Origin of the sequence: Gordonia sp. NPDC057258, assembly GCF_042668985.1 — a bacterium.
GTDB lineage: Bacteria > Actinomycetota > Actinomycetes > Mycobacteriales > Mycobacteriaceae > Gordonia > Gordonia hongkongensis.
Genome location: NZ_JBHUXZ010000004.1, coordinates 1 through 57,671, shown reverse-complemented (window position 1 = coordinate 57,671; position 57,671 = coordinate 1). Strand labels below are relative to the sequence as shown.

Annotated in this window: 51 protein-coding genes and 1 pseudogene (1 of these 52 running past the window's edge); 24 read left to right on the top strand and 28 right to left on the bottom strand. The window is 68.6% G+C overall.

The features are described 5' to 3' along the window. A protein-coding gene (locus tag ACFUEJ_RS04675) for an FAD-dependent oxidoreductase (RefSeq protein ID WP_205333822.1) crosses the window boundary here: on the top strand, positions 1-1,228 show its 3' portion. The gene continues 170 nt to the left of window position 1, outside the view; the window shows 1,228 of its 1,398 coding nt (coding positions 171-1,398); its start codon lies beyond the left edge, outside the window; its stop codon occupies positions 1,226-1,228. A 224-nt stretch (positions 1,229-1,452) separates the two neighbouring features. Here the strand turns inward: ACFUEJ_RS04675 and ACFUEJ_RS04670 are convergent, their stop codons facing one another. Continuing rightward, positions 1,453-1,959: a hypothetical protein gene (locus tag ACFUEJ_RS04670; protein WP_078112747.1), complete on the bottom strand. Its 507-nt coding sequence runs from the start codon at positions 1,957-1,959 to the stop codon at positions 1,453-1,455. A 270-nt stretch (positions 1,960-2,229) separates the two neighbouring features. Here ACFUEJ_RS04670 and ACFUEJ_RS04665 point away from each other — a divergent pair, with 270 nt between their 5' ends. The 3 genes from ACFUEJ_RS04665 to ACFUEJ_RS04655 are packed head-to-tail and all read left to right on the top strand — an operon-like array spanning position 2,230 to position 5,239. Further along, the gene (locus ACFUEJ_RS04665; RefSeq protein WP_078112651.1) at positions 2,230-3,273 is read left to right on the top strand and encodes an iron ABC transporter permease; all 1,044 of its coding nucleotides are present in this window, start codon (positions 2,230-2,232) and stop codon (positions 3,271-3,273) included. After that, positions 3,270-4,403, top strand: coding sequence for a FecCD family ABC transporter permease (locus ACFUEJ_RS04660; RefSeq protein ID WP_388027829.1), 1,134 nt, complete (start codon positions 3,270-3,272; stop codon positions 4,401-4,403). The genes ACFUEJ_RS04665 and ACFUEJ_RS04660 overlap by 4 nt, the downstream gene beginning before the upstream one ends. Further along, entirely contained in the window at positions 4,400-5,239 is an 840-nt protein-coding gene (locus ACFUEJ_RS04655) for an ABC transporter ATP-binding protein (protein ID WP_065629583.1), read from the top strand. The genes ACFUEJ_RS04660 and ACFUEJ_RS04655 overlap by 4 nt, the downstream gene beginning before the upstream one ends. 269 nt (positions 5,240-5,508) lie before the next feature. Here the strand turns inward: ACFUEJ_RS04655 and ACFUEJ_RS04650 are convergent, their stop codons facing one another. Continuing rightward, a complete protein-coding gene (locus ACFUEJ_RS04650; protein ID WP_068970721.1) occupies positions 5,509-6,837 on the bottom strand; it encodes a ClC family H(+)/Cl(-) exchange transporter in 1,329 nt (442 codons plus the stop codon). A 26-nt stretch (positions 6,838-6,863) separates the two neighbouring features. Next, on the bottom strand, positions 6,864-7,901 hold the full coding sequence (locus ACFUEJ_RS04645) for an Lrp/AsnC family transcriptional regulator (RefSeq protein WP_068970724.1): 1,038 nt from the start codon (positions 7,899-7,901) through the stop codon (positions 6,864-6,866). A 144-nt stretch (positions 7,902-8,045) separates the two neighbouring features. Here ACFUEJ_RS04645 and ACFUEJ_RS04640 point away from each other — a divergent pair, with 144 nt between their 5' ends. Continuing rightward, positions 8,046-9,611 (top strand): MFS transporter, encoded by a 1,566-nt coding sequence (locus ACFUEJ_RS04640; RefSeq protein WP_068970720.1) that lies wholly within the window; start codon positions 8,046-8,048, stop codon positions 9,609-9,611. Between the two features lie 15 nt (positions 9,612-9,626). Here ACFUEJ_RS04640 and ACFUEJ_RS04635 read toward each other — a convergent pair whose 3' ends face one another. From ACFUEJ_RS04635 to ACFUEJ_RS04605, 7 genes are all read right to left on the bottom strand, one after another. Next, positions 9,627-10,106 carry a hypothetical protein gene (locus tag ACFUEJ_RS04635; RefSeq protein WP_223258887.1) on the bottom strand — a complete coding sequence of 160 codons (480 nt, stop codon included), beginning with the start codon at positions 10,104-10,106 and terminating at the stop codon, positions 9,627-9,629. A gap of 32 nt (positions 10,107-10,138) precedes the next feature. Next, the gene (locus ACFUEJ_RS04630) at positions 10,139-11,020 is read right to left on the bottom strand and encodes an LLM class flavin-dependent oxidoreductase (RefSeq protein ID WP_068970722.1); all 882 of its coding nucleotides are present in this window, start codon (positions 11,018-11,020) and stop codon (positions 10,139-10,141) included. A gap of 109 nt (positions 11,021-11,129) precedes the next feature. Next, on the bottom strand, positions 11,130-12,413 hold the full coding sequence (locus ACFUEJ_RS04625; protein ID WP_068970719.1) for a fatty acid desaturase: 1,284 nt from the start codon (positions 12,411-12,413) through the stop codon (positions 11,130-11,132). A gap of 8 nt (positions 12,414-12,421) precedes the next feature. Then, positions 12,422-13,534: a ferredoxin reductase gene (locus ACFUEJ_RS04620; protein ID WP_058249872.1), complete on the bottom strand. Its 1,113-nt coding sequence runs from the start codon at positions 13,532-13,534 to the stop codon at positions 12,422-12,424. Between the two features lie 142 nt (positions 13,535-13,676). After that, positions 13,677-14,156: a DUF456 domain-containing protein gene (locus tag ACFUEJ_RS04615; RefSeq protein ID WP_068970718.1), complete on the bottom strand. Its 480-nt coding sequence runs from the start codon at positions 14,154-14,156 to the stop codon at positions 13,677-13,679. 15 nt (positions 14,157-14,171) lie between these two features. Beyond that, positions 14,172-15,854: a formate-dependent phosphoribosylglycinamide formyltransferase gene (purT, locus tag ACFUEJ_RS04610; RefSeq protein WP_388027822.1), complete on the bottom strand. Its 1,683-nt coding sequence runs from the start codon at positions 15,852-15,854 to the stop codon at positions 14,172-14,174. Between the two features lie 79 nt (positions 15,855-15,933). Continuing rightward, entirely contained in the window at positions 15,934-16,290 is a 357-nt protein-coding gene (locus tag ACFUEJ_RS04605; RefSeq protein ID WP_068971293.1) for a UBP-type zinc finger domain-containing protein, read from the bottom strand. A gap of 43 nt (positions 16,291-16,333) precedes the next feature. Here ACFUEJ_RS04605 and ACFUEJ_RS04600 point away from each other — a divergent pair, with 43 nt between their 5' ends. Continuing rightward, positions 16,334-17,926, top strand: coding sequence for a Na+/H+ antiporter (locus ACFUEJ_RS04600; RefSeq protein ID WP_388027819.1), 1,593 nt, complete (start codon positions 16,334-16,336; stop codon positions 17,924-17,926). A 72-nt stretch (positions 17,927-17,998) separates the two neighbouring features. Beyond that, on the top strand, positions 17,999-18,397 hold the full coding sequence (locus ACFUEJ_RS04595; protein ID WP_068971291.1) for a hypothetical protein: 399 nt from the start codon (positions 17,999-18,001) through the stop codon (positions 18,395-18,397). A gap of 9 nt (positions 18,398-18,406) precedes the next feature. Here the strand turns inward: ACFUEJ_RS04595 and ACFUEJ_RS04590 are convergent, their stop codons facing one another. Both ACFUEJ_RS04590 and ACFUEJ_RS04585 read right to left on the bottom strand, forming a co-directional pair. Next, the gene (locus ACFUEJ_RS04590) at positions 18,407-19,960 is read right to left on the bottom strand and encodes an adenylate/guanylate cyclase domain-containing protein (protein WP_068971295.1); all 1,554 of its coding nucleotides are present in this window, start codon (positions 19,958-19,960) and stop codon (positions 18,407-18,409) included. A 329-nt stretch (positions 19,961-20,289) separates the two neighbouring features. Next, on the bottom strand, positions 20,290-21,576 hold the full coding sequence (locus ACFUEJ_RS04585; RefSeq protein WP_388027815.1) for an adenylosuccinate synthase: 1,287 nt from the start codon (positions 21,574-21,576) through the stop codon (positions 20,290-20,292). Between the two features lie 81 nt (positions 21,577-21,657). Between ACFUEJ_RS04585 and ACFUEJ_RS04580 the strand changes: the two genes are divergently transcribed. Continuing rightward, positions 21,658-22,314: a hypothetical protein gene (locus tag ACFUEJ_RS04580; protein WP_388027813.1), complete on the top strand. Its 657-nt coding sequence runs from the start codon at positions 21,658-21,660 to the stop codon at positions 22,312-22,314. A gap of 8 nt (positions 22,315-22,322) precedes the next feature. Here ACFUEJ_RS04580 and ACFUEJ_RS04575 read toward each other — a convergent pair. The 5 genes and pseudogenes from ACFUEJ_RS04575 to ACFUEJ_RS04555 form a co-directional block, all read right to left on the bottom strand. Beyond that, positions 22,323-23,606 (bottom strand): annotated as a pseudogene (locus ACFUEJ_RS04575) (MFS transporter); the annotation flags it as partial. A gap of 61 nt (positions 23,607-23,667) precedes the next feature. Further along, on the bottom strand, positions 23,668-24,486 hold the full coding sequence (locus ACFUEJ_RS04570) for a polysaccharide deacetylase family protein (protein WP_388027811.1): 819 nt from the start codon (positions 24,484-24,486) through the stop codon (positions 23,668-23,670). A gap of 49 nt (positions 24,487-24,535) precedes the next feature. Continuing rightward, positions 24,536-25,447 (bottom strand): cation diffusion facilitator family transporter, encoded by a 912-nt coding sequence (locus tag ACFUEJ_RS04565; protein ID WP_269553411.1) that lies wholly within the window; start codon positions 25,445-25,447, stop codon positions 24,536-24,538. 48 nt (positions 25,448-25,495) lie between these two features. After that, positions 25,496-26,620, bottom strand: a complete 1,125-nt coding sequence (locus tag ACFUEJ_RS04560; RefSeq protein WP_388027808.1) for an aromatic acid exporter family protein — start codon at positions 26,618-26,620, stop codon at positions 25,496-25,498. A gap of 42 nt (positions 26,621-26,662) precedes the next feature. After that, the gene (locus tag ACFUEJ_RS04555) at positions 26,663-27,115 is read right to left on the bottom strand and encodes a DUF3151 domain-containing protein (protein WP_078112668.1); all 453 of its coding nucleotides are present in this window, start codon (positions 27,113-27,115) and stop codon (positions 26,663-26,665) included. Between the two features lie 379 nt (positions 27,116-27,494). On the opposite strand from ACFUEJ_RS04555, the gene ACFUEJ_RS04550 reads away from it, so the two are divergent. The 3 genes from ACFUEJ_RS04550 (at position 27,495) to ACFUEJ_RS04540 (ending at position 30,428) form a co-directional block, all read left to right on the top strand. Further along, positions 27,495-29,264, top strand: coding sequence for a hypothetical protein (locus tag ACFUEJ_RS04550; protein ID WP_388027805.1), 1,770 nt, complete (start codon positions 27,495-27,497; stop codon positions 29,262-29,264). Beyond that, positions 29,261-29,554 carry a hypothetical protein gene (locus ACFUEJ_RS04545; protein WP_265967002.1) on the top strand — a complete coding sequence of 98 codons (294 nt, stop codon included), beginning with the start codon at positions 29,261-29,263 and terminating at the stop codon, positions 29,552-29,554. The genes ACFUEJ_RS04550 and ACFUEJ_RS04545 overlap by 4 nt, the downstream gene beginning before the upstream one ends. A 145-nt stretch (positions 29,555-29,699) precedes the next feature. After that, entirely contained in the window at positions 29,700-30,428 is a 729-nt protein-coding gene (locus ACFUEJ_RS04540) for a hemerythrin domain-containing protein (RefSeq protein WP_265967000.1), read from the top strand. 75 nt (positions 30,429-30,503) lie between these two features. On the opposite strand, the gene fbaA is transcribed toward ACFUEJ_RS04540, so the two are convergent. Beyond that, a complete protein-coding gene (fbaA, locus tag ACFUEJ_RS04535; RefSeq protein WP_068971816.1) occupies positions 30,504-31,541 on the bottom strand; it encodes a class II fructose-bisphosphate aldolase in 1,038 nt (345 codons plus the stop codon). Positions 31,542-31,768: 227 nt separating this feature from the next. Here fbaA and ACFUEJ_RS04530 point away from each other — a divergent pair, with 227 nt between their 5' ends. Beyond that, the gene (locus tag ACFUEJ_RS04530; protein WP_388027801.1) at positions 31,769-32,503 is read left to right on the top strand and encodes a VTT domain-containing protein; all 735 of its coding nucleotides are present in this window, start codon (positions 31,769-31,771) and stop codon (positions 32,501-32,503) included. Between the two features lie 80 nt (positions 32,504-32,583). Here ACFUEJ_RS04530 and ACFUEJ_RS04525 read toward each other — a convergent pair whose 3' ends face one another. Genes ACFUEJ_RS04525 through ACFUEJ_RS04500 form a run of 6 tightly spaced genes read right to left on the bottom strand, consistent with a single transcriptional unit; the run spans position 32,584 to position 37,502 of the window. After that, complete coding sequence (locus tag ACFUEJ_RS04525) at positions 32,584-33,285, bottom strand: RNA methyltransferase (protein ID WP_078112752.1); 702 nt, start codon at positions 33,283-33,285, stop codon at positions 32,584-32,586. Next, positions 33,278-33,856: an orotate phosphoribosyltransferase gene (gene pyrE / locus ACFUEJ_RS04520; RefSeq protein ID WP_068971819.1), complete on the bottom strand. Its 579-nt coding sequence runs from the start codon at positions 33,854-33,856 to the stop codon at positions 33,278-33,280. Before pyrE ends, ACFUEJ_RS04525 begins: the two co-directional genes overlap by 8 nt. A 38-nt stretch (positions 33,857-33,894) precedes the next feature. Then, positions 33,895-34,806 carry a hypothetical protein gene (locus tag ACFUEJ_RS04515; protein WP_078112670.1) on the bottom strand — a complete coding sequence of 304 codons (912 nt, stop codon included), beginning with the start codon at positions 34,804-34,806 and terminating at the stop codon, positions 33,895-33,897. Positions 34,807-34,843: 37 nt separating this feature from the next. Next, positions 34,844-35,845 (bottom strand): D-2-hydroxyacid dehydrogenase, encoded by a 1,002-nt coding sequence (locus ACFUEJ_RS04510; protein WP_078112671.1) that lies wholly within the window; start codon positions 35,843-35,845, stop codon positions 34,844-34,846. After that, positions 35,842-36,519, bottom strand: coding sequence for a YoaK family protein (locus ACFUEJ_RS04505; RefSeq protein ID WP_078112672.1), 678 nt, complete (start codon positions 36,517-36,519; stop codon positions 35,842-35,844). Before ACFUEJ_RS04505 ends, ACFUEJ_RS04510 begins: the two co-directional genes overlap by 4 nt. Next, a complete protein-coding gene (locus tag ACFUEJ_RS04500; protein ID WP_078112673.1) occupies positions 36,516-37,502 on the bottom strand; it encodes an Lrp/AsnC family transcriptional regulator in 987 nt (328 codons plus the stop codon). The genes ACFUEJ_RS04505 and ACFUEJ_RS04500 overlap by 4 nt, the downstream gene beginning before the upstream one ends. A 134-nt stretch (positions 37,503-37,636) precedes the next feature. Here ACFUEJ_RS04500 and ACFUEJ_RS04495 point away from each other — a divergent pair, with 134 nt between their 5' ends. The 11 genes from ACFUEJ_RS04495 (at position 37,637) to ACFUEJ_RS04445 (ending at position 52,131) form a co-directional block, all read left to right on the top strand. Beyond that, positions 37,637-38,746 (top strand): NAD/NADP-dependent octopine/nopaline dehydrogenase family protein, encoded by a 1,110-nt coding sequence (locus ACFUEJ_RS04495; protein WP_078112674.1) that lies wholly within the window; start codon positions 37,637-37,639, stop codon positions 38,744-38,746. Beyond that, complete coding sequence (locus ACFUEJ_RS04490; RefSeq protein WP_078112675.1) at positions 38,743-39,732, top strand: 3-hydroxybutyryl-CoA dehydrogenase; 990 nt, start codon at positions 38,743-38,745, stop codon at positions 39,730-39,732. Before ACFUEJ_RS04495 ends, ACFUEJ_RS04490 begins: the two co-directional genes overlap by 4 nt. 204 nt (positions 39,733-39,936) lie before the next feature. Next, positions 39,937-41,298 (top strand): MFS transporter, encoded by a 1,362-nt coding sequence (locus ACFUEJ_RS04485; RefSeq protein WP_388027795.1) that lies wholly within the window; start codon positions 39,937-39,939, stop codon positions 41,296-41,298. A 75-nt stretch (positions 41,299-41,373) separates the two neighbouring features. Continuing rightward, a complete protein-coding gene (locus tag ACFUEJ_RS04480; RefSeq protein ID WP_078112677.1) occupies positions 41,374-41,979 on the top strand; it encodes a DJ-1/PfpI family protein in 606 nt (201 codons plus the stop codon). Next, entirely contained in the window at positions 41,976-42,422 is a 447-nt protein-coding gene (locus ACFUEJ_RS04475) for a MarR family winged helix-turn-helix transcriptional regulator (RefSeq protein WP_078112678.1), read from the top strand. Before ACFUEJ_RS04480 ends, ACFUEJ_RS04475 begins: the two co-directional genes overlap by 4 nt. A gap of 45 nt (positions 42,423-42,467) precedes the next feature. Then, positions 42,468-43,790, top strand: coding sequence for an aspartate aminotransferase family protein (locus ACFUEJ_RS04470; RefSeq protein ID WP_078112679.1), 1,323 nt, complete (start codon positions 42,468-42,470; stop codon positions 43,788-43,790). Positions 43,791-43,810: 20 nt separating this feature from the next. After that, a complete protein-coding gene (locus tag ACFUEJ_RS04465; RefSeq protein ID WP_388027792.1) occupies positions 43,811-46,795 on the top strand; it encodes an FAD-binding and (Fe-S)-binding domain-containing protein in 2,985 nt (994 codons plus the stop codon). Further along, positions 46,792-48,300, top strand: coding sequence for an NAD-dependent succinate-semialdehyde dehydrogenase (locus ACFUEJ_RS04460; protein WP_058249841.1), 1,509 nt, complete (start codon positions 46,792-46,794; stop codon positions 48,298-48,300). Before ACFUEJ_RS04465 ends, ACFUEJ_RS04460 begins: the two co-directional genes overlap by 4 nt. Positions 48,301-48,345: 45 nt before the next feature. Further along, positions 48,346-49,539 (top strand): M24 family metallopeptidase, encoded by a 1,194-nt coding sequence (locus ACFUEJ_RS04455; RefSeq protein ID WP_058249840.1) that lies wholly within the window; start codon positions 48,346-48,348, stop codon positions 49,537-49,539. A 148-nt stretch (positions 49,540-49,687) separates the two neighbouring features. After that, complete coding sequence (locus ACFUEJ_RS04450) at positions 49,688-50,926, top strand: PLP-dependent aminotransferase family protein (protein ID WP_058249960.1); 1,239 nt, start codon at positions 49,688-49,690, stop codon at positions 50,924-50,926. After that, entirely contained in the window at positions 50,923-52,131 is a 1,209-nt protein-coding gene (locus tag ACFUEJ_RS04445; protein WP_265966972.1) for a M20 family metallopeptidase, read from the top strand. Before ACFUEJ_RS04450 ends, ACFUEJ_RS04445 begins: the two co-directional genes overlap by 4 nt. On the opposite strand, the gene ACFUEJ_RS04440 is transcribed toward ACFUEJ_RS04445, so the two are convergent. From ACFUEJ_RS04440 to ACFUEJ_RS04425, 4 genes are all read right to left on the bottom strand, one after another. Beyond that, positions 52,128-53,513, bottom strand: a complete 1,386-nt coding sequence (locus tag ACFUEJ_RS04440) for an MFS transporter (RefSeq protein WP_058249838.1) — start codon at positions 53,511-53,513, stop codon at positions 52,128-52,130. The two genes, ACFUEJ_RS04445 and ACFUEJ_RS04440, sit on opposite strands and share 4 nt — an antisense overlap. A 75-nt stretch (positions 53,514-53,588) precedes the next feature. Further along, the gene (locus tag ACFUEJ_RS04435; protein ID WP_058249837.1) at positions 53,589-54,377 is read right to left on the bottom strand and encodes a GntR family transcriptional regulator; all 789 of its coding nucleotides are present in this window, start codon (positions 54,375-54,377) and stop codon (positions 53,589-53,591) included. Positions 54,378-54,387: 10 nt separating this feature from the next. Next, positions 54,388-54,924, bottom strand: a complete 537-nt coding sequence (locus ACFUEJ_RS04430) for a DUF3830 family protein (protein ID WP_165629617.1) — start codon at positions 54,922-54,924, stop codon at positions 54,388-54,390. Then, positions 54,921-56,327, bottom strand: coding sequence for an amidase (locus tag ACFUEJ_RS04425; protein WP_211539609.1), 1,407 nt, complete (start codon positions 56,325-56,327; stop codon positions 54,921-54,923). Before ACFUEJ_RS04425 ends, ACFUEJ_RS04430 begins: the two co-directional genes overlap by 4 nt. Positions 56,328-56,381: 54 nt before the next feature. Between ACFUEJ_RS04425 and ACFUEJ_RS04420 the strand changes: the two genes are divergently transcribed. Beyond that, positions 56,382-57,134: a maleate cis-trans isomerase gene (locus ACFUEJ_RS04420; RefSeq protein WP_388027784.1), complete on the top strand. Its 753-nt coding sequence runs from the start codon at positions 56,382-56,384 to the stop codon at positions 57,132-57,134. Positions 57,135-57,671: the final 537 nt, after the last annotated feature.

The following is a 57,671-nucleotide window of genomic DNA, read 5'->3' as shown; positions in this document are numbered from 1 at the left end:
ACCCGACCACCCGCGTATCAAGGGCATCATCACCGCCCTGCACAAGGTCCTCGACAAGCCCCAGGTCCGCCTGCTCGGCAACGTCGACTACGGCACCGACATCACCATCGACGAACTACGCGCCCACTACGACGCGGTGATCTTCTCCACCGGCGCCACCGACGACCGCGCCCTCGACATCCCCGGCATCGACCTCGACGGCAGTTACGGCGCCGCCCAGTTCGTCGCCTGGTACGACGGCCACCCCGATTTCCCCCGCACCTGGCCCCTCGAGGCCGAGAAGGTCGCGGTCATCGGCGTTGGCAACGTCGCCCTCGACGTCGCCCGCGTGCTCGCCAAGACCGGCGACGAACTGCTGCCCACCGAGATCCCCGCCAACGTCTACGACGGACTCAAGGCCAACAAGGCCGTCGAGGTCCACGTGTTCGGCCGCCGCGGACCCGCCCAGGCGAAGTTCACCCCGCTCGAACTCAAGGAACTCGACCACTCCCCCAACATCGAGGTCATCGTCAACCCCGAGGACATCGATTACGACGAGGGATCGGCCGTCGCGCGCCGCGGGTCGAAGATCACCGACCAGGTCGCCACGATCATCGAGAACTACGCGATCCGCGAACCCAAGCAGGGCGCGATCCACAAGCTGTTCCTGCACTTCTTCGAAAGCCCCACCGAGATCCTCGGCGCCGACGGCAAGGTCGTCGGTCTGCGCACCGAACGCACCCAGCTCGACGGCACCGGCAACGTCAAGCCCACCGGCAAGACCACCGACTGGGAGGTCGGCGCGGTCTACCGCGCGGTCGGCTACCTCTCGGACAACCTGCCGCAGATCCCGTTCGACTCCCAGGCCGGGGTCATCCCGAACGAGGCCGGACGCGTCTTCGACGAAGGGCAGCAGCTGACCGGTATCTACACCACCGGTTGGGTCAAACGCGGCCCGGTCGGCCTCATCGGCCACACCAAGGGCGACGCCAACGAGACCGTCGACTGCATCCTCAAGGACATGGAAGCCGGCACGCTGCTCGACCCGGCCCACCCCGGTGAGGACGCCATCGTCGAACTCCTCGAGTCCAAGAACATCCCCTTCACCACCTGGGACGGCTGGTACCGCCTCGACGAACACGAACGCGCCCTCGGCGCCGCCGAAGGCCGCGAACGCGTCAAAGTCGTCGAACGCGAGGACATGCTCGCCGCATCGGAGCCGGACAAGGTGTCCCGCCCGTCCGCGTGATCCACCCCGCCGGCTGAGCCCACCCCCGCCGGCTGAGTCCACCCCCGCCGGCTGAGCCCACCCCTTCCGCCGGCTGAGCCTGTCGAAGCCATAAGAGCGGCGGCCGAGTTCTCTCGGTCGCCGCTCTTTCGCATGCGCCCGGCGGGTGCGGGGGCGTCCTCCCCGCACGCCGCCCGGCGCGAATGGCTCAGTTGTGGTGCATTCTCAACTGTCGTCGGATGAGGTCAGCGACCCGGAATCGCCGGCACGCCGGCGACGTCGGTGCCACCGCCGGTCAGGGCGGCTGCTGAAGCGGAGGAGCCCGTACCGAATCGGTCCAACGGGTTGTCGATGCGCCGGACGTTCCACCAAAAACCGGCGTTGTCGGTCAGGTTCTCGGCGTAATCGGAGATCGCGTACCCCGCGATGGAGGACGGGAAGCAGCCGAACCAGGTGGTCTTGATGGTGAGCGACTCGTTCTTCTTCAGCAACGACTTGAACTTCGTCGCGCCGTTGATCTCCTGCAGCGTGACGTTACGGAAATCGCCGTCACGCGCGGTGACGCGCATGAACCGGGTCATGCTCCACGCCTGATTCCACGGCGTGCCAGGGGCTGCGAACTGGCAGTAGACCCCGCCCGTCATCTGGAGGTTGGGAACGGCGGCCTGTGCCGGCGCGGCACCCACCAACGATCCACCGGCGATTCCTGCAGCGACCAGAACCCCTGTGAGAGCCCGTTTCAGCGATTTCATCGATCCTCCTCGTTCGTAGGCGACACTGTGTTTCCCGACGTCGCCGTCGTGGGAGCGGTTCACGCCATCCCACCCGACGACCGGTCTTGCTGCGGTCGGCCCGAGATACCCACCGACACCGGGACTATCGACCCAGCCTGAGCGAAGTGTTACCGCGCGCACAGCGATCCCTCAGGTTTCGTCGGCAATTCGTTATACGAACGACACCGACGACCGAGCTCGACGCCGCGCATGACGAAGCGTCGACGAAGGTTGGTAAGGTTTACCTTCGTGCGCCGATCCCTCCGACTTTTCGGAATCCCGCTGCTCCTGGCGGTCCTCGCAGCGCTGGTCGTCGCGTCGGTTCTCTTCGGCACCCGACCGGTCCCGCTCGACGAGATCTGGCCCAGCTTCACCGCTGGTCTCGAAGAGATCTGGAACGCGCTGATCAACCTACGGATGCCGCAGGTGCCCAAGGATTCCGATGTCGACGGCATCGTGTGGGATCTGCGCGTGCCGCGCACTCTGCTCGGCCTCGCCGCCGGACTCGCGATCGGCGCGGCCGGTGCCATCACCCAGGGCCACACCCGCAACCCGATCGCCGATCCCGGCATGCTCGGCGTCAACGCGGGTGCCGCCTGCGCGGTCGTCGGCGGCATCTACCTGCTGGGCATCACCAGTCCGATCGCGTTCATGTTCTTCGGTCTCGTCGGAGCGATCATCGCCGCCACCGTGGTGTTCGGACTGTCGTCGCTGAGCGGCTCGAGCCCACTGACCCTGGTCCTCGCCGGCACCGGCCTGACCGCGATGCTGACCGCCATCACGTCCGCGATCGTGCTCGTCGACACCAATTCGCTGGACCAGTGGCGCTTCTGGAGCGTCGGCTCCACCGCGGGTCGGGGCATCGACGTGTTCTGGGCGAGCCTGCCGTTCATCACGGTGGGCCTCGTCCTCGCGCTGGCGAGCGGCTTCTTCCTGAACGTCCTGAGCCTGGGCGACGACATGACCAAGGCCCTCGGTTCCCGTGTCGTGCTCATCCGCGCCCTCGGCGTCCTGACCATCACGCTGCTCATCGGCGCGGCGACCGCGGCGTGCGGGCCGATCGTGTTCCTGGGCCTGGTCGTACCGCATATCGCCCGCGCCTTCGTAGGCGCCGACTATCGGTGGATCATCCCGTATTCCGCTCTGCTGGGCGCCATCCTGCTCGTCGGATGCGACATCCTCGGCCGGATCGTCGCCCGTCCGGGCGAAGTGCAGGTCGGCGTCATGCTGGCACTGGTGGGCGCACCCTTCCTCATCGTCATGGTCCGCCGACAGAGATTGGGGACCGTGTGAATCCGCCGACCTCCATCAAGACCGACATCACGTCCGGAACCACGACGAAGGGCCGGATCGCACCGCACCCCGGCGGTTATCGGATCGCCGTCGAACCGCTGTCGATGGTGGTGCGACCACGGATGCTCACCGTCGCGGTCGTGTCCACGGCCGTCACGGTCGTCCTGTTCCTCACGAGCGTCGGTGTCAGCGACTTCCCGCTGACCCCCGTCGACGTCGCCCGCATCCTGCTCGGCGGCGGCACCCGCGTCGAGAACGTGGTGGTCTTCGACGTCGCGCTGCCCCGAGCGCTGGTCGCCCTGCTCGTGGGATTCGGTCTGGGCCTTGCGGGTTCGATTACCCAGCTGATCGCCCAGAATCCCCTGGCCACACCGGACATGCTCGGCATCACCGCCGGCGCGAGCGTGGCGGCGGTGACCGCCATCGCGTTCTCGACCACCAGCTGGGGTGCCTGGCTGGGCGATCTCGGCGTCCCGGCGGCGGCGATGATCGGCGGGTTGCTCACCGCGGTCGCGATGTACGTCCTCGCCTGGCCGGGTCGCAAGGCCAACAGCGGCATCAACCCGTTCCGGCTCGTGCTGATCGGCGTCGGGATGACGTGGTTGCTGCAGGCGCTGACCCAGTTCCTCCTCTCGCGCGCCGACATCCGGGATGTGGCTCGTGCGCAGGTGTGGATCGTCGGGTCGGTGTCCAACGTCGGCTGGTCCAACGTGTGGCCGGTCGCCGCCGGTGTCGTCGCGAGCATCATCGTTGTGGTCGTCCTGGCCCGCCAGATCGGGATGCTCAGCCTCGGACCCGATCTCGCCCGCGGACTCGGAGTCCGGACCGGCGCGGTGTCGACGACGCTGCTCCTGACCGCGGTTCTGGTGAGCGCGCTGAGCGTGTCCGCGGCCGGGCCGATCGCTTTCGTCGCGCTGCTGGCCCCGCAGATCGCGCTGCGGCTGGCCGGTACCGCCGTGCCCACGCCGCTCGTGTCCGGTGTCATCGGTGCGTCGTTGGTACTGGGCGGCGACCTGCTGGTGCGTACGGTTCTGCCGGGCGGCCTCCCGGTCGGCATAGTCACCGCGGCGATCGGCGGCCCGTTCCTGATCTACCTGATGATCGTCATGTCCCGAAAGGCGAGCGTATGACCGCGTCATCCCTCGAATCCCCTGCCACCACCGCCCGATTGCGGGGCGTCGGACTGACCGTCGGCTACGACGAACGGATCGTCATCGACGGCCTCGACATCGACATCCCCGATGGTCAGGTCACGACGATCATCGGTTCCAACGGATGTGGCAAGTCGACACTGTTGCGTTGTCTCGCACGGCTGTTGCCACCCCGGGCCGGTGCGGTCTACCTCGACGGCGACGACATCTCCTCGGTCCGGCCCAAACAGGTCGCCCGCACCCTGGCGATCCTGCCGCAGAATCCCATCGCGCCCGAAGGGCTCACCGTCGCCGATCTGGTGGGGCGGGGACGCCATCCGCACCAGCGCTGGTTCGCGCAGGCCAGCGCGGCCGACGAGGCGGCGGTCGCGCTGGCGATGGAGATGACCGACACCCTCGACCTCGCCGACCGCACCCTCGACGCCCTGTCCGGCGGTCAGCGGCAACGGGTCTGGATCGCACTGACGCTCGCACAGGACACCGATCTCATCCTGCTCGACGAGCCCACCACCTACCTCGACCTCGCACACTCCATCGACGTCCTCGACCTGGTCCGCCGGCTCCGCGACGAGCACGGCAAGACCGTCGTCATGGTGCTGCACGACCTCAATCTGGCCGCGCGCTACAGCGATTCGCTGTTCGTCATGCGCAACGGAGCCATCGTCACCACCGGCTCGCCCACCGAGGTCATCGACGCCGAGACCCTCGACGCGGCGTTCGGCCTCCGGGCGCACGTCATGACCGATCCGATCACCGGTGGCCCGCTCATCGTGCCGCTGGACTCCCGGACCCGCGCTACCCCCACCGCTCCCTGATCCGAAGCGCGGCCCCTGCTCCCTGCTCCCTGCTCCCTGCTCCCTGAGGTGCGAGCGAAGCGAGCCACGAAGGGCTTCGCAACGTGTCTCACCAGGCCCTTCGTGGCTCGTCGACCTCGACGCGCTCCTTCGTCGCGTGCTCGGCCCGGCGGCTCACGCTCCTCGCACCTCAGGGGGCAATGGTTATGTCGTTCTTTCGAATTAGGGACCAGTGAGTGTGTGGCTCTTCCGGATTAGGGAGCACGGGCGGCAGCTCGCAAGCTCGCTCCTCAGGGAGCGGAGGGAGGCTCTTCTCGTCCAGCCGGTTTCGCGAGCATCCGCTCGCGAAGCGAGTCGTAGACCGGCGGCGACCCGGACAGATGGGCGACGAGCACCGCGGCGGCCGTCGCGGCCAGCATGGGGAGGGCGACCGTGGTCGTCGCGGTCATCTCCATCACGACGACCATCCCGGTGAGCGGGGCCCGGACGACCGCGCCGAACAGCGCCGCCATCCCGGCGAGGATCATCGCGCCCCGGAATCCCGACGCACCTGAATCCGGTTGTTGCACAATGATGTCGGCGACCTCGGCGAAGGCGGCACCCCACAGGGCGCCGAGCGCGAGCAGCGGTGCGAACAGGCCACCGGGCGTGCCCGCGGCATAGGAGAGCGGACCCGCGACGAACCGGACGAGGAAGAGCGCGACGAGTGCGGGGAGTACGACACCGCCGTCGACGACCGCCTGGGTGAGGCCGTCCCCGCCGCCCGCGGTACGAGCGTCGAGGGCGAGAAGCGCACCGATCGCCGCGCCGATGAGGGCGGCGCGACCGATCGGCGGCACCCGCGAGAATCGACCGACCCAGCCGAGGGTGCCGAGAACCATTCGGCTGTAGGCGATCCCGATGAGTCCGGAGACGAGACCGAAGACCACGAAGACGGGCAGCACCGTCACCGACGGCACGTCGAGCGAGGGCACGTCGAACTCCGGGCGGTCTCCCAGGATGACCCGTCCGGCGGCGACGGCAGCCACCACGGCGAACACCGTCGGCACCACGAGGCGCAACCGGACCGAGCGGCCGACCTCCTCGAGTGCGAAGAGCGCGCCGCCGATCGGAGCCGTGAACGCCACTGCCAGTCCGGCCCCGCTGAGCGACGTCTGCATCACCCGGACGTCGGCGTCGTCGAGACCGCCGCGCCGGCCGGTTTCCGCACCGACGACCGAACCGATGTGCACCGTCGGGCCTTCCCGGCCCAGCACGAGTCCGGAACCGATCGCGGCGAGCGCGCCGACGAACTTGGCCGGGATGAGGCGCAGGGGCGCCGGTGACGCCTCCCCGCGCTCGACGGCCTCCACGTGTTGGATACCGCTTCCCGCCGCGGTCGGCACCAACCGGACTGCGAGCGCGCCGAGCGCCGCACCGGTCGCGGTGACCGCAATCGGGAACAGCCACCCGGGGACACCGAGTCCCGCCGACCAGTCGAGCATCTCGACCCGCCAGCGGTCCAGGTGGTTCAGGCACCAGCGGAAGGCTCCACCGAGTACGCCGGTCAGCAGACCGGCGATGACCGCCAGCAGACACAACCGCACCAGGCCGCGGTCGGCACGCTGTGGCGAGATCACACGTGGACGCTACCCCGCCGCGGGCATCACGCCGGCTGAATCAACCGCCCCTGCACCACAAGCGAGGCGTTCTGCTTCAGCCGGCGCATCCGGATGCTGACCGAGTACCCGGTGACGCCGCCGATCGCGGCGACCCGGGTGCGCAGATAGTCGTGGAAATGCGCGGTGTCCCGGCAGATCACCGACACCATGAGGTTCCACTCGCCGCTGATCGCCGCCGCGAACGCCACCTCGTCGTGAGCCGCGAGTTCGGTGCCCACCTGATCGAGAGCCGAGGGGGTCACCGTCAACCACAGCGTGGCGCTCAGGTCGAAGCCGAGCCGGTCGGGGAGGATCTCGACGTCGTAGAAGAGCGCACCCCCGCGCTCGAGCGTGCGGAGCCGGCGGCGCACTCGTCCGACCGTCCATCCGCAGATCCGAGCCAGTTCTCGGTGCGCTCGCCGACCGTCCTGGGTCAGCGCGTCGATCAGCACGGCATCGCCGGCCGTCAACCGCGCGCCACCCGCCGGGGCATCCGACGACGGATCGTCCTGCTCGGGGTCCTCCGGCATGTCGTCGACCACAGCAGCCGCAGCGGAAGCGAGGAGGTCGCGGTCCCGGTCAGAGAGGTGGCCACCGAATCCGGTCCACCTCGACGCGGGGTGACCGGGATCGAAGGCGTGCAGGACGAGATCGATGCGGACGTCGGTCACCGAGGCTCGGGCGGGGAACGTCTTGGCGATGGCCTCCTCACCGGCCACGCCGAGCGGCGCCCGGATGAGACAGATGATCTCCGCACCACCGGACGCGACATACGCGAAGGCGACATCACGCCGGCGAGCGAGCGAGGACGCGAGCGGTTCCATCCGGTCCGGACGGCACCGCACCCGCGCCACCCACTCCGACTGGCCGCGGACGGACGGCTTGATGATCCCGACGACCTTCATCACGCCGGCCCGCCGCATCGCCTGGTAGCGGCGCGCCGCGGTCTGCTCCGAGATTCCGGCCACCTCACCCAGCTGGCGGAACGTCGCACGCGGCGACACCTGCAGCGCACGGAGGATCGTGCCGTCGATGTCGTCCATGGTGGAGGAAGTGTATCGCCGCGCGACCCACAGTGCCGTATCGATACCGGCACTCGGGATCTGTGCGTGGTTTCGTAGACGCGGACCAGACAATGAACTCCTGCGCCGTTCGGCGACCCTCATCGACCTGCGAAAGCGAGCGCGTTGACCGCGACCATCTCCCCCGTTCCCACCGGCGTACCGACTCCCCCGGCACGTCGGACGGCCACCGTCGTGATGGCCTGCCTCGGCGTCTTCGTCGCCTACCTGCCCATCACGAGCGTCGCCGTCACCCTGCCGGCGATCGGCACCGCCTTCGGCGCCTCGACCGCCCAGTTGTCCTGGGTACAAGACGCGTTCGTCCTGCCGATGGCCGCATTCATCCTCACCGCCGGGGTGTTCGGCGACGTGCACGGCCGTCGCAAGGTCTATCTGGTGGGGCTCTGCCTCACGGCGTCGGGCGCGTTGGTGGCGCTGTGTGCGCAATCGATCAGCATGGTGTGGATCGGACAGGCGCTCGCCGGAACGGGCGCGGCCGCCCTCCTGCCCACGACCCTGGCACTGATCAGTCACGCGGTCCCCGACTTCCGGGAACGGGGCAAGTTCATCGGCATCTGGGCGTCGGCGCTCATGCTCTCGCTGACCGTCGGGCCGCTGGTCGCGGGTCCGGTCGCCGAGTCCGCCGGCTGGCGATGGATCTACCTGCTGCCGATCCCGATCGCCCTCATCGCGCTGGCGGTGGCCGCGACGATGCTCCCGGAATCCCGCGCACCCCATGCCCGTCGCCTCGACTGGTCCGGCCAGATCTCGGCCGCGATCGCCGTCACGGCACTCGTCTTCGGCGTCATCGAGGCCGGCGTCTACGGCTTCGGCGACCCCCGCGTCGTCGCCGCGCTGCTGGCCGCCGCGGTCGCCGCAGTCGGGTTCGTCGTCATCGAAAAGCGTTCGGCGAGTCCGATGCTCGACCTCGACCTCTTCCGGAGCCGCGCCTTCACCGCCACCACCCTGGTCGCGATGATCGCCTTCCTGGCTCTGATCGGGTTCATCTTCGTGCTGAGCATGTATTTCGGGCTGGTTCAGCAACTGGGCACCGTCGAGGCCGGTTGGCGGCTGGCCCTCATGAACGGCGCCTCGATGCTGGTCGGCGGGCTCGCCGGCAAGATGATGCATCGAATTCACGCCCGGTTCCTGATCGGCGGCGGACTCCTGATGGTCGCCGGCGCCCAGTTCGCGCTGCTGACCCTCGACGCCCACACCTCCTTCGCCGCCATCTCGTGGCGTCTGGTCGTGCTCGGGCTCGGGATGGGACTGGTGATGGCGCCGATGACCGCGACCGCGGTGTCGGCCGTGCCCTACCACCTGTTGGGGATGGCCGCGGCTGGGAACAACGCCTTCCGTCAGGTCGGCGGCGCGCTCGGCCCGGCCGTGCTCGGCGCCCTCCTGACCGCCGGTGCGGTGAACTCGTTGCCGCAGAAGCTGATCGATGCCGGTGTCGCCGAGCCGGTACGTGACCGGGTGATCGGTGCGGTCGACACCGAGGGCCTGGCCGCCGCGAGCGGCCTGAACCTCGGCGCCGACGCCCCGGCCGTGATGAGCGCCGTCGGCGACGCCTTCCTCGACGGAATGCGTCTGTGCCTCACGTTCTCCGGCGTGCTCACCGCGGCCGCTGCGATCCTCGCACTCGTGATGCTGCGCCCCGGGCGGGCCGTCGAGGAGCAGCCGGCGGGCTGACCGCCGGTCGGTCCGTCAGCTCCGGCGGCCCCCGACGAGTGAGGTGACGTAGCGCGCCGGGACGTCGAACCACACCTCGCGCACCGGGGCCTGCTGGAGCACCGAGCCGGGCAGCTCGGTCAAGTAGGTCAGACTCAATGTTCCGCTGAAGTCGGGGTTCACGCGCTCGAGCGCCGGGATCTCGATGACGAGCCCGCCGTCGTCGATGACCGCGCGGACCATCGAACCGCGCGGGGTCGTCCACTCGTGGTCGATGGCACGACCCGCCCGACCGGGCACGCTCGACATCGTCGCGAGGACGCGTCGGGGCGTCAGGACTACAGCACCGGTGAAGGGCCGGACGTTGCCCTGCGCCGATCGACCGGGCACTTGCCCGCTGAATCTCAGTGTCACGGGCACGAATTCGACGATGAGGTAGGCGCCGTCGGAGACGACCTGCGCACGGAGGTCGTCTGGGAGCTTGCCGATGCCGAGCATCCGGCGCAGGGAGGCCACCGCCACACCCTAGATCTCGGGACGCCGCGTCGTCAGGAGAACGCCGCCGCCACGTCCGCGGCGCGCCGGAGCTGATCAGGGTCCGAACTCGTCGGGATGAGTTGCACCTCGTCGGTACCGATGTCGGCAAACCGCCGCAGGACCTCGGCGAGCTCGGCCTCGGTGCCCGCCCACCCGGTGGTGGGTGCGATCGCGTCGACGAACTCCGACGGGATCCAGTTCATGTAGTGATGCAGGTGCCGGGTCACCTGCGCTCGGGGACCGTCGCCCTCACCGATCGCGAACCAGAACGACGTCGCGAGATGCGGTGCCGCCCGACCGGCATCCGCCCATGCCGACCGGGCAACATCGAAGAGCTCGTTCTGCTTGTCGGCATCGAGATCAAGGGTGACTCCGGCGATTCCGTCCGCCCAATCAACCGCGCTACGAATCGTCTTCGGCCCGGTGGTCCCGACATGCAGTACCGGACCGCCCTTCCGGTGCGGCGGCGGACCGACCGGCAGGACCGACTCGGTGAGTTTCTCCCCGGCCCACACCCGTTTCATCGTCTCGGCCCGGTCGGCGAGTTGACGCATCGTCTGCGTGGACGGGTCCGCGCCGACGGCCCGGTAATCCTCGTGCCGCCCGCCGACCCCGAGTGCCACGGTGAGGCGTCCTCCCGACAGCATGTCGCCGGTCGCCAACGACTTGGCGAGCATCACCGGGTCGTGCAGCTGCGGCACGACGACCGTCATCACGAGCGGCACCCGTCGCGTCCACGCCGCCAGCGCGCCGAGGAAGGTCAGGCATTCCGGATTGTCGAACGCGATACGTTCACCCCAGCACAGCGAGCTGAACGGACCGTCGTCGATGGTGGTGGCCCACGAATGGAGCATCTCGGCGTCGAGATCCGGCTCCATCACAGGCATGGTCATCCCGATGCGCACGTGCGTCATTCTGACACGGACGCACGATGCCCCGGGGGTTATTCGCAGATGTCGCGCATCGTCGCGAAAAGCGCAACGATGCGCGACATCTGTTATGTCACAACTGGTTCCATGCCGGGCGGCCCGACGCGGCCCGCCCCACATGCGCCGACCGCACCGGGGAATTCTTGAGTTCACGCAACGCCGTCCGCAGACCCCGTCGCTTCCCGGTCGCCGGGTCGACGCCGAAGTGGTCACTCATGCCCTCGCGGATCGCGAAGCGCAGCTCCGACGCCGTCTCCGGCGCGTCATCCGACGTCGCCTTCAACAACGAGTTCGGCAGTGCCAGCTTCGCGATGGTCCGGAACGACTGGGCATATTGACCCAGGAGGGTCCCCGTCGTGTACGGCAGGTCGTATTTGTCACACAACTCGCGGACACGCACACCGATTTCCTCGTACCTGCTGCTCGGCAGGTCGGGGAACAGGTGGTGTTCGATCTGATGACTGAGGTTCCCGCTCATGAACCGCATCAGCGGTCCGGCCTTGAAGTTGGCCGATCCCAACATCTGACGCAGATACCAGCGCGGTTGGTCCTCGTTCTCGAACTCGTCGACCGTGAACTTCTCGGCTCCGTCGGGGAAGTGACCACAGAAGATCACCATGTACGCCCAGTAGTTCCGGATGATGTTCGAGGTGAAGTTCGCGGTGAGCGTCGTCTTCCAGTTCGGACCCGCCAGAGCCGGGAAGATCAGATAGTCCTTGGCCGCCTGTTTGCCGACCTTGGTGCCGATCACCCGGAGATCCTTGGCCGCCTGACGGTAGGTCTTCTCTTTGTTGCGCAGCTTCTCCGTCTCCAGATGGTGCAGCGCCACACCGTATTCGAAGAACGTGCCGAGCGTCAGGTTGTAGATCGGGTTACCGACGTTCCACCACTCCCAGGGCTGGTCCCGGGTGACGCGCAGGATTCCGTAGCCCACGTCGTCGTCCATCCCGACGACGTTCGTGTACTTGTGATGGACGAAGTTGTGCGAGTGCTTCCACTGCACGCTCGGGCAGGTGGTGTCCCACTCCCACGACGACGAGTGGACCTCCGGATCGTTCATCCAGTCCCACTGGCCGTGCATCACGTTGTGGCCCAGTTCCATGTTCTCGATGATCTTGGCGAGCGAGAGCATCGCGGTCCCGGCAGCCCAGGCGACCTTCTTGTCGCTGAACATCAGGGCGAGCCGGCCACCGGCAGCGAGGCTGCGCTGCAGGGTGATGGCCCGGCGGATGTACTTGGCGTCGGCCTCGCCCCGCGACTCCTCGATGTCACGACGGATGGCGTCCAACTCGGCGCCGAGGGTTTCGACGTCGCTCTCGGTGAGATGTGCGTATTGATCGATGTCGGTGATGGCCATGAAGCCTCCTACAGATCTAGGGTGCATTCACCAGACACGGCGCTGATGCATGTCTGGATTCGTTCTCCTTCGCGACGTTCCTCGCCGGTGCGCAGGTCACGCACGTAACCCCCGGCGAGCGGCACGACGCAGGTCTGGCAGATACCCATCCGGCAGCCGAACGCCATCTGGATTCCCAGGTTCTCCCCTGCTTCGAGAAGTGTTGTGGCGCCGTCGATCTCGGCTTCCTTGTCTGAGATCGCGAACTTCACGGTGCCGCCTTCGCCGCCGTGGTCGGTGCGGGCGATGGCGAACCGCTCGACGTGCAGCCGCTCGCGCAGGCCGCCGTCCTCGTAGTGCGACTCCATCGCGTCGAGCAGCGCGACCGGTCCGCAGGCCCAGCATTCGCGTTCACGCCAGTCCGGCGCCCACTCGTCCATCCGCGAGACGTCGAACTTGCCCATCTCCTTGGTCAGCTGGAGATTCAGATCGTAATCATCGGCCTCGTCGGCGAGCGTCTCCATCTCGTCGAGGAAGATCACGTCGTCGCGGGTGGGCGCGGAGTGGATGTGCACGATGTCGGGTGTCTGACCGTGCGAACTCAGCTGCCGCAGCATCGCCATGACGGGAGTGATCCCGCTGCCCGCGGTCACGAACAGGATCTTGCCCGGAACCGGCTCGGGCAGATGGAAGTCGCCCTTGGGCGACTGCAGCCGGATGATCGTCCCGGGGCTGACGCCGTCGACGAGATGCGACGACAGGAATCCGTCGGGGTTCGCCTTGACCGTGATCGCGATGGTCTTGTCCTCGTTGGCGCCGAACGACGTCAACGAGTACGACCGCCAGTGCCACTTGCCCTCGATCTGCAGACCGATCCCGACGTACTGGCCCGGTTTGTACGACTCGGGGAACCCCCAGCCCGTCCGAATGGTGACGGTGGCGGTGTCGTCGGTCTCCTTGGTCACGTCGAGCACCTTGCCGCGGAGCTCGCGCGCGCTCCACAGCGGATTGATCAGGTGCAGATAGTCGTCGGGCAGCAACGGGGTGGTCGCTCGGGCCACCAGACCCCGGATGATGTTGACCTCCGGTTTCCGGGCCTCGACCCCGGCCGCCGGCCGCTTGCTCCACTTCAACAGGTTCACTCAGACTCCTCCCCTAGAAATCCCCACGGCTGGAGTTACTGACCGGTATTACCCTTCGGTGCACGACTGTACACATCAATCGGTGACCGCGATCACAAGATTTGATACTGGCAGGTCACGACCGGTGCCGCGACCCGTTCGGTCACCAGGTGAAGGCGCCGCCGGTCCAGATGCCCGTCGCGATCAGCGCGAAGAGGAGTTCGATGCCGATCGTCTTCACCGCCGCCTTCAGCGCCGAGAACGCGCCCCGCCACGCGCCGTCGAAGCTGCGCGTGCGAACGAGTTCCGATGCCAGCGCGCCCACGATGAAGCCGAGCAGCAGGCCGATGACGGGGACGACGAAGAAGCCGACGATGCCGACCAGGCCCCCGACCACGATCGTGCGGTTCGGGATCGCGTCCGCGCGCAGCGACCGGCCCGCGATCAGGTACTTGAGCACCTCGCCGACGCCGATGACGACGAGGGCCAGAGCGAATACCGACCAGGCCCAACCACCCACGACGAGGGCCCAGACGAACAGTGCGCCGACGATGAGCAAGGTGCCGGGCAGGATCGGCACGACGATGCCCACCAGGCCCACCAAGATCACCGCTGCGACCAGCAGCTCACCCCAGAACGGCACCCGGACCTCGTCCGATCACTCGCCGGGCTTCGACGACGCACCGGGGCGCGCGTCGGCGGGCCGGTCGTCGGTCTTGACCATCGAGGTCATCGCCGGGGCCTGATCGTGCGGGGCCTTTTCGTGCGGGGCCGGCCGTGGCGGCGGGCCCGACGGACGCGGCGGGGTCCCCGACGGGGGTATCGGCGCGGGCGGTACCGGGCGCGGACCCCCGGCCGGCCGCGGTACGGGTGGCCGGGGCCCGGGCGGCGGTCCCGGACGACCGGGCGGCGGTCCCAGCGGCGCACCCGGTGGTTTCAGTACACCGGGAGGCGGACCCACGGGTCCGCGCGGCGGGCCGACCGGGCCGGGCGGTGGCCCGGGGCGTCGCGGGGGCGCCGGGGGCGGGGTCGGCGGAAGGGTGGCGGCCTTGCGAACGGCCGGGCGGCCCGGCACGGGTGTGACGAGCGACGCGGCGCGGACGGCACGCTCACGCGCGACCGGCACGTCGTCGGCTGTCGCAGTGACCACGCCCATGCGCCGGCGGTGGAAGCTCTCGGGCTTGCCGAACAGTCGGATGTCGGTCTCGGGTACGGCAAGTGCGGCGGCGACGTTCTCGAAACCGATCGCCGGCTCGTCGAGTTGCCCGTAGATGACGGCCGAGGCACCCGGGGACGCGAGCGTGACGTCGACCGGGAGACCGAGGATCGCCCGCGCGTGCATCTCGAACTCCGACAACCGCTGGGTCGCCATCGTGACGAGACCGGTGTCGTGCGGGCGGGGACTGACCTCGGAGAAGTAGACGTCGTCTCCCTTGACGAACAGTTCGACGCCGAAAACGCCGCGCCCGGCCAGCTTTCCGTCACCGAGGGCGGTGGCGATGCGCGCCGCGATCGAGGTCGCCGAGGCGTGCGCGTCGGCGCTCATCTCATGGGGCTGCCAGCTCTCCACGTAGTCGCCGTTGATCTGCCGGTGGCCGATGGGCGCACAGAAGTGGGACGTGAGCCGGCCGGTGGCCGGATTGATCGCACGAACCGTGAGAAGGGTGATCTCGTAATCGAATTCGACGAAGCCCTCGACGATGACGCGACTGCCCTGCACCCGACCGCCGGTGTTCGCGGTCTCCCAGGCCGAGGCCAGCTCCTCGGGGCCCCGCGCAACGGACTGCCCCTTGCCCGACGACGACATGACCGGCTTGATCACACACGGGAACCCGACCTGACGCGCCGCGACAGTGAGGTCCTCGAGAGTGTCGGCGAAGAGATACGGCGACGTCGGCAGCCCGAGTTCCTCGTCGGCGAGACGCCGGATTCCCTCGCGGTTCATCGTGGCGACGACAGCGCTCGCGGTCGGGATGACCTCGGCGATACCGCGTTCGGCGACGTCGACGAGGGCCTCGGTGGCGATCGCCTCGATCTCGGGCACCACGTACGCGGGACGATGCTTGTCGATGACCGCGTGCAGGGCGGCGGGATCGGTCATGTCGATGACCTCGGCATGGTGTGCGACCTGGTGGCCGGGCGCGTCGGCGTAGCGATCGACGGCGACGACCTCGACGCCGAGGCGCTGGAACGCGATCACGACCTCTTTGCCGAGTTCACCTGCCCCGAGGACCATCACCTTGGTCGCGGTCGGACTCAGCGGCGTGCCGATGACGTCCGGCGGCCCGGTCGTCGGCGCCGGCTGGGCTGCGCTGGTCGCACTCTCGCTGTTCGACGTCATCCTCAAATCCTACTTGCCGCCAGCACAGATCCCGGCGCACTCCTCCACCTCGTCGAACACACCAAGGACCGTCGGGTGATCATCCCGTCACCTCGTGCACGAAGCACCACCGCCACACCTCGCCCGGCTCGGCCGAACGCATGACCGGGTGCCCGGTCTCGTGGAAGTGACCGGTCGCGTGTCGTCGCGGGCTCGAATCGCAACAACCGATGTGCCCGCACGTCAGGCACTTCCGCAGATGTGCCCAGTGGGTCTCGCCGATCGCGACACAGTCCTGGCAACTGCGGTCGTCGCCCGATGCCGGCGCCGGGTCGGCGGCCGGCGCGGCGTCGAACGACTCCAGTTCGACGCAGCGCGCCGTGCTCGAGGCGTCGGAACCGGACCCCGCCGGCCCGGACGCGGCCGCGGCCGATGACTTCCGCCGAAAGATCTTCATGCCCGACATTATCCATCGGGCCGGCGCGATTAGAGTCGCTCGAATGGGCGCATCGCTATTGCTGGTCGCGGTCATCGCCGTGGCGATCGCCGCGCTGTGCCGCCGATACGGTTTGTCCTCTCCGCTGGTGCTGGTCACCGCCGGCCTCGCGATCGGATGGATCCCCGAGCTGCCGCCGATGACCCTGGAACCGGAACTCGTCCTCTTCCTCATCCTGCCGCCGCTGCTGTACTCGGCCGCGCAGGAGAGTTCATATCAGGCGTTCCGCGCCAACTGGCGGGCCATCGGCTTCCTGGCGGTCGGCCTGCCGCTGGTGACGACGCTCGTCGTCGGGTACGTCGCATACCTCGTCGTCCCCAACCTCCCGATCGCGGCGGCGCTGGTCCTCGGGGCCGTCGTCGCACCGCCCGATGCGGTGTCGGCGCAGGCGATCGGCCGGCGGCTGGGCTTGCCGCGCCGGATGATGACGCTGCTCGGCGGCGAGAGCCTGCTCAACGACGCGACCGCCCTGACCGCGTTCCGGATCGCGCTCGCCGCGGCGGTGGGGGCCACCGCGACGGTCGGCGAAGGGGTCCTGACGTTCGCGGTGGCCGCCCTCGGCGGCCTGATCGTGGGCCTCCTCGTCGGGGTGGTCGTGTCCTGGGTGCGTGTCTGGCTCACCGACCCGCCGATGGAGACCGCCATCGGCATCATCGTCCCGTTCGCCACGTACTACGCGGCCGAGGAACTGCACGGTTCGGGTGTCATCGCGGTGGTCACCGCCGGTCTCTACCTCGGCCACCGATCGGTGCGCCTGGGCTATGCGACGCGCCTGCAGGACGAGGCGGTGCGCAAGTCGATCGACACCATCCTCGAGTCGTTCGTCTTCTTGCTCATCGGGCTCCAGCTGCCCATGCTCATCGAGGGTGTCGAGAACGAGTCGTGGACGCAGATCGCCATCGACGCCGCGGCGGTCCTGGCAGCGACGATCCTCGTGCGCATCGTCTGGGTCTACCCGGCGACCTATCTGCCCCGACTGCTCTCGCGACGGATCCGCGACCGCGAGCCGCCGCCGAGTCCGGCGTCGGTGTTCGTCGTCTCCTGGGCCGGTATGCGTGGCGTGGTGTCACTGGCCGCCGCGTTCGCCATCCCCGTCTACACCGAGACGAACCAACCGTTCCCCGCCCGCGCCGAGATCCTGTTCCTGACCTTCGTGGTCGTGGTGGGGACGTTGCTGATCCAGGGCACCACCCTGCCCTGGGTCATCCGCTTCCTCGGGGTGAGCGGCGACGAGCGCGCCCAGGATCGGCTGGCGTATGCGGCCGCGCAGGACCGTGCGTCCCGGGAATCCGAACGGCGCCTCGACGATTACGCCACCGAACTGTCCGACGACGATCCGCGCCGGCTCCAGGTGGCGATGCTGCGCAAGTGGATCACCACGCAGCGCAATGTGGCCTGGGAAGAACTCGGCCGGGGTCCCGAGGATCTCGGTGAGAGTCCGACGTCCGCCGGGGCACGACTCCGGACGGAGATCCTGCAGATCCAGCGCGCGGTCTTCATCGCCGAACGCGACGCCGGACGCATCGACGACGAGGTGCTGCGAATCGCGTTGCGCCGGCTCGACTTCGCCGAGGGACAGGGCGACCGGGACGTCTAGTCCCCCATCCGAACGAACCCGGGGAGTTCTGCCCATTCCCACTTCGACAAGCCCTGTCCTACCTTCGCTCTCATGAACACGACCATCACCCGCCTGGCCACTGCCGGCGCTTCCCTCGTTCTCACCGCCGGCGCGCTCGCCGTCGGCACCTCGACCGCGGTTGCCGCGCCCTCGGCACCGTCCTGCGATGCCGGACAACGGACCGTCACCTCCGTCGTCACCGACCGGTCGGCGGCGTCGATCTGTCAGTGGCGCGCCGACGGCACCCTCGAGTACCGGGGTGTCGCGCGTTCGAGTGGGAACACCCTGTGCATCCCGGTGTCCGAGGTGCACGTGCAGGAGAACGGCAGCGGCCGTCACTACTACGTCGCCTACAACAACGGGTACAAGTACTCTGTCTTCGACGGACTGGGCCTGAGCATCGTCGGCCCGGACGGGCGGTTGATCAGCTCCGAAGACGCGATCGGCTGAGCGAGACCCTCACTCGTCGTCGACAAATGCGGCGAACACGGTCGTCTCCTCGGTCCGGCCGCGCAGCGAGGTGGTCTCCTGCTCCTCCCACCGCTCGGCCTCGTCCCGCTGCGCGGCCTTGACCGCCCGTCCGGAGGCCAACGGCCGCCGCGGATCCCGTTTGGCCAGTTCCGACAGGCGGGCACTCTCGTTGACCGGGTCACCGATGACGGTGTACTCGAATCTCTCGATGGCACCGACGTTCCCGGCGACCACGGCCCCGTGGCTGACCCCGACCCCGGCCGACAGGTCGGGCACCTCCTCGGCCAGGCCACGGGCGATGTCGCGAGCGGCGGCAAGAGCGCTGCCGGCGGCGTCGTCGAGGTCGATGGGTGCACCGAAGATGGCGAGCACCGCGTCGCCCTCGAATTTGTTCACCAGGCCGTCGTGTTCCTCGACCGCCCGCACGATGACCGCGAAGAACTTGTTGAGGATCTCGACCACCTCGGTCGGACGGCGCTGTGCGGCAAGTGTCGTCGATCCGATGACGTCGACGAACAGCGTGGCGGCGAGGCGTTCGGTCCCACCGAGTTCCGGGTTCGACGACATGGCCGCCTCAGCGACTTCGTGGCCCACGTGCCGCCCGAACAGGTCCCGTATCCGTTCTCGCTCACGGAGTCCGGCGACCATCGAGTTGAAACCGACCTGCAGGTCGCCGAGTTCGGTGCCGTCGTAGACGACGAGGTCGGCGTTGTCGAGGTCACCGTCGCTCACGCGGTTCATCCCGGCGCGCACGCTGCGGATGGGGCCGGTGACGCTCATGCTCGACAGCAGCGTCAGCAGCAGGCCGGTGAAGAGTGCGGTGACCCCGAGGACCGTGGCCCCGACGAACAGGTCGAGCTTGGAGGTCTCGTCCCGCGCGAGCCCGAAGGCCAGCACCAGCAGGATGCCGATGATCGGGATCGCCGAACCCACCATCCACGAGACGACCGAGCGCGCCTTCACACCGGTGCGTTTGCGTCGACGGTGTCCGGCCGAGATCAGTTCCGCCGCAACGGGACGCAGCGTGAAGTCGATGAACAGATACGAGATCGCCACCACCACGACGCCACTGAGGCTCACCACGAACAGCGTCTTCGGGATCAGCTGCGGGTCGACGATCCCGTACATGATGGTGAGCATCACGGTGGCGATGCCCCACAGGAATCCCTGCACCAGTGACAACCGCCACGGCAGCCGCATCGTCCGACGGGCATCGCGCTTGGTCGGCGCGACGTCGCGGATCGCCCAGCGCAGATCACGGACGCCGACGTAGGTGCCCCATCCGATTCCCACGACGAAGGCTGCGGTGATGTAGACGGGCACCACGATGAAGTTGACCCACCACAGTTCAGCGGTGAAGATGGTCGGCTGCGGGATGCCGACCGCGGTGAGCGCGACCGCGACGATCGCCCCGAACAGGTTGGCCACCACGATCGACGCGGTCAGCAGCGTCTGGATGCGGACCCGCTGTTTGACCGAGCTCTCGCCGACGGAGCCGAGCAGGATGGACCCGTAGTCGCGACTCCCCCGCTTGGCACGCATGGGCACTAGCTAATCACGAGCCGACCGCGATTCCGCGACGAGCTCGCCGAGCGGAGCATCACCCCGCCCCAACCCTGCTCTCTAATCCGAAGAAAGCGACCCCATTGCTCCCTGAGGTGTGAGGAGCGCAAGCAACTGCCAGCCGCCCCACTGGCCCCTGAGGTGCGAGGAGCGCAAGCGACGAGCCACGACGGGCCTGGTGAGACACGTTGCGAGCCCTTCGTGGCTCGCTTCGCTCGCACCTCAGGGAGCATGAAATCAGACGCTCACGGGTGTTCTTTCGTAGACCTCGACGGCCGCCAAGCCGCCGAAACCCCAGGAGCGAAGGGTCAGACGATCTCGCGCCGCACGATCGTCTGGTCCCGTCCCGGACCCACGCCCACGCACGAGATGTGCGCACCCGAGAGCTCCTCGAGCCGCAGGATGTAGTTCTGCGCGTTCTGGGGCAGTTCGTCGAAGGTCTTGCACTGGGAGATGTCCTCCCACCAGCCGGGCATCTCCTCGTAGATCGGCTTCGCGTGGTGGAAGCCGGTCTGGGTCATCGGCATCTCCTCGATGCGCTCACCGTCGACCTCGTAGGCCACGCAGATCGGCACGGTGTCGAGGCTGGAGAGGACGTCGAGCTTGGTGAGGAAGTAGTCGGTGATGCCGTTGACGCGGGTCGCGTAGCGGGCGATCACGGCGTCGAACCAGCCGCAGCGGCGGGCGCGACCGGTGGTGACACCCACCTCGCCGCCGGTCTTGGCGAGGTAGGCGCCCCACTCGTCGAAGAGTTCGGTGGGGAACGGTCCCGAGCCCACGCGGGTGGTGTAGGCCTTCAGGATGCCCAGGACGGTGGTGATCTTGTTGGGTCCGATGCCGGCGCCGACCGCGGCGCCGCCGGCGGTCGGATTCGACGACGTCACATACGGATAGGTGCCGTGGTCGACATCGAGCAGGGTGCCCTGGGAGCCCTCGAGCAGCACCGTCTCGCCGTTCTCCAGGGCCTGGTTGAGCAGCAGCCGGGTGTCGGCGATGCGGTGCTTGAATCCTTCGGCCTGCCCGAGGACCTCGTCGACGACCTGCGCCGGGTCGAGGGCCTTGCGGTTGTAGATCTTGACCAGGATCTGGTTCTTCAGCTCGAGCGCCGCCTCGACCTTCTGGGTGAGGATCTTCTCGTCGAGGACGTCGGCGACGCGCACGCCGACGCGGGCGATCTTGTCCTGGTAGCAGGGGCCGATTCCGCGACCCGTGGTCCCGATCTTCTTGTTGCCCAGGAAGCGCTCGGTGACCTTGTCGATCGCGACGTGGTACGGCATGAGCAGATGCGCGTCGGCGGAGATCAGCAGGCCGGAGGTGTCGACGTCGCGGTCCTCGAGGCCGCCGAGCTCGGTGAGCAGCACGCCGGGGTCGACGACCACGCCGTTGCCGATGACGTTCTGCACGCCGGGCGTCAGGATGCCGGACGGGATGAGGTGCAGCGCGAAGGATTCCCCGGTGGGGAGTACGACGGTGTGCCCGGCGTTGTTGCCACCCTGGTAGCGGACAACCCAGTTGATCCGGCCTCCGAGGAGGTCGGTCGCTTTGCCTTTGCCCTCGTCACCCCACTGGGCTCCGATAAGCACGATCGCGGCCATGTCCGGTACTCCTTTGTGTGGCGCGCTTGGGACCAAACCTGACCAACACTACTGGGTCGGCGCGCTCGATACGCTATCCGCGTGCCGTTTGCCCTTCTGAGCCAGACCAGCCGCGCCGACGACAAGAAGGCCGTCCGCGCCGCGGTCGCCGACGCCCTCACCGATCCCGACGTCACCCGACTCGTCGTCGAGCCGCGTGTCGCGGAGCGCTTCGCACCGACCGTGGCGCACGAGAACGACATCTTCCTGTCCCAGGTGCTGGCCGCATTGATGGTCACCGAACGACTCGACGTCGAGATCGCATACGTCTCCGCCGAGGCCACGCCCGCGACGCGTCGCTACCGGTTGCCGCACGGGCCGGCGGCGCGCGAGCTCGCCGAACACGGCACCGCGGTCGCGGTGCCGCTCATCCGCGACGACGCCGCGACCGTCATGGTCGGCAGCGCGCGTCACCTGGGCGCCGAGGGCGCGAAGCTGCACGGTGAGACCTACGTCGACAACGAGCGACTTTTCGACGGCGAGGTGCGTTCGATCCTCATCGAACCGACCGTGACCGCACCCGGCCTCCGCGCGCAGGTGGAGCGGATGTTGTTGCCGGGCAGGTGGTTCACCGGGCGCGCGTGCCAGACGGGAGGCACCAACGTCGTCGTCGAGCGCGAGGGCGTCGTGAACCCGCGCGTGCTCAAGCGGTCGACGTTCTACCGCCACGTCACCGATCTCCTGCTGGTGCGCCCCTGATCCGCGACTCAGCCGACCGGCCACGCCTGCGGGCCCGTCGTGAGGTGGAGATCGTCGCGCCGGATGAGCGTCGTGGCCACGACACTGATGACCGCGGTCAGCACGAGGTAGCCGGCGGCGAGCCACGGTGACCCACCGGCCGCCCCGATCAGCGCGGTGAGGATCAGCGGCGTCAGACCCGAGGCGTAGATGCCGGAGAACTGGTAGACGACCGACAGGCCGGTGTAGCGCACCGGGGTCGGGTACAGGCTCGCGAACAAGGTGCCCTGCGCGCCGTAGAAGAGTGCGTGGATCACCCCGAAGACGATCACCAGTCCCACGGCGAACCACAGCAGGTTCGAGGTCCCGAACAGCGCGAAGACCGGATAGACGGCCACGCCGTAGGCGGTGATCCCGATCAGGTAGATCGTCTTGGCGCCGTACCTGTCGGTGAGCAGTCCGGAGAACGGGAGCAGGGCCGCCATCACGAGCGAGGCGATGGTCACGGCGACCAGCACCGGGACCTTCTCCATGTCCAGTTCGGTGGTCGCGTAGGCGATCGCGAAGACGCCCCAGGTGTTGAAGGCCGACCCCTCACCCCACCGGGCGAGGAGGCCGAGGACGGTGTTGCGCGTGTTCGGCGGGACCACGACGTCGCGCAGTGGTGCCGTGGACTTCTTGGCGAGCTCGGCCACTTCGGCGAACGCCGGCGTCTCGTCGACCTTCAACCGCACGACGAACCCGATGACCACCAGGACGATGCTCACCAGGAACGCGATGCGCCAGCCGTAGGTCAGGAACGCCTGCTCGTCGAGGGCCACCTGCAGCAGCGCGAACACTCCGGTGCCCAAGGCGAGTCCGAGGGCAAGGCCGATCTGCGGGATGCTCCCGAACAGACCGCGCTTGCCGTCCGGGCTGTGCTCGACCGACAGCAGCACCGCACCTGCCCACTCCCCGCCCAGCGCGAAACCCTGCGCGATGCGCAGGAGAAGCAGGAGGATCGGGGCGAGCACACCGACCGTCTCGGCGGTGGGCAGCACACCCATCAGGGCGGTCGCGACGCCCATCATCACCATGGTGATCGCGAGCGTGCGCTTGCGGCCGATGCGATCACCGATGTGCCCGAAGACGACTCCGCCGATCGGGCGCACGACGAAGCCCACCGCGAACGTCGCGAAGGACAGCAGGGTGCCGACGAACGAACTCTGGTCGGGGAAGAACAACTGGTTGAACACGAGGCTCGCCGCGGTCGCGTAGAGGAAGAAGTCGTACCACTCGACCGTGGTGCCGAGAAGGCTTGCGGCGATCAGCGTGAACGAAAAGTTGCGGTCGGCGTCCGCACCTCGCCGTCGCCACGGGAGGGGCGGTCGGACCTCAGCGGCCCGCGGCGAAGTAGTCGTCGAGTGTCACCATGCGCAGCTTGCGATTTCGGATGATCTCGACGAGTTCCGGATACACCTTGGTCACCGGTTCGTGATTGGCGTGGCCGATCACGATGCTCTGCGGACGGAAGTACTTGCGCGCGCAACGGATGAGGTACTTCTCGGTGATCAGGCCGGAGTCGGACAACGAGCCGTACCAGAGGGTCGGCACCGTGTAGCCCAGGTCGGCGGCCACCGCGTCGACGCCTGCGTCGTGGTAGCCGAACGGCGGGCGATAGTACGGCGTGCCGTCGACACCGAACTGGTTGCTCAGGAACCGTTTGGTCCGCCGCAGTTCGTCGGCCACCGCGCGCGAGGACAGCTCGGTGAGCGCGGGATGACTCCACGTGTGGTTGCCCAGCTGGATCTGGCCGGACTCGACGAGCGGCCGCAGGGTGCTGCGGTGGTCGGTCCAGCCGTCGAACGAGCCGGTGACGAAGAAGGTGAACCGGGCGCCGGTGTCCCGGGCGAACTTCACATAGGCGCCGATCACCTCCGAGTTCGCGCCGTCGTCGACCGTGAGCGCGAGACACCGGCCGGGACCGGGGAGTGCGGTGATGGCCCCGTCGGGCAGCGGTCGGCGGGTTCCGACCGCCGGCGGCAACAGTCCCGACGACGGGACGGGCGTCGTACCGGTCGGCCGCGGGGTGGACGGCTCGGCCGGGTCGATCTCGGCCGCCGGGACCGGCGTCGCGCAGCCCACAAGGGCGCTCGAGGTCAGAGCCCCCACGGTGCCGGCGGCGAGCGCCGCGAGAAAATCGCGTCGTTCCATTCGCCGCAATGTAGGGCATAACCGACATTCACGGCGCCACGACGCACGGTCACCAGGTCATCTCGTCACGACATCGCCGCTGGTGGTCGTCGGGATCGATCTGCACCGTCGCATGCTCGAGGCCGTGACGGGCCAGGACGGCCTGCGCGGCGGGCAACACCTCACCGTTGGGCCGACTGCTGCCGAGGTGGACGGTGGCCACGTCCATCCCGGTCGTGAGCGTCCAGACATGGAGGTCGTGCACGTCGTCGACGACGGGGATGTCGGCCAGGTCGGCCCGCAGCGCCTCGACGTCGACGTGGGCCGGCGCCTGCTGGTTGAGGATCCGCAGCGCGTCGAGCGCGAGCCGCACTGCCCGCGGGACCACCCACAGCGCGATCAGCACCGCGACGACGATGTCGGCGTACCCCCAACCGGTCGTCATGGCGACGACGCCGGCGATCAGCACGCCGACGCTGCCCACGGCGTCGGCCAACACCTCCAGGTAGGCGCCGCGAACCGCGATCGACTCCTTGGCGTCCGCCCGCAACAGCAGCATGACCCCGAGATTCACCAGCAGGCCGATCAAGGCCACCACGATCAAAGTGAGGCCCGGGACCTGCGGGTCGCTACCGATACGCTCGACCGCCTCGTACAACACGAAGACCGCGACGCCCATCAGCAGGACGGCGTTGGCGACGGCGGTGAACACCTCGGCGCGATGCCATCCGAAACTTCGGGTGTCGGTGATCCGCCCGTGCCGGCCGAGCAACAGCGCGATCAGACCCATGACGAGTGCGACGACATCGGTCAGCATGTGCCCGGCGTCGGCGATCAGCGCGAGCGAGTTCACCACAATGCCGGTCACGAGCTCGACGACGAAGTAGCCGCCGATCAGCCCGACCGCCAGCACCATCGGCCAGAGCCGACGCTGTCCCGCCGCCGCGGCGGGAGCGTGCGAGTGCGAATGTGAGTGCCCCATGATACCGGTCAATATATGCAGAACTTCGCATATGTGGCAACAGCCGGGTCAGCTCCGCAGGGTCGCCAGCGCGGAGGATCGGCGGAGCCCCGCGGTCATCAGCAGGTCGACGAGCAACGACCGGATCTCGGCCAGCAGGGCGGCCTCCGACAGTTCGCTGTTGGTCACCAGATCGGCACGCGCCTTGCGCACGATGCTGCGGATCACCCGCGCGGCATCGGCCTGATCGGGTTCGTCGCCGGGGTCGGCCATCATCATCGCGCGTAACACCTCGAACGCCCCGGCGAGATCGTCGATGATCTCGATCAGCTCCGGCTGCACCGCGACACCCCGCTGGGTGAGGCCGAGGGAACGCCGGGCGATGATCCGGAAGTTGCGGACCGCGTTGTCGATGGGGTCGGCCGTTGCCGAGATCCGGTCCAGCCGCATCCTCGATCCCCAGTACAGGGGCGAGATGCGGGTGACCTCGCGGCCGCCGGTCATGTCCGATCGCATCTTGTTGATCTCGGCCTGCGTCCCGCGACCTGCTTCGAGGGCGGCGGCGATCAGTTCTTCGTCGCGTTCGCGGAGTCCGGTGGCCAGCTGGCGAGCGGCATCGCGGACCGTCGCCAGGACGCCCGCCGCGTCGCGTCGCGCTCGGCTGGCCGGGTTCACCGGCAGCAACGCACCCACGAGGATGCCCACCAGCCCGCCGATGAGGGCGTCGATCGCGCGATGGAAACCCGCCACCCCACCGGGCGGGAGGAGCGTCGCGACCAGCGCGGCCGACGAGGCGGCCTGCATGGGGACGAGCGGACCGTCGTCGAGGAAGACCGCCACCAACATCGCCAGCGCGACGACGACCATGATCTGCCAGGCGCCTTCGCCGACGAGACTGATGAAGAGGTCGCCGACGAGGATGCCGATCGCGACGCCGCCCACGAGTTCGGCGGCCCGGCGCCAACGCTGTCCCAGGGAGAGCCCGAGCGAGATCACCGCGGCGATCGGCGCGAAGAACGGATCGGGATGATCGAAGATCTCCACCGCGATCCACCACGACGCCCCCGCCGCCAGCGCGCACTGGACGATCGGGACCAGCGACACGCGCAGCCGGCGCAGGCGGCTCTTCAGCGGCGCGGGCATCGCATTGAACACCCGGCGCGGGTACGACGGGTTCGCGGCACTCGGAGCCATCAGGCGGACGTCATCCGCAGGTGACCGATCGACTCGGTGCGATCACACGAGGCCGAGTTCGGCGGTCGCGCGCGGGTCGCTGTCGTTGAGCAGGTCGAGGCAGCGCAGGTGCTCGTCCTCCTCGCCGATCAATTCGGCGGCCCGGGCCAATGCCCCGACGCAGCGGAGGAAGCCGCGGTTGGGTTCGTGACTCCACGGCACCGGCCCGAAACCCTTCCAACCGTGGCGTCGGAGCTGGTCGAGGCCGCGGTGGTAACCGGTCCGGGCGTAGGCATAGGCCGCGATGACCGCGGCGGTGTCGATGTCGTCGCCGGCGGAGGCCGTCTTCGACGACTCTAGAGCCGCCTCGGCCAGGTAGGCCCAGGCGATCGAGGCGGTCGGGTGTGCAGCTGCGACCGCGGCCGGCGCGGCGCCGTTGAGCAGGTCCGATTCGGCGTCGTCGTCCCCGGTGAGCAGAACGGGTTGCGGGCCGAGTAGATCTCCGAAAGACGTCATGTCCTCTATTCAAGCACCGCCTGCGGACTCCGACGCCGTTCGCTCGCGGCGGCCGGCGCCCATTCGATCAAATGCCCTAGTGCTGGACCGCCGGGCCGTTCGCTAGGGTGAATGGCGCAATCGGTCCTGCTGCCCGCCGCTGAACGGCGACGCCGGGCGGCCGGGCCGTAGTCGTGCACGGGCGAGATGCGGGGTGATTCAGTCGATGGCGCGATCCGACAGGCCGAGAGCCGCTGTCACCAAGGCACTGTCGACGCTCAAGCAGGTGCGGGACGAGCGCCGGGCTCGTCAGACGGACACGCGGCCGACCCCCGATACTGTTCCGACCGGCACCGACGCCGCTCCACCCAGCACCAGCAGAGAGGGTCACGAGCCACCCGTGGACGATCCCACCGAGAACGAGACCGCCGACGACACGGCCGCCCCGACCGAGGCGACCCCGGCGGAGTCCACGACAGACGCGTCCACGTCCGAGGAGACCACCACGCGCAAAGCAGCGACCGACAAGGACGCGACGGACAAGGATGCGAAGCAGCCCGCGGCACCCACCCCGAGAGGTGGGCGTGGGATCGACGGCGCCACCCAGATCATCAACCGCGACAACCTCCCGTCCGCCGAAGACCTCGAAGACCTGGACGACATCGACCCGCTCAGCGAGGCGCCCGACACCGCGGAGACCGAAACGACCGAGCCCGACGACGCCGAGGCCGCCCCGCCGGCACCGGCCCGGCTCGGCCCGAGCGACTCCGCGACCACCGTCATCCGTCGCTCGGACCTCCCGGACGCCGCCGAGCTCGAGGACCTCGACGACATCGACCCGACGGCCCCGGAGCCCGAGGCAGCGTCCGCCGGAGAAGAGAGCGCCGACTCCAGGACCGAGGGCTCCGACGCCGAGACCGCGTCCACCGAGTCCGGGTCCGCGCCCGAATCCGAGTCGGACCAGGACACCGGTGCGGCCGTCGAACCGGCGCTCGCCGACGACGACACGGACCCGTCCACGGGCACCGCGGTCAGCGCCGGTGTGGCCGCGGCGGGCGCTGCGGCCGTGGCAGCCGGAACGACTCGTGACGCCGACGACGAGTCCGAGTCCGAGTCCGTGGACACCGACGTGGCTCCAGACGAGGCAGCGACGGACGAGGCCACAGCAGACGACGCAGAGGCTCACCAGGACCCCGTCGCCGAGTCGGACGCCGACGACGAGCCGGCCGAAGCCGAGGGCGCAGAGGCAGAGGGCGCAGAGGCCGACGGCGTCGAGACCGAACCAGCACCGGGGGAGCCGGTCGCGGAACAGCCTGTCCAGGATGAGACCCCCGCGGACGCGGCGACAGCAGACGCCTCGACAGCAGACGACTCGGCCGTGACGGAGGTCGACTCGCCGACCGAGACCGACGCTGCCGCCGACGTTGACTCCGACGCCGACTCCCCCACCGAGGCGATCGCCGTCCCGACCGGCGAGAACACCGACGCCACCGAGCCGGACAACGCCGACACCGAGGACGAGGACGACTCCGGTTCGGACGCGGCGACGGCCGTCATCCCGGCGGCAGTAGCGGCATCCGCCGCCGCCAAAGCCCGGACCGAGCCCGACGCGCCGGCCGACGACGACGCGCGGACGACCCCGGAGCCGGCCGTGGCCGCGTCGACCGCCGGATGGACGACCACCGACCGCGAGCCCCAGGTCATCCCGGGCAGTGACCCCAAGGCACCGCGCAAGAAGCGCGGCAAGGGTCTGCTGATCGCCGCGGCGGCGATCGTGGTGGCCATCGTGGCCGTCGTCGGCGGTATCTTCGCCTACAGCAGCCTGCAGGCGCCGGCGCCCGCGGACGAAGCCGCGACCGTGGCCATGGACTACACCACCGCGCTCTACGAGGGCGACCTCGAGACCCTGCGATCGGTCACCTGCGGTGAACTCAATGCGTTCTACACCGACTTCGACGACGCCGCGTACGAGCGGACCTACGAGGCCCAGCGGTCTCGCAACGAGCTCGTACAGACGCAGTCGATCAACGCGGTCCGGGTTGTCGAGGGCGGCAATCAGGCTGTCGTCGAGGTCGTCGCGGTGCACACCAACGCCCCGGACCAGCCCGAAACCGTCACGCTGAACCTGCAGCGCGACGGCGACGACTGGAAGGTGTGCAACCCCACGTGACGAGCGGACACCGGCCGGGCCCGCCGCCCGGACCGGGTGGCCGCTCCGCGCCGGGTTTCTACACCCCGCCGTCCCGTCCGGTGGCACCCGCCGCATCGACGCCGCGGCCGCGTCCCGCCGCGGACAACCGTCTCGTAGGGCAGAGCCGGGTACCGAGCAATCGAATCCGGCCCTACGCGGTCGAACAGCCGCGGCGAGCGCGGTCGCGTGTCGACCCGGCCGTCGTGATCGCGGCGCTCGTGATGGTCGCACTCGCGGCTGCGGTGGTCATCGGTCTCGCCATCACCTGAGCCGTCCACCGAAGCCGTTCGAGAAGCGGTTTCGCTCATCCGCGGCCGGGTAACCGGGCGGCGACCACGAGTGTCGAGAACCCCGGCACGGCGGCCTTTTCCGCCGGATCTGCGTGGTCGTGGACCCTAAGTCCGGAGCGACGACATGCCTCTTTCACTGGCCGAACAGACCGAGAAGGAACTGGGCGGGATCAAGAGCGTGCTCTGCCGCCAGAAGCGAGATCACGTCGAACTCGACCGGCTCATCGCCGAGGCCGAGAAGTCGAGCGGTCCGGCGCGCGAGGCCGTGCTGAACGATCTGACCCGCCTGGTCTTCCCGCACGCCTTCGCCGAGGAGGCCGTGTTGTGGCCTCTCATCCGACGCCGACTACCGGACGGCGAGCAGCTGACGCTCGAGGTCGAAAAGGAACATCAGGCGATCGACGAGCTGTTCACGTCCCTGGAGAAAGTCGACGTCGACAGCGCCGATCACCGCGAGCTGTTCACCGAGATCGTCCGGCTGCTCCGCGAGGACGTCCGGGATGAGGAGGACGTGCTCCTCCCCCGGCTGCAGGAGGTCAGCACCACGGCCGAACTGATCCGGTGGGGCACCTACTGGCAGGCGGTGCGGTCGACCGCGCCGACCCGTCCGCATCCCGTGGTGGCGCGTCGGCCACCGGGCAACGTTCTCGCCGCAGCGCCGCTCACCGTGCTGGACCGCATTCGCGACCGGCTCGACGCGCTGGCGCGCGGTGGCGGAAGGGGAGCACGACCGGCCCGCTCGGCGAGCGCCGCGGTCGCAGCGGTGGCCGGGGCGGTCGAACACGTGCCGCCGCTGACGAGGGGTGAGCGCCGTGCCACCCGGACACCGCGAACCGGCAGTGGCCGCCTCTGAGCAACAGCGCGCCGAGGTCCGAAAACAGTTCTGCCCGCACCCTTTTCAGGGCGCGGGCAGAGTGCTGTGCGTCTGTCAGGCGGTCAGGGACTTGCCGTTGGACTTGAGGTCGTTGCACGCCTCGACGACGCGCTCGCTCATGTTGGTCTCGGCCTTCTTGGACCAGCTGCGCGGGTCGTAGACCTTCTTGTTGCCGACGTCGCCGTCGACCTTCAGCACACCGTCGTAGTTGCTGAACATGTGGCCGGCGACCGGGCGGCTGTAGGCGTACTGCGTGTCGGTGTCCACGTTCATCTTCACGACGCCGTAGCTCAGAGCCTCGTCGATCTCGCTCTTCAGCGAGCCCGAACCGCCGTGGAACACGAAGTCGAACGGCTTGGCGGCGTCGCCGAGGCCGAGCTTCTTGGCGGCGACCTCCTGGCCGGTGTTGAGGACGTCGGGACGCAGCTTGACGTTGCCCGGCTTGTAGACGCCGTGCACGTTGCCGAAGGTTGCCGCGAGCAGGTAGCGGTTGCCGGAGTCGCTGGCACCGAGCGCCTCGATCGTCTTCTCGAAGTCCTCGGGGGTGGTGAACAACTTGTCGTTGATCTCGTTCTCGACGCCGTCTTCCTCGCCGCCGACCACGCCGATCTCGATCTCCAGGATGATGTTGGCCGCTCCCGCCTTGGCCAGCAGTTCTTTGGCGATCTCCAGGTTCTCGTCGAGCGGTACGGCGCTGCCGTCCCACATGTGCGACTGGAAAAGCGGGTTGCGACCGGCGTCGACGCGCTCCTGTGAGATCTGCAGCAGCGGCCGGACGTAGGTGTCGAGCTTGTCCTTGGGGCAGTGATCGGTGTGCAGACCGATCAGGACGTCGTATTTGGCCGCGACGACGTGCGCGAACTCGGCGAGGGCGACCGCTCCGGTCACCATGTCCTTGACACCCTGGCCGGACCCGAACTCGGCGCCACCGGTCGAGAACTGGATGATCCCGTCACTGCCGGCATCGGCGAAACCCTTGATCGCGGCGTTGATCGTCGACGACGAGGTGCAGTTGATCGCGGGGAATGCGTAACCGCCCTTCTTCGCCTTGTCGAACATCTCGGCGTACTGCTCCGGGGTTGCAATGGGCATCGACGAATCCTCCAGGGTGTTGATGTGCTCTGGTGTTCGGGTTCTCTCGCCGTCGACTGATGTTTCGGTGGCGAGCAGCCGGACTTCCCGCGGCCGGACTTCTCCCAGTATGGCAGGTGCCACATCGCCCGGCGCGGGCACCATTCGTGCCCGGACCTGCTGGAAAACGGCGGTGGCGGACCCGTGAGATTCTGTCCTCGACGGACGCGCAGGTACTCTGGCTCCCCGTGATCGACTCCGCGCTTGCCACCACGACCACCAACCTGGCGCTGCTACCGGGATTCCTGGATCCGGTGAACCTGCTGAATTCGTTCGGCACGTGGATGCTGGCCGGTCTGCTGCTGGTCGTGTTCATCGAGTCGGGTCTGCTCTTCCCGCTGCTCCCCGGCGACTCGCTGCTCTTCACCGCGGGCCTCATCGTCGCGGCGAAGTCGGCGGAGATCGAGCCCTTCGCCCCGCTGTGGGTGCTGCTCGTCCTGATCCCCATCGCGGCGTTCCTGGGCGACCAGGTCGGCTACTGGATCGGTAAGAAGGCGGGGTACTCGCTGTTCCGGCCGGACGCGAAGATCCTGAAGCAGGTCTACATAGAGGAAGCGCACGAGTTCTTCGAGAAGCACGGCCCGGTGACGATCATCCTCGCGCGTTTCGTCCCGATCGTGCGCACCTATGCGCCGCTCGTCGCCGGCGCCGCGAAGATGCGGTACCCGATCTTCCTCACGTACAACATCGTCGGTGCGATCGCCTGGGGTGCGGGTGTCACCCTGCTCGGCTACTTCCTGGGCCAGATCGAGTTCATCCGCGACAACATCGACTACATCTTCCTGTTCATCGTCTTCATCTCGGTGCTGCCGATCATCTCCGAGATCGTCAAGCGCATCCTGCGCTCGGGGAAGAAGGTCGTCGAGGAGGAGCCCCTCCCCGCCTCCGACGAGGCCAACAACTCCGCCCCTCCCGCCAACTGAGTCCCGTCACCATGCCTACCCCCGCTGGTTGAGCCGGCCCCGAGCGAAGCGAGGCGCCGAGTCGAAGCCACCCGCGCCCGTCACCACGCGGCGTCGAGGTCCGCGTGCTGACGGACCCACGCGTGCATGGCGATCCCGGCCGCGACGCCCGCGTTGATACTGCGCGTCGAACCGAATTGCGCGATCGACACGGTGAGGTCGGCCGCGCGCTGCGCGTCGTCGCTGACCCCCGGACCCTCCTGCCCGAAGACCAGCACGCAGTCGCGCGGTAGATCCGCCGTCTCGAGCGGCAGGGCTCCCGGCGTGTTGTCGACCGCCACCACGGTCAGTCCCTCGTCACGAGCCCAGTCGATGAGATCTGCCACCGTCTCGTGGTGCATCAGGTGCTGATAGCGGTCGGTCACCATCGCTCCGCGACGATTCCACCGACGTCGTCCGACGATGTGGACGGCGGCCACCGCGAAGGCGTTGGCGGTGCGCACCACGGTGCCGATGTTGGCGTCGTGGGCGAAGTTCTCGATGGCGACGTGCAGCGGATGTCGTCGGGCATCGATGTCGGCGACGATCGCCTCGCGCGACCAGTACCGATAGGCGTCGGCGACGTTGCGGGTGTCGCCGTGGGCGAGCAACTCGGCGTCGAGGCGCGGGTCGGCGGGTACGGGTTGATCGGGATGTTCGTCGGCCCAGGGCCCGACTCCCACGGCCGGCCCGGTCTGCCATTCGGTGGGACCGGGTACCGCGCCGGTCTCGTCGGCGGAGCCCGCCGGGCCGGCCTCAGGCAAGCCCGAGGTCACCGAGATCGAGGAGCGAGCGGTACGGCACGCCCAGACCGGTGATGACCGCGTCCGCGCCGGTCGCGCGGTCGACGACAGTGGCCACCCCGACGACGTTGCCGCCGATACCGCGGACGGCTTCGACAGCCGTGGACGGTGAGGCGCCGGTCGTGCTGGTGTCCTCGACGACGAGCACGTCGCGACCGACGATGTCGGGGCCCTCGATCTGGCGTTGCATGCCGTGTGCCTTGGCGGCCTTGCGGACGACGAAGGCGTCGATCGGCCGCCCGTCGGCGTGCATGATCGACGTCGCCACCGGGTCCGCGCCGAGGGTGAGGCCGCCCACGGCGACGTAGTCCCAGTCCGCGGTCAGTTCCCGCATCAGCCGGCCGATGAGGCGGGAGGCCTCGTGGTGCAGCGTCGCGCGGCGCAGGTCGACGTAGTAGTCGGCCTCCTTACCCGACGACAGCGTCACCTTGCCGTGGACCACGGCGAGGTCGCGGACGAGCTCGGCGAGCCGCGCCTTCGCGGTCGGGTCGACCTGCGGGGTCTCGGCGGGAACCGGGGCGGACGAGGACATGCGGCTTCCCTCTCGGTCGAACATGGAGCGTCAGGCGATCAGTTGCGGTGCCGGTTGGGCCGCTCGCCGGCGTCGCGGCGGGGTGCGTCGTCGGAGGACCCGGCGGACCCGCGGACGGGCATCGGCGACATCCGGCGGCCCCCGGTGGACGGGGCCGGGGGCTTGCGTGCCGCAGCCGGGCTCTCGGGATCAGCGGACGCGCCGGTCTGGGACGCCGCTGCGGTCGAGGTGCCGGCGGCCTGCCGCCGACGCTTGTCGCGGAGGGACTCGGTCTTCTCGTCGGCGAGCTCGGCCCGCGTGGGTCCGTGCGGGTCGCGCGGATCGGGCGAATCCTCCGGCTCTCGCATCGGCGGCAGCACCCGGAGCAGATCGGCGAACCGGCGGACGACCTCCAGCCCGGTGTTCAGCTTCGCCGGGTCGTTGGTCACCGGCATCGAGCCGAGCGCCCAGTTACCCTCGTTCCACAGGACCTCGACGAACGCGGGCGCCTTGTTGGCGAGCGCGACCATGCGGCGGTCGCAGACCCGGCGGGCGACGTCGAGGTTGTTGGAGAACATGACGCGCGGGCCCATCGCGCCCAGCAGTTCCACGTCTTCCTCGGCGGGCGCGAGGACGTCCTCGTGCCGGAGGTCGACGACGACGTGCGAGGGCGAGGAGCGTCGGACGGCGATCACGGTCGCGGTCTCGGCCAGGTCGAAGACCACGGCCTCCACCCCGGCGTAGTGGCCGTAGGCGACGTCCTGGACCGGGATGTGGTCGCCGACGTTCATCGTGGCGCGCCGAAAGACCTTGCGCAGCTTGGTGTCCGACTCGCGGAACTTGAACTCGTGCTCATCGCCCCAGACCGCACGCTGGTGCCGTGCGACGCTCGACCGCTGGCGGTCGAGCCACAACAGGACACCCGCACCCAGTAGGGCCACGGCGGCGATCAGGAAATAGACGGTGGTCATCGCGCTACAGCCTACTATCGGCGGGCCCGCGGTGAGGTCATCCGCCTCCCCGGATGTACCCGCGTTCCTTGTCGACGACGTTGACCAGCATCTCGGCCGGGTCCGCGGTACCCGCCGCGACATAGCGCCGCAGGTTGTCGAGGACCTGCTCGGCCAGCGCCTCGCGCCATCCGACGGCATCTCCGCTCATGTGCGCCGAGATCGCGACCCCGGGCAGATCCCACAGCGGGCTGTCGGCGGGCAGCGGCTCGGTCACGAAGACGTCGAGCGTGGCCGCGCCGAGGTGGCCCGAGCGGAGCGACTCGACGAGGGCCGCCTCGTCGACGAGTTCGCCGCGGCCGACGTTGACGAGGTGGGCGCCGGGTTTCATCGCCGCCAGCACCGTCGCGTCGATCATCCCGGCGGTCTGCTCGGTCAGCGGCGCGATTGCGACTACGGTGTCGAATCCGCCGACCTGTGCGGCGAGATCGTCGGTGGCCACGACATGCCCGAAGTCCGGATCCGAGTCGCGAGCGGTCCGGCCCGCCCCGACCACCCGGACACCCACCGCGCGAAGCAGTTTCGCGATCGCGCGGCCGATCCCGCCGGTCCCGATGACCAGGGCGGAGGTGCGGTGGGTCGCCACGGTCTCGCGATGTCGCCATTCATGATCGCGCTGCAGCGCCATCGATTCGTGTAAACCCTTGTGCCGCGCAAGGACTGCGGCGAGGACGAACTCCGCGATCGGCCGGTCGAAGACGCCGTGGGCGTTGGTCACCACGACGTCGGAGGCCCGTAGCCCGTCGAAGAGCAACGAGTCGACGCCCGCCGCACACACATGAACCCAGCGCAACGATGCCGTGGCCGCGCCCCAGTGGTCGGCGAGGCCACGGGAGAAGAAGTCCCACAACACGAGAACGTCCGCACCCGGCAAGGCCGCGCCGAGATCGTCGGCCGTGCAGAGCCGTACCGTCGCGAGCTCCTCGAGCTCGGCGAGGTTGCCCGGCGGGGAATCGTCGGGCGAGATCAGCAGGGCGACCACGGGCACGTGTGGGGTCATGACCCCACCGTAGGTGACGGGTCGGTGCGTTCGTCGATCACGAAGAGCAGCAGCGTCACCGCGAGGAAACCCGCCGGCACCCAGGCGGCGCGGCCACCCATCACCTGGGTGCAGACCGCCCCGACGAGTGCGCCGCCGGCGAACGCACCGACCACGCGGCCGTAGACCGTCAGGGCCTTGCGCGCGTCCGGGGACCGGTCGACGGTGACGCCGTACCCGGCCTCCACGAGGCGCATCAGATTCCCGGTCGTGGCCACCGCGATGTAGTTGAGATCGCCGATGTTGCGGAACAACTCGATCTGCATGGCGGTGATGAACGAGATGGGGATGGTGACGAACGAGTGCGGGACGGAGGTGGGGACGAAGCCGATCACGACGAGGATGGTCACCTGCAGCGCCATCGTCACGCGGATCGGGTAGACGAGGAGATGGTCGAAGCGGCCGGCCTTCACGTGCACCGCCAGCACGACGCCGACGAGGAACGCGAGGATCGGCCAGAGATGACCGGAGGCCTGATACCAGTGCTGCTCCGACAGATTCAGCGTGAGCAGGATGACGTTTCCGGTCTGGGCGTTGGCGAACACCCCGCCCCGGGACAGATACGTGTAGCTGTCGAGGAAACCGCACGCCGCGGTGATCAGCAGGGCGAAGCGCAGCGACGTCGACGTGGTCACAGGACCACCGGGATCGAACCGGTCCGGCACCCCGACCGGTCGAGCAGCGAACCCAGTCGCTTCGGGGTCTCCAGCGTGACCGAGCGGTCGGCGACGACGAGTCCCGGCACCCGGCTCTCGAGCTGCTGCTCGAACTCGGACAGTTCGCCGACGGTGTGCAGCCAGACAGCCATCAGGATGTTCGCGGTACCGGTGACCTCACAGCAGACCCGTACCTGGGGTAGTTCGTCGAGCGCGTCGACGAGCGCCGAGATCGACCTCGACGACGCCCGCGCCCAGACGTTCGCCGTGACGGGCCATCCGCTGATCACGTGCGACACCTCGCATCTGATCGACAGGACGCGTTCGGCGACGAGTGCGGTCAGCCGACGCCGGACGGTCGGCGCGCTCAGACCACTCGCGGTCGCCAGATCGACCGCCGAACGCCGGCCGTCCTGCGCCAGGGCGGCGATGAGTCGCAGATCCATCTCATCGGGTTCGTGCGCCAGCGGGCGGTGCTCGGGTCGGTGCTCGGCGAGCACCGACTCCTCGGCGTCGGACAGTGTGTGCACCCGCCAGCGTTCGCTCTCGCCGAAGACACGCATCACCACCCTCGTCCGGGTCCGGGCGACCCCCTCGAGGTCGGCGAGTCGCTGCACCCAGTCGCCGAGGAAGCCGAGATCGGGGACCATCACGGTCAGCAGCAGGTCGCCGTCGCCCGCGGTGCGCTGGATGGTGGCCACGTGCCGGTCCGCCGACAACCGCTCGACGAGCGCCGCACGCCGTGACGAGGTCTGGACCTCGACGAACGCGCTGCAGCGGGTGTTCAGGTACGCGGCCCCGGGATAGGTCACGATCCAGGCGAGACCGCTGTCGACGAGCCGCTCCCAGCGTCGGGCCGCGGTCGCCGCGCTCACGCCCACGACGTCGCCGACGACGCCCCACGGCGCCCTCGGCGCGACCTGCAGAGCGTGAACGATCTGATAATCGAGGTCGTCCGGCACGCAACAATCCTGCATCACGAGGTGAACTTTTTTCGGTTTCGGCAGACGCCGGGACAGTCCGCGGCAGCGCTCCTACGTTTCCTCCCAACACCCCAGTGGCCGCTTGAGCGGCCCGAGATCGAGGAGGACGATTCGTGAAGGTCTGCGTCATCGGCGGAGGTCACGGCTCTTATGCGGCCGCGGCCGAGCTCACCGAGAAGGACCACCATGTCACCTGGTGGCGACGGGACGGCGCAGCGTTCTCGTCCCTGGTCGAGCGCGGCACGCTCGAGATCGACGACCACCGCGGCCGGCGGCAGATCGGCGTCGACGGCGGAGCGAGCGGCGGGATCTCGATCGTCGCCGATCTCGCCGAGGCGGTGTCCAACGCCGAGGTCATCGTCGCGCCGGTCCCGGCGTTCGCCCACGAGTCGCTCGCGCGGCAGCTCGCCCCGCACCTGCGCGACGGCCAGGTCGTCTACCTGCCGCCGGGCAGCTTCGGGTCGTTCGTCTTCGCGCGGGCGGTGCGCGCGGCCGGCAATCCCGCGGACGTCGCGTTCGCCGAGACCGGGACCCTGCCCTACCTCGCACGCAAGCACGGCGACACCCGGGTCGTCGTCAGCGGGTACGCCACCCGTCTGCCCACCGGGGTGTTCCCGGCCCGGCACACCGATCGGGCGCTGGCGGTCCTCGGTGAGGTCTATCCCGCCGTCGAACGCAGCGAGGACGCCCTCAGCGGTGCGCTCATGAACGCCGGCCCGATCATCCACCCGCCGCTGATCTTGATGAATGCCGGTCCGCTGGAACACTTCCCGTCGTGGGACATCCACAACGAGGGCACCCAGGACGCCATCCGGCGGGTCACCTCCGCGCTGGACGCCGAGCGCATCGCGGTCCGGGAGGCGCTCGGCTACGGCGCACCGCACTTCCCGCTCGCCGACCACTACACCGCCGACGGCGACGAGTGGATGTACGGCAACGCCGCCCACGAGAAGCTCACCGACAGCGGCGACTGGCGCGAGAACATCGACCTGCACACCCACCGCTACATGACCGAGGACGTCGAGATCGGGCTGGCGCTGCTGAGCTCGGTGGGGCGGTGGGCGTCGGTACCGACGCCGGTGGCCGACGGCCTGCTCGCCCTCGCCGGCGCGGTCACCGGACGTCCGGCCGCAACCGGCGGCCGGACCCTGGAGAACCTGGGACTGGCCGACCTCGACCGGTCCGGCATGCAGGCACTGCTCCACGACGGGCCGGCGCAGTGACGGGTCGCCACGTCGCCGTCGTCGGCGCCGGCCGGATGGGTCAGGGCATCGCCGCCGCGCTGGCCTTCGGGAACGTGCCGGTCACGGTCGTCGACCTCCGCGACCGCGGTGCCGACGCCGCGGCCTACCTCGACGGGGTTCGCACCGCGGTCCGTCAGGCACTGGCGCACAAGGTCACGCTCGGCCTGCTGGCGGTCGAGGACCTCGACGACGTCGCGGCGCTGGTCACCGTCGTCGGCGAGGTCGACGCCCTGGGTCCGATGGCCGGCGCCGATCTGGTGTTCGAGGCGGTACCCGAGGTCGCCGAGATCAAGCGCGACGCGCTCACGTGGATCGAGGCGATGGTCGGCGACACCGTCCCCATCGCGTCGACCACCTCGAGCTTCCTCGTCGACGAGCTCGCCGGGGCGTTGTCGGCCCCGGAGCGATTCCTCAACGCGCACTGGCTGAATCCGGCTGACCTCATGCCGCTCGTCGAGGTCGCGCCGGGCACCGCCACCGGCCGCGGGGTCGTCGACGCCACCCGCGACCTGCTCGTCGCGGTCGGCAAGGTACCCGTCGTGTGCGCCCCGTCCCCCGGGTACATCGTGCCCCGGCTGCAGGCGCTCGTGATGAACGAGGCGGCCCGGATGGTCGACGAGGGGGTGGCCAGCGCGGAGGACATCGACACCGCGGTGCGCATCGGATTCGGCTCGCGCTTCGCGGTTCTCGGCCTGCTCGAGTTCATCGACTGGGGTGGTTGCGACACCTTGTTCCACGCGTCGAACTATCTGCGTGGTGAACTCGGCGAGCGGTTCGCGCCCGCCCCGCTGGTCGAGTCCAACATGACCTCCGGGCGTCGTGGGATATCCGACGGCGCAGGCTTTTACGAGTTCGACCCGGCCACCGTGGCCGACTACCGCGCCCAGCGGATCGCCGACTTCGCCCGCGTACTCGACGCGGTCGGGCGTCTCGCCCGCCACGAGGAGTTCAGCACGGCCGACTGACGGATCGGGCGACGACCTCACCCGCCACCGGACCCGGTTCCGGTGGCGCGGTGAAGCGTGCCCGAACGCGGCCAATAGCTCGGCGCGGTAAAGCTTTTCCCGATTCCCCCCGACTCGCGGGTTCGACACAATCGATCCATCCACGAGTACAGCCAACGAACGACGGCCTCGAGGGTCCGTTCGCCCACCGATGAGGAGTGATCCGTGGTAACTCTCGACAATTCTGCACCACCCGACCCCTCGGCCACCGGCACCGGCCGGCCGCGCCGGGAACGCACCACCCGCGTCGCCGTCGCGTCCGGTGTCGGCACGATCATGGAGTTCTACGACTTCGCGATCTACGGCACCGCGACGGCACTGGTCTTCAACAAGATCTTCTTCAACGTCGACGATCCCTGGTTCGGCACCTTCCTGGGCTTCGCGACCTTCGCGGTCGGTTTCGTGATGGCGCCGATCGGCGCCCTGATCTTCGGACACTTCGGGGACAAATTCGGCCGACGCAAGGCGCTGACCGCCGCCTTCCTGCTCATGGGCGGATCGACCCTGGCCATGGGCGTCCTCCCCGACTACCAGGCCATCGGGATCGTGGCACCGATCATCCTGGTCTTCCTGCGCATGGTGCACGGCATCTCGCGCGGCGGTGAGATCGGCGGCGCCGCCCTGCTCGCCGCCGAACACGCGCCGACGCACCGGCGCGGTCTGTACGGCTGCTTCGTCACCCTCGGTTCGCCGGTCGGCGGCATCCTGGCCAACCTGTCGTTCGCCCTCGTCCTGCTGATGCCGATGGAACAGGTCCTGGCCTGGGGCTGGCGGATCCCGTTCCTCATCGGCGGTGTCGTGCTGGCGATCGGGGTGTGGACCCGGTCCCGCGTCAGTGAGACACCGGACTTCGTCGAGTCCAAGCAGGCCGAGGAGAAGTCGCCGCCGGCCTTCGCCGTGCTCCGCCAGAACTGGCGTCGCGTCGCGCTGGCCGCCGGTATCAACGTCGGGCAGAACTGTTACGCCTTCCTGCTGTTCACGTTCATGCTCTCCTTCCTGACCGAGACCGATCCGGGACGCGGCTTCGACCGGTCCCCGGTGGTCTTCGGCAGCACGCTGGCGCTCGCCTGCCACGCCGCGACGGTCGTGCTGGGCAGCTACCTGTCCGACCGGCTGGGCCGCAAGACGGTGATCGGCTTCGGGATGATCACGTCGCTGCTGTTCGCTCCGATCCTGTTCTCCGTCACCGCATCCGGGTCGTTGGCCGCCTGCATCACGGTCATCTCCATCGGCTTCGCACTGACCGGGTTCGTCTATGGTCCGATGCTCACCACCTTCGCCGAGCTGTTCCCGATCACGCAGCGCTACAGCGGCATCGGGATCGGTTTCCAGGTCGGCGCGGTGCTGGGCGGCGGCCTGGCGCCGATGATCGCGAACCGGATCGTCAGCGCCACCGGCAGCGTGATCCCCGTCGGCTTCTATGCGGCGGCCCTGATGGCGATCAGCCTCTGCTGCCTGATGGTCATCCGCGAGACGGCTCCCGCGCTCGCCGGGCGACCCGCGTTGCGACAACGTCTGCGCAGCTGACCTCGCGGGCCAACTATTGACAGCATCCTGTCATTAATGACAGGATGCTGTCAATAGTCGTCCGAAGGAGGCACCATGAAGACCGTCCATCTCGCCCTGTACCCGACGCTCGCCGATTGGGAGTTCGGGTACGTCGCGTCCGGCATCAACAATCCCGAGTACCAGGCCGAGCCGGGAACGTTCCGGATCGTGACCGTCGGCGCGACGACCGAGCCGGTCCGCACCATCGGCGGGGTCACGATGGTCCCCGACACGACGCTCGACGAGATCACGCCCGACGACAGCGCGATGCTCGTCCTGCCCGGCGCCCAGATCTGGGAGACCAACGACGCCTTCGTCGACGCCGCGCGGCGCTGGTCCGAAGCCGGCACCCCGGTTGCCGGGATCTGTGGCGCGACAATGGGTCTCGCGCGGGCCGGACTACTCGACGACCGACGCCACACCAGCAACGCGCCGGAGCAGTTGTCGCCCACCGGTTATGCCGGTGCCGCCCACTACGTCGACGCCCCCGCCGTCACCGATCGCGGCGTCATCACCGCGGCGGCGATCGCCCCGATCGACTTCGCACGGGAGGTCTTCGCGCTGCTCGGCGTCTACACGCCGCCGGTGCTCGACGCCTGGTACCAGCTCTACGGCCACCAGGACCCCAGCGCCTTCTACGCGCTGGCCGGCAAGCAGTGAAAGACCCGCAAGACCTGCTGTCGGCGTCCGCGCTGACAGCGTTCCGGCTGAACGGGCAGTTCCTCGGCCTCGCCGAGCGTCTCGCCGAACCCGCCGGACTGACCGCCACGCGGTGGCAGGTGCTCGGCGCGGTGCTCGACGAACCGCTGCCGGTCGCGGGCATCGCACGGGCGATGGGGATCACGCGCCAGAGCGTGCAGCGCACCGCCGACCTCCTCGTCGCCGACGGACTGGCCGAGTACCGCGACAATCCGGCCCACCGTCGCGCCAAGCTCGTCTCTCCCACCGCGGCCGGCCTCGCGGCCGTCCGCGCGATCAACCCGGGACATCGCGCGGCGGCCATCCGGTTGGCGGCCGCACTCGACCCGGCCCGGTGGGAGCACGCCTTGACCGCACTCCGCGATCTCAGCGCCGCCCTGGACGAACTCGACGACCAGCGCTGATGTCTAATTGTTGACAATCGTACGATCGAGCGTCACCGTGTAGCCATGACTGCCGGCGTCGAGTCCCAGATCCACAGTTCCCAGGTCCGCACCGACCAGACCGCGTCGCTGAGCCCCGCCCTGAAACAGGCGACTCCCGTCGTCGTCGACACTGCGGCCGGTTCGTGGATCCGGGGCACCGACGGTCGCGACTACCTCGACTTCACCACCGGTATCGGCGTGACCAGTACCGGCCACTGCCACCCGCACGTCGTCGCGGCCGCGCAGGCGCAGTGCGCCAGGATCATCCACGCGCAGTACACCACCGTGATGCACACCCCGCTCCTCGAGCTCACCGCCCGACTCGGGGCGGTACTGCCCACGGGCCTCGACTCCGTCTTCTACGCGAACTCCGGTTCCGAAGCCGTGGAGGCCGCCGTCCGTCTCGCCCGGATGGCCACCGCGAAGCCCAACATCATCGTGTTCCAGGGCGGCTTTCACGGCCGGACCGTCGCCGCGGCCAGCCTGACGACCGCCGGAACCCGCTTCTCCGCCGGTTTTTCGCCTCTGATGAGCGGCGTGCACATGGCTCCGTTCCCCTACGCCTACCGCTACGGCTGGGACACCGACACCGCGGTCGACTTCGCACTCCGTGAACTCGACTACCTGCTGCAGTCGCGCGTCGCCCCCAACGACACCGCGGCCTTCCTCATCGAGCCGGTCCTGGGCGACGGCGGATACCTACCCACCCCGCCGCGCTTCCTGCAGGGTCTGCGCGAGCGCGCCGACCGCCACGGCATCCTCCTCGTCCTCGACGAGGTACAGGCGGGATTCGGTCGCACCGGCAGGTTCTGGGGTCACCAGCACGCGGCGGACCTGACCCCCGACATCCTCATCACCGCCAAGGGCCTGGCGTCGGGATTCCCGATCTCGGCGATCGCGGCGCCGACGGAACTGATGAGCAAGGCGTGGCCGGGGTCGCAGGGGGGCACGTACGGCGGCAACGCCGTCGCGGCCGCCGCCGCGATCGCGACCCTCGATGTGATCGAGTCAGAGGGCCTCGTCGAGAACGCGCGCGTCCGCGGTGAGCAGCTGCTCGCCGGTCTGCGGCAGGTGTGTGCACCGTTCCCGGGCGTCGGCGACGTCCGCGGGCTGGGGCTGATGGCCGGCATCGAGTTCATCACGACCGATGCCGCCGGGAACACGACGCCCGACGCGGCGGCCGCGCTCGCCGTTCAGCAGGCCAGCACCACCCAGGGGTTGCTCTCGCTCACGTGCGGGCCGTCGGCCAACGTAGTGCGCCTCATCCCCGCCCTGGTCGTCACCGCCGAGGAGATCGACCTCGGCGTCGCCCGCTTCGGTGCCGCGCTCGCCGCGGCCCTGGGCTAGACCTGACAGCCCGGTCTCACATGCCACGGGTGGACATCGCAGCCGAACTCACCGCTCTCGGTGTCGATGCGGACGCCTCGACACGTCGCCTGGCCGAATACTCCTACGACGCCTCCAATTACCGTGTCCCGCCCCTGGCGGTCACCTTCCCGCGCAGCGCCCGCGACGTCGCGACGGTGGTCGGGTGGTGTCATGACCACCGCGTCCCGGTGGTTCCCCGCGGCGGTGGGACCTCCATGGGCGGCAACGCGATCGGGCCCGGCGTCGTGCTTGACCTGTCCCGGCATCTCGACCACGTCCTGTCCGTCGACGCCGAATCCGCGACCGCGGTCGCGGGCGCCGGGATCGTCCTGACCACACTGGCCGCCGACGCACGAGCCGCCACCGGCGGCAGGCTCACCTTTGCGCCGGACCCGTCCTCGGCCTCGCGCGCGACCCTCGGCGGCGCGATCGGCAACGACGCCTGCGGCAATCACTCGGTTCGGTACGGCCGTACCAGCGACCACATCGTCGAACTGCACCTCGTCACCGCCGACGGCCTGATGCTCACCGCAACGCGTGACGGGCTCCGCGCCACCGAGGCCGCCGATGCCGCGGCAGCGGAGCGCGCGGCCGAGATCACCGCGTCGCTGCGGGAGCTGACCACCGCGAACCTCGCGATCCTGCGCACCCAGCTCGAGACCATCCCGCGGCAGGTCTCCGGCTACCATCTCGCGAAGCTGCTGCCGGAGAACGGTTTCGACGTGGCTCGCGCACTCGTCGGCAGCGAGGGGACCTGCGCGATCGTCGTGTCGGCACGCGTCACGCTGGTACCGGTCCCGACGTCTCAGCTCCTGCTGTGCGTCGGCTACCACTCCCCCGCCGACGCCGCCCGGGACGTACCGGCGATCCTTCCGTTCGCACCGTCGGCCATCGAGGGCATCGACCGCAAGATCGTCTCCACGATGGCGGCGCGGCGTGGCCACGACGCCGTCGCCGGCCTGCCCGACGGATCCGCGTGGTTGTTCATCGACGTCGACGAGGACAGCGCTGCCGCGCAATCCGAGTCGGATGTGCCGGCGACCGCCAAGCGGTTGCTCGACCACCTGCGCGCACAGGGACGGATGACCGACGCCACGGTGGTCGACGACCCCGCCCGCCGCCGGGCGCTGTGGCGGGTCCGCGAGGACGGCGCCGGTCTGTCGTCGCGCCTCGCCGACCCCGACGACGAGAGCATCGGCGCGGGCTACGAGTCGTGGCCCGGATGGGAGGACGCGGCCGTCGCACCCGAGCGCCTCGCCGACTACCTCGACGACTTCGCCGACCTACTCGACCGGCACGGCCTCACCGGCGTCATGTACGGCCACTTCGGCGCCGGGTGCATGCACGTGCGCATCACGTTCGACCTGCGCTCTCCCGAGGGGCGCGCGGTGATGGCACGCTTCTGCACCGAGGCCGCCGAACTCGTGGTGCGACACGGCGGTTCACTGTCCGGTGAACACGGCGACGGGCGGGCCCGGTCGGCGCTGCTGCCGCTCATGTACAGCCCGGCGATGATGTCGGCCTTCACCCGCTTCAAGGCGATCTGGGACCCACGCGGAATCCTCAACCCGGGCAGCATCGTCGATCCGCCCCCGATCACCGCCGACCTCGCCCTCGCCGACGTGCCGCGTCGCCACTGGCCCACCACCTTCGATCTGGGGCACGAACTCCCGCTCGTCGACCCGTTCGTCCACGCGGTGCAGGGATGCATCGGCGTCGGACGGTGCCGGGCGGATTCCGGCGGGGTGATGTGTCCGAGCTACAAGGCCACCCGCGACGAGAAGGACTCCACCCGCGGGCGGGCCCGTGTGCTGCAGGACATGGTCCGCACCGCGCCGAGCGTCGACGTGGGGTGGCGGTCCACCGACGTCGCGGAGGCGCTCGAACTCTGCCTGTCGTGCAAGGCGTGTTCCACCGACTGCCCGACCGGCGTCGACATGGCCACCTACAGGTCGGAGTTCCTCGACCACCACTATCGACGTCGGCTCCGCCCGCTGTCGCACTACTCCCTCGGCTGGATGCCCGCGTGGCTGTCGGCGGCGGGGCTCGCGGCACCGGTCCTCAACCGCGCACTGCGATCCAGGCTGAGCGGTCTCGCCGCGCGCGCCGGCGGACTCGACCCCCGGCGCACGATGCCCGCCTTTGCGACACGACGTGCGCGACGCACCCATCTCCGGCCACTCTCCCCGGTCGACGCGTCGTCCACGGTCGTGCTGTTCGTCGACTCCTTCACCCGCGCCTTCCGGCCGCAGGTGGCCACCGCGGTCGCCGAGATCCTCCGAGCCGCCGACCCCGTCGACCGTGCGTCGGATCCCGTCGACCGTGCATCAGCTTCCGTCGGCTGTGCGGCCGACAACTGCTGCGGTCTCACGTGGATCTCGACGGGACAGCTCGACCGCGCCCGAAAGGTGCTGCGCCGCACCGTCGCCGACCTCGACGACGGGACGGACCGACCGATCGTCGTTGTCGAACCCAGTTGCGCCGCGGCGCTCGCGAAGGACCTGCCCGAACTCGTGCCGACCGACGCCGCCCGTCGCGTGGCTGCACGCGTGCGAAGTTTCGCCGCCCATGTGCCCACTCTGCTCGATGCCGGCTGGCGACCACCACCACTGCCCGACGAGGTGACGTTGCAGACCCATTGCCACGAGTACGCGGTGTTCGGCGCCCGGGTCGGCATCACCGCCCTGGAGGCCCTGGGGGTCACCGTGCTCACCGCGGACGGTTGTTGTGGCGTGGCAGGCAACTTCGGTTTCGAGAAGGGTCACTACGAGGTGAGCATGGCCGTCGCCGAGAACGGACTCGCACCGGCGCTGCGGAACGCGCCGCAGCGGGCCGTCGTCACCGACGGGTTCAGCTGCGCGATGGCCGTCGAACACCTCGCCGCCGTCGACGACGCCCTCGCCCCCGCGCGCGTACGCGGAATCCATCTCGCCGAACTGCTCAGGGCATCACCCGATACCGATACTCCAGGAGTACAACCATGACGACCATCGCGCCCCAGACCGCTGCCGAAGCAGTGTCCCGCGTCCACACCGACCTGTTCGTCGACGGCGAGTGGGCTCCGGCCGCGTCGGGCAAGCGCTTCGACGTCGTGAACCCGGCCACGGAAGAGGTACTCGCCCAGGTGGCCGACGCCGACGCCGTAGACGCTCGGCGCGCGCTCGAGACCGCGGCCGCGCACCAGGCCGAGTGGGCCACGACCTCACCGCGGTTCCGCAGTGAGATCCTCTATCGCGCACATCAACTCATCATGACGCGCGCGGACGAGATCGCCGCGGCGATGACCGCGGAGATGGGCAAGCCCCTCGCTGAGGCCAAGGGCGAGGTCGCCTATGGCGCCGAGTTCTTCCGCTGGTTCGCCGAGGAAGCCGTGCGTATCGGTGGCGACTCCACCACCACCGGCGACGGATCGCACCGGGTCGTGGTGACCAGGCAGCCCGTCGGCCCGTGCATCCTCATCACGCCGTGGAACTTCCCGCTGGCCATGGCGACCCGCAAGATCGGGCCGGCCGTCGCGGCCGGTTGCACCATGGTCTTCAAGCCCGCCGAACTCACCCCGCTCACCTCCCTGCTGCTGGCCGACATCCTCGTCGAGGCCGGTCTGCCCGCGGGGGTGCTGAACATCGTCACGACCAGCGACCCGTCGACCGTCGTCACCGAGTGGATGGAGAGCGGACTCGCCCGCAAGGTCAGCTTCACCGGGTCGACCGAGGTCGGGAAACTACTCCTGCGTCAGGCGGCGGGCACGGTCATGCGGACGTCGATGGAGCTGGGCGGCAACGCGCCGTTCATCGTCTGCGCCGACGCGGACATCCCGCGGGCCGTCGACGGCCTGATGTTCGCCAAGATGCGCAACATCGGTCAGGCCTGCACGGCCGCCAATCGAGTCTTCGTGCACCGCAGCGTGATCGACGAGTTCACCGACGCCTTTGCCGCGAAGATGGCTGCGTTGCAGGTGGGTGATGGTGCGGCCGACGGTGTGCAGGTCGGCCCGCTCGTCGAATCGAAAGCCGTCGAGAAGGTCTCGGCGCTGGTGTCCGATGCCGTGGCCAAAGGCGCCACGGTCGTCTGCGGGGGCGAGAACCCGGACGGCCCGGGCTTCTTCTATCCGCCGACCGTCCTGACCGACGTCGGGCTCGACGCGGATCTCACTCGTACCGAGATCTTTGGGCCCGTCGCCGCGATCATCCCGTTCGGAAACGCCGACGACGCGGACGATCCCGCGGCCGACGACGAGGTCATCGCACTGGCCAACGACACCCCGTGGGGGTTGGTCAGCTACTTGTTCAGCCAGGACGTCGACCGCTGCGCCAGACTGTCGGCCGCGCTGGAAACCGGTATGGTCGGGGTCAACACCGGCGCCGTGTCCAATCCCGCAGCCCCGTTCGGGGGCGTCAAGGAATCGGGACTCGGCCGCGAGGGCGGACGCGTGGGCATCGAGGAATTCCTCGACATGAAGTACACCGCCACGCCGATTCCCCGTCGCTGACAGGGGTTCCGTTATCCATCCCGTTCAGACAGGAGCGAGAAGACCATGTACCTGGGTGCTCAGCTGTTCACCGACAGCGAGTACGAACAGCGCCTGACACGGGTCCGCGAACTCATGGACCGTCAGGGGCTCTCGGCCATCATCGTCACCGATCCAGCGAACATCTTCTATCTGATCGGCTACAACGCGTGGTCGTTCTACACCCCGCAGATGCTGTTCGTGCCGATCGACGGAGAGATGATCTTCTACGCTCGCGAGATGGATGCGCATGGCGCACATCGCACGTCGTGGTTGCCTGCCGACCAGATCGTCGGCTACCCGGAGAGTTACGTGCAGCGCCCACATCTGCACCCGTTCGACTGGGTCGCCTGGTCACTGCGACAGCGCCACCAGATCGCACCGGCGTCCAAGGCCGGCTCGGTGGGGCTGGAGATGGACTCGCATTTCTTCTCTCCCAAAGCCTATCGGGCGCTGTTCAACGCGATCCCGGAGTGGAAACTCGTCGACAACTTCGAACTCGTCAACTGGGTGCGGTCGGTGAAGTCCGACGCCGAGATTCAGCTGATGCGGCAAGCCGGGATGGTGTGCTCGGAGGCCATGCGCGCCGCCATCGACACCATCGACATCGGGGTCCGGCAATGCGATGCGGCCGCGGCCATCTCGCAGGCGCAGATCACGGGCACCCCGGAGTACGGCGGCGACTACCCGGCGATCGTCCCGATGATGCCCACCGGCGCGGCGGCCGACACCCCGCACCTCACATGGCACCAGGGCACTTTCGTCGAGGACGAGGCGGTCGTCATCGAATTGACCGGTGCACACAACCGATATCACTGTCCGCTCGCCCGGACGGTGTCCCTCGGCACCCCGAGCAAGGACCTCGACTACGTCGCCAAGGCAACCGCCGAGGGCCTGAACAACGTGCTGGAGGCCATCAAGCCGGGTGTGGCCACGCGCGAACTCGCCTCGACGTGGAACTGGACGCTCGCGAAGTACGGCCTCGAGAAGCCCTCGCGTTTGGGCTATTCGATCGGCATCGGCTACCCGCCCGACTGGGGTGAGCGCACGATCAGCATCCGCAGCGAGGACGAGTCGGTACTGGAGACCAACATGACCTTCCACATCGTCTGCGGAATGTGGATGGACAACTACGGTTTCGAGCTGTCCGAGTCGGTTCGGGTCAGCCCGACCGGCGTCGAATGCTTCACCGACTTCCCGCGCGAACTGATCCAGAAGTAGCCACACAACCTGATCGACACCAGCACGACGACCACACAATCTGATCCCTGAGGTCCGAAACCAGCACGACGACCACACAATCTGATCCCTGAGGTGCGAGGAGCGCAAGCGACGAGCCACGAAGGGCTGCCGAGACGAGGTGAAGAAAGTGACCACAACCGAAACCGCCTACCAGAACCGGCATTCGGCACCGACACTGCCGTTGGCGGGCCGCGCCAAGGACCTCGTCGGTTCGATGATCGACTCGTCGACCTCGCTGCTCGCCGCGCAGTCCCACGACATCGTGCGGTTCGCGATGGGCTCCCCCGCGGACGAGGCCGTACCGGCCGACGAGTTCCGTCAGATCGCCGGTGAGATCCTCGATCACACCTCGTTCACCTACGGGGCCACGGAAGGCGAACCCCGGCTGCTGCAACTGCTCGTCGATTATCTCGCCACGACCCCCGACCCGTCGTCCCTCGACCGGTTGGTCATCACCACCGGCGGGATGCAGGGACTCGACCTCGCCTGCAAGCTGTTCGTCGATCCCGGGGACCTGGTCATCGTCGAATCCCCCACGTACACCAACGGCAGTGCGACCGCGCTGTCCTACGGCGCGCAGTTGCTCGAGGTTCCCGTCGACGACGACGGCATGCAGGTCGATCAGCTCGAGGCACTCGTCGCACGCACCCGTCAGACGCCGAAGGCGATCTACACGATCCCGACATTCCAGAATCCGTCCGGCGTCACCATGTCCGAGGAGCGCCGCCGCGAACTGCTGCGGCTGGCGCACACCTGGGGGTCGGTCATCATCGACGACGACCCGTACGGGCTGTTGCGATTCGCCGGCACCGACATCCCGACCTTCCAGACGCTCAGCCCCGGCGACCCGCTGATCTTCTCGGTGCGCACGTTCTCCAAGATCCTCGCGCCGGGCTGGCGTGTCGGCTGGGTCGACGCCGATCCCTCCCTACGCCAGCTGCTGATCAACGGCAAGCAGGCGATGGACACCTGCACCAACGTGCCCAACCAGCACATCGTCGCCGAGTACATCGCCCGCGGCGGACTCGAGGACCATCTCGCCGGGATTCGCCTGCTGTACCGCGAGCGCAAAGAGGCCATGCTCGACGCCATCAGACGTCACCTCGGCGATCGGGTGGTGACCACGGACCCCGAGGGCGGCTTCTTCCTGTGGGTCACGTTGCGCGACGAGTTCGCCGAGATCGACACGCGAGAACTCTTCGAGGTCGCGCTCGCGGACGGGGTGGCGTTCATTCCCGGCCCCGCGCTGTCGCCCGGTGGACGCTTCCGCAACTCGATGCGTCTCTGCTTCGCGTCGAGCACCCCGGAACGGATCGACGAGGGTGTCCGACGTCTCACGGCCAGTCTTGAGAAGATGGCCGGGTGAGTCGTGAACCAGACCTGACCGCCGCCGAGACCGCGGTGCTCGGCTTCATCGACGAGGCCGCGATCATCTCGCTCACCTCGGCACTGGTCGAGGCGCCCAGCGAGAACCCGGGCGGTACCGAGGAAGCCGCGGTCGAAGTGCTCGAGAGTGCCTGCCGCGCGCTCGGTTTCGACGTCGTGACCCACGAAGTGGCACCGGGGCGGCCCAATCTCGTCGCCACCGTGCCTGCCGGCACCGGACCGGGACTGATGTTCCTCGGACATTCGGACGTGGTCCCGGCCGGTCCCGGTTGGTCAGCGGACCCGTACACGGTCCGCATCCGCGACGGCCGCATCTACGGCCGCGGTGCCACCGACATGAAAGGCGGACTCGCCGCCGTCGTCGCGGCGATGACCGCGCTGCGCCGGGCCGCCGAGGTCGGGGTCGAACTCTCCGGACCGGTCCGCCTGGTGTGCACCGTCGACGAGGAGGAACACGGGACCGGGGTGCGGGACTTCGTGGGCCGCCCCGCCGACCTCGAGTTCCGCGGCTGCGTGGTCGCCGAACCCACCGACATGCAGGTGGTTCGGGGTTGCCGCGGTGCGTCGTACATCGAGATCGAGGTGACCGGTCGCGCGGCTCATTCCGGACGTCCCACCGATGGTCGCAGCGCCATCGACGCCGCGGCCGCCGTCGTCGACATCATCCGCGCCGACGGTGGACGGCTGGCCGAGACGGCCGACGACCTGCTCGGTCACGGCACCTGGAATGTCGGCACCATCACAGGCGGACAGGGCATCTCGGTGGTGGCACCGGGTTGTTCGCTCGGCATCGACCGGCGCCTGATGCCCGATGAGGACCCGCATCGGATCGCCGACGATCTGCGAAGAGCGATCAGCGACAGAGGAATCGACACCGACGGCATCAGCGTCGACGTCCGGGTGACCATGGAGATGCCCGGTTTCGCGACGGAAGCCACGCACCCGCTCGTCACCACAGCGGTCGGTGCGGTCACCGATGCCGGGGCGGACACCTCGGTCGGCGGCTGGACTGCCGCCTGCGACGGTGGCTTCGTCAGCCGCGACCTCGGTGTCCCGTCGATCGTTCTCGGTCCGGGCAACATCAACACCGACGCCCACCAACCGGACGAGTCGGTGGCCATCGCCGACCTGGTCATCGCGGCGAGAGCCTACGCCCTCGCCGCGATGCGGCTGCTGGGCCCCTAGTTCACCTTCTGCTTCTGCAGCGCCGTGAAATCGTTCTCGAGACTGGGGATCTCGGTACCGCGCAGCGAGGCACCGGCGGTCTCCTTGAGGAAGCAAAGGGCGACCATGCCGATGGCGCAGGCACCCATCATGTAGACCGCGGGGAACAGGTTCCAGTCGGTGCTCTCGACCACCGCATCGTTGACCAGCGGCGCGGTTCCGCCGAATGCCGCGGTCGCGACGTTGTAGGAGATCGCGAAACCGGCATAGCGGACCTGGGTCGGGAACATCGCCGGGAAGGTGGCCGAGATGGTCGCCAGCTGGGGGATGTACAGCACACCCAGGATGACGAATGCCACGATGGCCCAGGCGAATCCCTGCCCCATCAGCCAGTAGAGCGGCAGCGCGAGGACGAACAGGCCGATCAGCGAACCCCACCACATGGGTTTGCGGCCGGTCGAGTCCGACCACCATCCGAAGAACGGGATCAGCAGCATCATCACGAGCTGGCCGATGAGGTTGACGACGCTGGCCGAGGTCTCGGACAGATCGATGGTGTTCTGCAGGTAGGTCGGCTGGTAGGCCAGCAGTGTGTAGTTGGCCACGTTGAGCGCGATCACCAGACCGAACATGGTGATGATCGGACGCCGGTAGTTGACCAGCAGATCCTTGAACCGGGTCCAGGCCGAGCCCTTGATCTCGTTGTCCTGCTCGAGTTCCTGGAACACCGGCGTGTCTTCCATCTGCGACCGCAGGTACAGCCCGATCAGGCCCATCGGCAGCGCGAGCAGGAACGGGATGCGCCATCCCCACTGATCCATCTGGCTGTCGGACAACGCCAATTGCAGCAGGAGGACGAAGAGTGTGCCGCCGCAGAAACCGGCCAGGGTGCCGAATTCGAGGAACGAGCCGTACTTTCCGCGCTTGTTGTCGGGCGCGTACTCGGCCATGAACGTTGCGGCACCACCGTATTCGCCGCCGGTCGAGAAACCCTGGATGACACGGAGCAGGATGAGCAGGACGGGCGCCCAGAACCCGATCGACGCATGCGTCGGCAACAGGCCGATCAGTGCGGTCGCGCCGGAGATGAGCAGGATCGTCATCGCCAGAACCGATTTGCGGCCGATGCGGTCGCCGATCGGTCCCCAGACCATACCGCCGAGGGGCCGCAAGACGAAGGAGATCGCGAAACCCAGCATGGTGCCGACGGTTCCGAACTCCCCCGGGAAAAACGCCTGCGTCAGGTAGACCGAGGCCGCGGCGTAGACGCCGTAGTCATACCACTCGGTCGCGTTGCCGATCGCCGAGGCGCCGATGGCCTTGCGGAGAAGTCTCTTGCCCTCTGGTGAGTTCGGGTCTGGTGCGAGCTGCTCGTAACTGTCTGCTGTCGTCGTGTCGCTCATCTGCGCTTCCTGAGTCGTGGGGCCGCTGAGGGTCGATCTCGTAGCTGCGATCGGTGGACCCGGGGCCGCGGGCGATCAGCCCCTCGCCACCTGCAGGTTCACGGCGTCCTCGCCGTTCCCGAGCAGGCGACGCAACCCGTCGGCCATGTGCTCGATCATCAGAGCATCGGCCGCCGCGGCGTCTCCCGCGGCAATGGCGTCCACCAACGCCTGGTGTTCGTCGATCCGGTCCTTTCCCGAGGAGTACGTCCCTCGCATGGCTCGCAGACACATTCGCGTCTCCACGAGGATCGTCTCGTGCAACCGCGAAAGTCGTTGACTTCCAGCATATTCCACCAAGGTCTGGTGAAAGGCCATGTCGGCCTCGGCCATCCCCGCACCGTTCGGCTCGTCGACGAAGACGCGCATCGCGTCGACCGCGCCGCCCAGTGCCTCCACCGCCTCCCGCTCGCGGTGCGCGATCACCTGTTGCACAGCAGCGCGTTCCACCGCAGTGCGGGCGACGTACATGTCCCGGATGTCGTCCTCTTCCATCGAGACGACGAACAAGCCGCGGTTACGGTGGCTGACCAGCAGTCCTTCCGCGGTCAGGCGCTGCATGGCCTCGCGCAGCGGACCACGACTGACGCCCAGATCGGCCGCCAGCCCCGACTCCGTCAACTGCGAGCCGGGTGCGAAGTCCCCGTTTGCGATCGCATCGTGCAACTTACGCGCGATGATCGCCGGTGTCGATTCCTGAACCAGCGGCGACAGCACCCGCCGACGTGGCGATTTGTCCTGTTTCGCCTGGTCGACGACGGTTCGATTCGTCCCCGGGTCCTGTGGACCCGGCGTCTTCGCCCCCACCTTCATGGTCACCGTCATTCCCTCTTTCTTACCGTGAATGGCGCGCGTAAGTCAGTGTTTCCCCGCGCGCGCCGCCCATCCAGACGTCATTGCAGGCTGCGGCGAAGTCGTCCAGACCCTCGATGATCGTGGCGAACACATTGCCCGGCACCCATCCGACGTCACCGTTGACCAGCAGATTGTTGCGGCCGTAGAACACTGCGAGGTCGATGAGGAGCCGGTGCTCGGCGGGGGCCGAGCCGAGCTCGTAGCCATACGCCGGGTTCTCGAGCACCCCGTCGAAGGTGAAGTAACACAGGTCGCCCGGGATGGGCGTGATGGTGGTGTTCTCCATGCCCGGTTCGGTCGCGGAGAAGGCCGGCAGTAGAGTGTAGATCTCGTTGCGGGCGAACTTTCCGTGAAACACCTGACCGCCCAGCGGCAATGCGTCCCAGACCGCAGCTGCGGTGCGAGGCGCCTCGGCATCGAGCATCCGGGCGACCGCCGTGACCCCGCGCTTCTCCAATGTCACGGTGATGAACCGGTCATGTCGGGCCGCGGGGCCGGTTCGCTGTTCGTCGGTCACGCGCGGTCTCCCAACATCGTGAAGCCGGCGGCCGCCTCGTACGCTGCCGCGACGCGCAACACCGTCGCGTCGTGATGCCGAGCACCGACGAACTGCGCGCCGGTCGGCAGACCATCGGCGAATCCACTCGGCACGGTGATCGCCGGCTGACCGGTGAGATTGAACGGGTAGCTGTAGGGAGTCCAGGATGTCCAGTCGGGCGACCCCGCCCCGTCCGGGACGATACGACCGGCCTCGAATGCCACCGTCGGCATCGACGGCGTCAGCAGGACGTCGAATTCCTCATGGAGCAGGCTCATCTGGGTACCCATCTCCATCCGTAGCGCGGTTGCGCTGACGAAATCGGTCGCAGTGAAACCGGAATGCCGTTCCACCGCGTCGATCAGCAGCGGGTCCACGTGTTCGGCCGCGTGCGGTCCGAGCCCGCGGACGACGACGTCGGCACCCGCGAACCAGATGACGTGGTAGGCCCAGGCCGGGTCCTCCCATCCGAGATCGACCTTCTCCACGGTCGCCCCGAGCTGTTCCAGTACCGACGCCACCCGGTCGGTGTTGGCCTGTACGCCTGGGTCGTTGGTGCCGAAGCCGAGATCGGCGCTGTAGCCGACACGCAGATCGGCGAGGTCGCGAACGTCGGCGACCGCGGTGACCGCACTGGTTGTCGGCGACGGCAGTGCGGACCAGTCACGGGGATCGAACCCGCTCAGGACATCCAGCAGCGCAGCGCAATCCGACACCGTCCGCGTCATCGGACCGACGTGGGCCACCGGCGCGAACGGGCTCGGCGGATACATGGGCACCCGGCCGAGTGTCGGCTTGAACCCGACGACGCCGCAGTAGGCGGCCGGTATCCGGATGGAACCGCCACCATCGGTGCCGACCGACAGCGGACCCAAGCCGGCCGCGAGCGCCGCGGCACTGCCTCCGCTCGACCCGCCCGACGTACGCGAGGTGTCCCACGGATTGCGGGTGACGCCCGTGCGCGGACTGTCGGTGACGCCTTTCCATCCGAATTCCGGTGTGGTGACCTTTCCGAGCAGGACCGCACCAGCCTCACGCAGACGTGCCACCGCGGGAGCGTCGATGTCCCACACCATCTGATCGGGCTCGATCATCAGCGAGCCGCGCAACGTCGGCCATCCGGCGGTCAGCAACAGGTCCTTGATCGAGACCGGAACGCCGTCGAGCGGGCCACGGGGTGTCCCGGCGGCGAATCGCTCAGTGGACTCCCGGGCCTCGGCGCACGTGCGTTCGCGGTCGATGAGGCAGAACGCATTGATGGACGGATCGACGTCATCGATGGCGTCGAGCAGTTCCGCCGCCACCGAATCCGGCGTCAGCTCGCCGGTACGGTAGGCCTCGGCCAGTTCCGTGGCGCTGAGCCACCGCGTGGCGTCCGTCATGCGTCCCCTCGGAAGATTGGTAGATTGTTGACAATCTACCTTGGAGGTGTGGGCGTGACAACCACCGTCGCGATGCTCTATCCCGGCCACGCAGCCGAGGACGACTTCGAACTGATCGAGGCCGCGATCGGCGCTGTCGAGCCCCATTCCGAGGTCCGATTGCCGGTCGTGATCACCGAGGTGGACTCCGACGACCACACCGTCGAGGCCATGGCTGCGGTCGGCGAGCAGGACCGCCTCTTCAACGGCGTGCGGCGAGCGCAGGCCCACCACCCATCGGCGCTGATGTGGGCGTGCACCTCGGGCAGCTTCGTCTTCGGTTTCGACGGCGCCCGACGCCAGGCCGCCGATGTCGCCGGAAAGTCCGGCCGTCCGGCGTCGTCGACGTCACTGGCCTTCGTCGCGGCCTGCCGGCATCTCGGTCTGTCACGGGTCGCGGTCGCCGCCACCTATCCGGAACCACTGGCGAGCCGCTTCATCGGGTTTCTCGCCGACGCGGGTGTCGAGGTGGTGGTCCTGCGCGCCAACGACATCGGGACGGCGACCGAGGCAGGGATGTTCGACGGCGACGAATTGTTCGAGATGCTGTCGGCCGCCGATTCCACATCGGCACAGGCAATCCTGGTCCCCGACACCGCGTTACACACCGCGATGTGGGTCGTCGACCTCGAGGCCAAGTTCGGCAAATCCGTGCTGACCGCGAATCAGGTCACCGCGTGGGAGGGGCTCCGACTCACCGGGCTCACGGTCGACGCTCCCGGACTCGGGAGCTTGTTCACCTCTCCGCCCGGCCCACTCGCTGGTTGAGGGGTGTCCCTACCCGCTGGTTGAGGGTGTCCCTACCCGCTGGTTGAGCCGGCCCCGAGCGGAGCGAGGCGCCGTGTCGAAACCACTCACAGGTCTCGTCAGAGTGTGTCCCCTACCCCTTGGTTGAGGGATGCCCCCACCCGCTGGTTGAGGGGTGCCCCCACCCGCTGGTTGAGGGGCGTCCCCACCCGCTGGTTGAGCCGGCCCCGAGCGAAGCGAGGCGCCGAGTCGAAACCACCTGGTAACCAGGCAAACCCGTAAGGACCTCAGCCCTCAACCGACCAACCCGAAAGCGCCGCAGATGTGTACGTCGAGTCGATGTCGTCGCGGAGGCTAGCCAGGCAGGCTGGCGTGTCACGCTGGCAAGCCGAAATCCAGAGACAGTCCGGAATGACGCCGGCCTGATTGTCGGCAGTTGAGTTTCTCGGGTCACCAGGTGGTTTGAGGTTCCCCTGAAAAAGTGGACACGGTTAGCTTGTTTGCTGACTTGTGTGTGATCTGATTTCGAAGTCGATAGGTGAGACCATCCCTAGCGAG

Excerpts from the sequence above, each read along its gene's own strand:
- ACFUEJ_RS04625 (WP_068970719.1), bottom strand. The coding sequence starts at position 12,413 with ATGGCCATCACCGACATCGATCAATACGCACATCTCACCGAGAGCGAC.
- ACFUEJ_RS04590 (WP_068971295.1), bottom strand. The coding sequence starts at position 19,960 with ATGCGTGCCAAGCGGGGGAGTCGCGACTACGGGTCCATCCTGCTCGGC.
- purT (WP_388027822.1), bottom strand. The coding sequence starts at position 15,854 with ATGACGTCGAACAGCGAGAGTGCGACCAGCGCAGCCCAGCCGGCGCCG.
- ACFUEJ_RS04460 (WP_058249841.1), top strand. The coding sequence starts at position 46,792 with ATGACGACCATCGCGCCCCAGACCGCTGCCGAAGCAGTGTCCCGCGTC.
- ACFUEJ_RS04435 (WP_058249837.1), bottom strand. The coding sequence starts at position 54,377 with ATGACGGTGACCATGAAGGTGGGGGCGAAGACGCCGGGTCCACAGGAC.
- ACFUEJ_RS04570 (WP_388027811.1), bottom strand. The coding sequence starts at position 24,486 with ATGGAACGACGCGATTTTCTCGCGGCGCTCGCCGCCGGCACCGTGGGG.
- pyrE (WP_068971819.1), bottom strand. The coding sequence starts at position 33,856 with ATGTCCTCGTCCGCCCCGGTTCCCGCCGAGACCCCGCAGGTCGACCCG.
- ACFUEJ_RS04655 (WP_065629583.1), top strand. The coding sequence starts at position 4,400 with ATGACCGCGTCATCCCTCGAATCCCCTGCCACCACCGCCCGATTGCGG.
- ACFUEJ_RS04510 (WP_078112671.1), bottom strand. The coding sequence starts at position 35,845 with ATGACCCCACACGTGCCCGTGGTCGCCCTGCTGATCTCGCCCGACGAT.
- ACFUEJ_RS04560 (WP_388027808.1), bottom strand. The coding sequence starts at position 26,620 with ATGGCTCCGAGTGCCGCGAACCCGTCGTACCCGCGCCGGGTGTTCAAT.
- ACFUEJ_RS04555 (WP_078112668.1), bottom strand. The coding sequence starts at position 27,115 with ATGACGTCTTTCGGAGATCTACTCGGCCCGCAACCCGTTCTGCTCACC.
- ACFUEJ_RS04565 (WP_269553411.1), bottom strand. The coding sequence starts at position 25,447 with ATGGGGCACTCACATTCGCACTCGCACGCTCCCGCCGCGGCGGCGGGA.
- ACFUEJ_RS04600 (WP_388027819.1), top strand. The coding sequence starts at position 16,334 with ATGGGCGCATCGCTATTGCTGGTCGCGGTCATCGCCGTGGCGATCGCC.
- ACFUEJ_RS04595 (WP_068971291.1), top strand. The coding sequence starts at position 17,999 with ATGAACACGACCATCACCCGCCTGGCCACTGCCGGCGCTTCCCTCGTT.
- ACFUEJ_RS04645 (WP_068970724.1), bottom strand. The coding sequence starts at position 7,901 with ATGGACGACATCGACGGCACGATCCTCCGTGCGCTGCAGGTGTCGCCG.
- ACFUEJ_RS04605 (WP_068971293.1), bottom strand. The coding sequence starts at position 16,290 with ATGAAGATCTTTCGGCGGAAGTCATCGGCCGCGGCCGCGTCCGGGCCG.
- ACFUEJ_RS04470 (WP_078112679.1), top strand. The coding sequence starts at position 42,468 with ATGACTGCCGGCGTCGAGTCCCAGATCCACAGTTCCCAGGTCCGCACC.
- ACFUEJ_RS04440 (WP_058249838.1), bottom strand. The coding sequence starts at position 53,513 with ATGAGCGACACGACGACAGCAGACAGTTACGAGCAGCTCGCACCAGAC.
- ACFUEJ_RS04480 (WP_078112677.1), top strand. The coding sequence starts at position 41,374 with ATGAAGACCGTCCATCTCGCCCTGTACCCGACGCTCGCCGATTGGGAG.
- ACFUEJ_RS04585 (WP_388027815.1), bottom strand. The coding sequence starts at position 21,576 with ATGGCCGCGATCGTGCTTATCGGAGCCCAGTGGGGTGACGAGGGCAAA.
- ACFUEJ_RS04465 (WP_388027792.1), top strand. The coding sequence starts at position 43,811 with ATGCCACGGGTGGACATCGCAGCCGAACTCACCGCTCTCGGTGTCGAT.
- ACFUEJ_RS04515 (WP_078112670.1), bottom strand. The coding sequence starts at position 34,806 with ATGACCACCGTCTATTTCCTGATCGCCGCCGTGGCCCTACTGGGTGCG.
- ACFUEJ_RS04630 (WP_068970722.1), bottom strand. The coding sequence starts at position 11,020 with ATGACCATGCCTGTGATGGAGCCGGATCTCGACGCCGAGATGCTCCAT.
- fbaA (WP_068971816.1), bottom strand. The coding sequence starts at position 31,541 with ATGCCCATTGCAACCCCGGAGCAGTACGCCGAGATGTTCGACAAGGCG.
- ACFUEJ_RS04540 (WP_265967000.1), top strand. The coding sequence starts at position 29,700 with ATGCCTCTTTCACTGGCCGAACAGACCGAGAAGGAACTGGGCGGGATC.
- ACFUEJ_RS04670 (WP_078112747.1), bottom strand. The coding sequence starts at position 1,959 with ATGAAATCGCTGAAACGGGCTCTCACAGGGGTTCTGGTCGCTGCAGGA.
- ACFUEJ_RS04455 (WP_058249840.1), top strand. The coding sequence starts at position 48,346 with ATGTACCTGGGTGCTCAGCTGTTCACCGACAGCGAGTACGAACAGCGC.
- ACFUEJ_RS04425 (WP_211539609.1), bottom strand. The coding sequence starts at position 56,327 with ATGACGGACGCCACGCGGTGGCTCAGCGCCACGGAACTGGCCGAGGCC.